Genomic DNA, 49,967 nt, shown 5'->3' with positions numbered 1-49,967 from the left:
CGAGAAGCCCGAGGGCTACCTGCTGGGCGAGTGGCGGGCGGGGGCCGTGCACGTGCGCACGCCGACCCTGCAGGTGGACGTCCTCAACCTCCAGCTGGACTGGCGCCCCGGCGCCCTGATGGGCCGGCGTTTCGAGGCGGCCAGCCTGAGCGCCTCGGAGCTGCGCGTGGCGAGCCAGCCCAGCACCGAGCCCGCCACCCTGCCGGCCAGCCTCGTGCTGCCCCTGGCCCTGCAGCTCGACAGGGTGAGCATTGACCGTCTGCGCATCGCCGACCTGGTGGACGGGCAGCCGACCGCGCCGACGCTCGAACTCACCGCCCTGGCGGGCCGGCTGGTGTCGGATGGGCGCCATCATCAGCTCACCGACCTGCGGGCTGGGGCCCCCCTTGGCCAGCTCGCGGCGGATGTCACGCTGGACGGGCAGGCGCCGTTCCCGCTCAAGGCCCGCGCCCATCTGAACACCGTCCAGGACGGCGAAGCCTACGCCGTGGACGCCGAAGCCGGCGGCACCCTGGCCGAGCTGAGCCTGAAGGCTGTGGCAAGCGGCGCCGGCCTGCGCGGCGACGTCCGGCTGGCAGCCACCCCTTTCGCACCGCTGCCCCTGCGCTCGGGGCAGCTTAGCCTGCACGACGTGGATCCTGCGCGCTTCCATGCCGCCGCGCCCAAGGCCCGTCTCGACATCGAGCTGGAGCTGGTGCCCCAGGCGTCGGCTGATGCCCTGGCCGGCCAGCCCGTGGCGCCGGCCGACTGGGTCCTCCGCGGGCCGCTGCGCGTCGTCAATCACACGCCGGGCGCCCAGGATGCCGGGGCCCTGCCCATCGAGTCGCTGCAGGCCAGCCTGCGCTGGGCACGTGGCGAACTGGCTGCCTCGGAACTGGTGCTGCGGGTGCCGGGCGACGGGCGGGCCACGGGCACCCTGCGCTGGAGATCCCCCGGCAAGGCCGAGGCCGGCTTCGGGCGGGTCGACGCCGATCTGCGCATCAGCGGCCTGGATGCGCGGCGCCTGGACCGGCGCGCGGTGAAAACCCGCATCGCCGGCGAGATCACCGCCCGGGCTGATTCCGACACCCAGACCGTTCAGGCCGACCTGGTCGACGCCCGCCTGGCCTTGCGCCTGAAGGCCCGCCATGGGGCCGGGGTGATTCATGTGGACGAGGCGGTGGCCAGCGCCCGGGCGGCGCGCCTGGCGCTGAGCGGCACGCTGGCGCTGACGGGGACGGGGGCTTTCGACGCCCGGGGCACCTTGAGCCATTTTGACCCCCGCGCCTTCGTCGCAACGGCGCCGCCGGCCGATCTCAATGCCCGCTTCGAGGCCCGCGGTCAGCGGCTTCCGCAGCTGGCGGGGGCGTTGGACTTCGAGCTGGCGCCCAGCCAGCTCGAGGGCAAACCCCTGGCGGGCAAGGGTGAGCTGGCCATCGACGGCAGCGTGCTGACTCGCAGTGACGTGAAGCTCGATCTGGCGGGCAACCGCCTGACTGCCCAGGGGCGCTATGGCCGCCCGGGGGATAGCCTGGCTCTTCATCTCGATGCACCGGCGCTGGGCGCCCTGGGCCACGGGCTGGACGGGCGACTCAAGGCCGATGGCGTGCTGCGGGGCAGTTTGGCCCAGCCGGCCGGTGAGTTTTCGGTGCTGGCCGAGCGGCTGGAGGCCGGCGGCGTGCGCATCGACGCAGTCAACGGGCAGGGGCGGATCGCCCCGGGGCGCGGTGGCGAGCTCACGCTGAACCTGGCCCTGGCTGGGCTGCGGGCGGGGGAGGACAAGGAAGTGCTGGTGCGTCGTGGCAGCCTGAGCCTGGGCGGCACGCGGGATGCCAGCACGGCGCGGCTCGAGGTGCATGGTTTCCGGCAGCATTCCCTGGTCACCACGCTGGTCGGCAGCCTGTCGGATGGCCCCCGCTGGGGTGGGCGGCTGGAGAGCCTTGAGGTGAGCGGCGACTATCCGGTCCGGCTGCTGGCTCCGGCGCCCCTCGTGCTGTCACCGACGATCATCAGCCTGGGCCTGGCCGAGCTGCGGGGCGGCAGCGGCGGGCTCTACCGGCTGGAAGAAACCCGCTGGCAGGCCCGCCACCTGGTGGCGCGGGGGCGGGTCAGCGGCGTCCAGGTGGGGGTGATGCTGGACCCCAACACCCGCGCGGTGCGGCGTCAGGGCGACTCCCTGCAGATGGGTGGCGAGTGGGATGTGGACATTGGCGAGCAGGCCAATGGCTACGTGCGTTTCCAGCGTGAGAAGGGGGATCTGATCCTGCAGGGGGACATGCCGGTCCGGCTGGGTCTGGACGACCTGCAACTCACCGTGTCTGCCGCCGCCAGCCGGCTGGCCTTCGGCTTCAGTGCCCACGGTAGCCAGCTTGGCAGTCTGGCCGGGGCGGGCACGGCCCTGGCCGAGCGCACGGCCGATGGCCGCCTGCGCCTGGTGCCCGGCGCGCCCTTGCTGGGGTCGGCCAGCCTCGACATTCCGTCCATCGCCTGGGCCGGCCCCCTGGCCGACCAGAACCTGAAGACCGATGGCAGCCTGAAGGGCGAATTTATCCTGGCCGGCACTCCGGCGCGCCCCGAGACGGCGGGGCGCCTGCGCGGCGAAAAGCTCGATTTCGTGATGGCTGACCAGGGCCTGCACCTGTCAGGCGGCACCCTGGTGGCGGAGTTCAACCGGGAGGTGCTGCGCCTGGACGAGCTCAGTTTCGTGTCGCCCAACCGGGTCAAGCCGCGGGAGAATCGCATCGAGGTGGCGCGTCTGACCCGGGAACCGGGCACCCTCAAGGCGGCAGGGGCCATCCAGTTGGCCAGCGGGGAGGGGCGTTTCAGTTTCAAGGCGGATCGCTTGCCCCTCCTGCAGCGGGCCGACCAGTGGCTGGTGCTGAGTGGCGAGGGCGAGGTCTTGAGTGGCTGGAGCTCGGCCCATCTGAAGGGGCGTCTGGCGGCGGATGCGGGCTTCGTCGAGTTGTCCCGGACGCCGGCGCCCAGCCTTGGCGATGACGTGGAGATCGTCGATCCGCGCCGAACCGAAAAGATGCCGGCAAGTCCGTTCAGCATGGGGGTGGATCTGTCCCTCAGCCTGGGGAATGCCCTCTACGTGAAGGCGCTGGGGCTGGATACCCGCCTCGCGGGCGAGCTTCGTCTGCAGTCGGGCGATGGGAAGCCCCTCAGTGCCACCGGCGTCATCACCACCCAGGGTGGCCTCTTCGATGGCTACGGCCAGCGTTTGTCCATCGAGCGCGGCATCGTGACCTTCAACGGGCCGGTGGCCAATCCCGGACTCAACGTGGTGGCCCTGCGAAAGGGGCTGACGGTGGAGGCGGGGGTGGGTATTACCGGCACGGCCCGTCGGCCGGTGGTGCGGCTGGTGTCCGAACCCAATGTGCCCGACCCGGAGAAGCTGGGCTGGATCGTCCTCGGCCGTCCGCCCGATCAGGGCTCGGGTGGTGAAATGGCCCTGCTGCTTCCCGCGGCCCAGGCCCTGCTGGGCGATACGGGTGCCGGGCTTTCGGCCGGGCTGGCCAGCGCGTTGGGATTCGACGAGATCTCCTTCGGCTCCAGCGTCGATCCTCGCACCCGGGTTCAGACCAGCAGCGTTGCGACCGGCAGCGTGACGGGCACCGCTTCCAGTGCGTCGTCGCGGAACATCGATTCGGTGCCCGGCCAGGTCATCACCATCGGCAAGCGTCTGTCGTCCCGCGCCATGCTGTCCTTCGAGCAGAGCATTTCCGGGACAAGCAGCGTGGTCAAGCTTACCTACCAGCTGACCCGGCGTATCTCGGTGATCGGCCGCGCGGGCAGTGAGAACGCGCTGGACGCCCTGTTCTCCATCAGCTTTCGCTGAAAAAAATCCATAAGGCCCGAAGAGACATTTTGTCTTCGTGAAGACAGAATGTCCCTGTTTATCTCATGGTTTTTCTCCAAGTTATTGATTTCTTGGGAGACGACTGCTGGCATGTTATGTGCCAGGTAGATGCAGCTTTGATAGGTCCTATTAAGCGCGCGTCCATAAAAAGTGGTGCATTTTTATTGGTTATCAAAGCCGGGGCTGGGCCTGCCCTCCTGTCACAGAGCAGGGGGCAAGGCGGGAAGCTCCGGGTTGATGACCGGTGGGGTGAGCACCCTCTCCAGCACTGATCCCGGATTGCTTCCGTGCCTCCAATTTCGGGAATCAATTTGGAGACTTTCATGGACAACAAGGGAACACCGTCCGTTGGGGTGAAGATCAACCGTCGGCAGTTCTTCCGGATCTCGGCGGCGGGGGTGGGGGCGTCCAGTGCGGCGTTGGTCGGCGTGATGCCGACGGCGGCGCAGGCCGAAGTGCGGCAGTACAAGCTGACCCGGGCGCGGGAGGTGCGCAACACCTGCACCTATTGCTCGGTGGGCTGTGGCCTGCTGATGTACAGCCTGGGGGGTGGGCCGAAGAACGCCCGGGCCGAGATCATCCACATCGAGGGGGATCCGGACCATCCGGTCAGCCGCGGGGCCCTGTGCCCGAAGGGCGCCGGGCTGCTCGACTTCATCCACAGCCCGGGGCGCCTGCGTTATCCCGAAGTGCGCGAGCCCGGCAGCAACGCTTGGAAGCGTATCTCCTGGCACGAGGCCATAGAGCGCATCGCCAAGCTCATGAAGGCCGACCGCGACGCCAACGTGGTCGACAAGAATGCCGAGGGGGTGCCGGTCAATCGCTGGATTTCGACTGCCATGCTTACCGCCTCGGCCTCGTCCAACGAGACGGGCATCATCACCCAGAAGTTCATGCGCTCCCTCGGAATCGTCGCCACCGACGCCCAGGCGCGGGTCTGTCACGGCCCCACGGTGTCGGCGCTGGCCTCCACCTTCGGGCGTGGGGCGATGACCAACAGCTGGGTGGACATCAAGAACGCCGACTTCATCCTGGTGATGGGCGGCAACGCCGCCGAGGCACACCCGGTAGGCTTCCGCTGGGCCATCGAGGCCAAGAAACAGCGTGGTGCCAAGCTGGTTGTGGTCGATCCGCGCTTCAACCGCACCGCCGCGGTGGCCGATCACTACATGCCGATCCGCGCCGGTTCCGACATCGCCTTTCTCGGTGGGGTGATCAACTGGCTGATCGCCCACGACAAGATCCACTGGGACTACGTCAAGGCGTACACCAACGCGGCGGCCATCGTCGGTGAAGGCTATTCCTTCGACGAAGGTTTGTTCTCCGGCTACGACGCCGAGAAGGGCAAGTACGACCGGGCCAGCTGGAGCTACGAGCTGGACGCCGCCGGTAACATCAGGACCGACCCGACCCTGGCGCACCCGCGCTGCGTGTGGAACCTGATGAAGGCACACTATTCCCGCTACACGCCGGAGATGGTCACCAATCTGACGGGTACGCCGCAGGACGGTTTCCTCAAGGTGTGCGAGCTGCTCGGTGAGACGGCCGTGCCCAACAAGGTGGGCACCATCCTCTACGCGCTGGGCTGGACACAGCACACAGTGGGCGCCCAGAACATCCGCACCATGGCCATGATCCAGCTACTGCTGGGCAACATCGGCATGCCGGGCGGTGGGGTGAATGCCCTGCGCGGCCACTCCAACATCCAGGGCCTGTCCGACCTCGGCCTGCTGTCCACGGCGCTGCCGGGCTACCTGACTCTGCCCAACGAAAAGGCCCATCCGGGCTTCACCGACTACATCGCCAAGACCACCCCGAAGGCGCTGCGTGAAGGGCAGTTCAACTACTGGAGCAACACCCCCAAATTCTTTGTCAGCCTGATGAAGTGGTTCTGGGGCGACAAGGCCACCAAGGACAATAACTGGGGCTACGACTGGCTGCCCAAGTGGGACAAGCTCTACGACGTGCTGCAGGTCACCGAGCTGATGCACCAGGGCAAGATCAACGGTTTCATCGTGCAGGGTTTCAACCCGCTGGCTTCCTTCCCGGATGCCAACAAGGTGGTGGAGGCCTTCAGCAAGCTCAAGTACATGGTGATCATTGACCCGATCGCCACTGAAACCTCCACCTTCTGGCAGAACCAGGGCGAATCGAACAACGTTGATCCCGCCAAGATCCAGACCGAGGTCTTCCGCCTGCCGTCCACCTGCTTTGCCGAGGAAGACGGCGCCATCGTGAACTCCGGCCGTTGGTTGCAATGGCACTGGAAGGGCGCCGAGCCCCCCGGTGAGGCCAAGGGCGACCAGGAGATCATCGGCGAGCTCTTCGTGGCCCTACGCGAGCTGTACCGGAAAGAGGGCGGCAAGGTGGCCGAGCCTATCCTCAACCTTTCGTGGCCCTACCGTGATCCGGCCGCGCCCACCCCCGAGGAGCTGGCCAAGGAGCTCAATGGCCGGGCCCTGGCGGACATCCCCGACCCGAAGGACCCGACCCGCTTTCTGGCCAGAAAGGGCGAGCAGCTGCCGGGCTTTGCGGTGCTTCAGGACGACGGCTCGACCCTGTGCGCCAACTGGATCTTTTCGGGCTGCTGGACGCAGGCCGGCAACCAGATGGCCCGCCGCGACAACACCGACACGGGCCTGGGCAATACGCCGGGCTGGGCGTGGAGCTGGCCGGCCAACCGCCGCATCCTTTATAACCGCGCCTCGTGCACGCCGGAAGGGAAGCCCTGGGATCCGAGCCGCAAGCTGATCGCCTGGAATGGCGAAAAGTGGGCCGGGGCAGACGTGCCCGACTTCAAGGCCGACGCTGCGCCGGATTCGGGCATGGGGCCCTTCATCATGAACCCCGAAGGCATCGGAAGGCTGTTCTGCGTGGACAAACTGGTGGACGGGCCCTTCCCCGAGCACTACGAACCGATGGAGTCCCCACTGGGTACCAACCCGCTGCATCCCAAGGTGGTAACCAGCCCCGCTGTGCGCATCTTCAAAAGCGACAGGGAGCGCCTGGGCACGCACAAGGACTTTCCCTACGTGGGCACCACCTACCGCCTTACCGAGCACTTCCAGTTCTGGACCAAGTCGGTGCGCCTTAGCGCCATTGCCCAGCCGGAGCAATTTGTCGAGATCAGCGAGACCCTGGCGCGGGAGAAGGGCATCGCTGCCGGAGACTGGGTCAAGGTCAGCTCCAAGCGGGGCTACATCAAGGCTCGGGCCGTGGTGACCAAGCGGGTCAAGGCCCTGACGGTGAACAAGCAGACCGTGCACCAGATCGGCATACCGCTGCACTGGGGCTGGGAAGGTGTGGCGAAGAAGGGCTTCCTGACCAACGTCCTGCCGCCGGCGGTGGGCGACTGCAATACGCAGACGCCCGAATACAAGGCCTTTCTTGTCAATCTGCAAAAAATCTGAGGAGCATGAACGATGGCTCTCCAATCGCTTGACATCCTGCGCCGCTCCGCCACGACCACGCCCCCGCCGGGCGTGCGCAAGGGCGTCGAGGTGGCCAAACTGATCGACGTGTCCGCCTGCATCGGCTGCAAGGCCTGCCAGGTGGCCTGCTCCGAGTGGAACGACATCCGCGCCGAGGTGGGCAGCTGCGTCGGTGTGTATGACAACCCGACGGATCTGTCGGCCCAGGCGTGGACGGTGATGCGCTTCGCCGAACACGAAGAGAAGGACCGGCTGGAATGGCTGATCCGCAAGGACGGCTGCATGCATTGCGCCGATCCAGGCTGCCTGAAGTCGTGCCCGTCTCCCGGGGCGATCATCCAGTACGCCAACGGGATCGTCGATTTCCACCAGGAGAACTGCATCGGTTGCGGCTACTGTGTGACAGGCTGCCCCTTCAATGTGCCGCGCATCTCGAAGGAAGACAGCAAGGCCTATAAGTGCAGCCTTTGCTCCGATCGCGTGGCGGTCGGGCAGGAGCCGGCCTGCGTGAAGACCTGCCCTACCGGCGCGATCCAGTTCGGTTCCAAGGAGGACATGAAGGATTACGCCGCCGAGCGGGTCGCCGACCTCAAGCGGCGCGGCTACGAACAGGCTGGCCTGTACGACCCCCAAGGGGTAGGTGGCACCCATGTGATGTATGTGCTGCATCACTCGGATCGACCTGAGCTCTACAGCGGCTTGCCGGCCAACCCGAGCATCAGCCCCCTGGTGTCTTTGTGGAAGGGCTTTGCCAAGCCGCTGGCCACCCTGGCGCTGGCCGGTGTGGCGCTGGGCAGCTTGTTCCACTACGTCACCAAGGGCCCGAACGAGGTCTCGAAAGAGATCGAGGACGAGATCGAAGCCGAAGACAAGGAGGGTACGAAATGATCCGTGATCCGAAAGACCTCAAGCGCTACAACGCGTCCGAGCGCGCCAACCATTGGGTGGTGGGCATCAGCTTCATCCTGCTGGCCCTGTCCGGCCTGGCCTTCTTCCACCCGGCCTTCTTTCCGCTGACCCAGCTGTTTGGCGGGCCGGTGTGGGCGCGCATCCTGCATCCCTACGTGGGGGTGCTGATGGCACTGGCCTTCCTGGTCATCTTCCTGCGCTTCAAGCATCTCAACAGGATGACTGCGGCGGACAGGGAATGGCTGGCCAAGGCCAGGAACATGGTGGATGGAAATGATCACGACATGCCGGAGCAGGGCAAGTACAACGGTGGTCAGAAGGTCATGTTCTGGGTGCTGGCCCTCTGCATGCTGCTGATGACACTGTCGGGTGTGGCCATCTGGCGTGCCTGGTTCGGCTTCGACATCACGGTGGTTCGCCTGGGGGCGGTGGTCCATGCCGCGGCAGGTGCGGTGATGATCGCCATGATCATGGTCCATGTGTATGCCGCCATCTGGGTGAAGGGGACAATCCGCGCCATGTGGTACGGCACGGTGACCCGAGCCTGGGCCAAGCAGCATCACCGGGGCTGGTATCGCCAGATGACCGGGAAGTAATCACGCCGGGCACGGGGGCGACTCCCCGTGCCCGGCGATTCTGCCTTTGTGATGAAAGTGGATCATGACAGCCTCAACTCCTGACTGCCTGCCAGCCGGCTCCCGGGATGAGCTCCCGCTACCGGCGCCGACTTTTCTCCGCCCCGTGCTCCGGGTGCAGGATGGACAGCAACTGGTGGCTGAAGACGAAGTGATCGAGGAGGTGCCCGTGGCGCTGGTGTACAACGGCATCTCCCATGCGGTGATGCTGGCGTCGCCGACCGACCTCGAGGATTTTGCTCTTGGTTTCAGCTTGGGTGAGGGCATCCTCGCCGGGGCGGGTGAGCTGTACGATCTGGAAGTACGCGCCACTTGCGACGGCATATCGGTCGAGATGGAAATTTCGACGGCCCGTTTCTTGGCGCTCAAGGCCAGGCGGCGCTCGCTGGCGGGCCGTACCGGCTGCGGCCTGTGCGGCGTGGACAGCCTGGCCAATGTGACCCGTGCGCCGGGTGAGCGCCTGGTGCGTCCCGACTGGGCCCTGTCGGTGGAGGCGGTGAGTGAGGCGTTGCGACAGCTTCCCCACTGGCAGACGCTGCGCCAGCAGACCGGTGCTGCCCACGGGGCTGCCTGGGTCGGGCCGGATGGCGGGATCCGCTGTCTGCGGGAAGATGTGGGCCGCCACAACGCCCTCGACAAACTCGTCGGCGCCCTGGCTCGCCAGGGAGCGTCACCCGGCGACGGCTTCGCGCTGATCACTAGCCGTGCTTCGTACGAGATGGTGCAGAAGGCGGCCAGCGCCCGTATCAGCACACTGGTGGCCGTCTCCGCGCCCACCGCCATGGCCGCGCGACAGGCTGAGGTTGCCGGCATGCTGCTGATCGGCTTTGCCCGCTCCCGCCAGCTGGTGGCCTATAGCTGCGCCAGCCATCTGGCGCCGGAAGCCCGCTCGCACATGGACCGTCGCTCTTTCATGTAGTCCCGTACAACTCTATTCATGCCCCAATGAACCTCACTGAAAATATCCTGCCGTCCTCCATTGCACCGGCTACCCTGCTGCTGCCTGGCCCGGATCTGTTTGGCGTCCGGGCGGCGCGTCTGCGTCATCTCGCCCACGGGCACGGTCTCGCCCCCTGGCTCAATGGGCTGGCTGATGTCTGCGATGCCCAGCAGATGGCACTGAATACCTTGCCGGCGCTGATCGGCCTTCCCTCGGGCGACGCGGCGGGGCCGCCCCTGGCCGGTCATCAGGCAGCTGCCCTGTGGCAGGCATTGCCTGCGGTCGTGCATCAACTCTTCACGGCGAGTCGCGGCCTTACGATACCCCCGGCGCGGGAACCCGGCGCGGAGGCTCTGCAGCGCATGGCGCAGGACGGCTTGAAGATGGCTGTGGGCGAGGTGGCTACCGGGCAGCGGGATGCCGCTTCCATCCTGGTGGCGGCGGCGCTTCAGGTGGTCTGGACCGCCGCCGCCCGGACTATCGCCTTGTCGGCCATGACACCCCTGCAGGATCTTGCGCCTTGTCCGTGCTGCGGTAGCGCCCCGGTGGGGGCTGTGGTGATGGCAGGGGAGGGCAAGGGCGGCCTCCGGTATCTGGAATGCAGCCTGTGCGCAACCCGCTGGAACGCGGTGAGGGCGCGCTGTACCCTCTGCGAAGAGGGGAGCGTCGTCCAGTATCTGGGCCTTGAGGGGGCTTCCGGTGCGGTCCAGGCGGAGGCCTGCGACCACTGTGGTGGCTACATCAAGACATTTTTCCAAGATAAAGATATTCAGATCGATCCGCTGGCGGACGATCTGGGCTCACTGACGCTGGACATCCTGGTGGGCGAGCAGGGGTACGCCCGCGCTGCGCCTAACCTCTTCCTGCAGGCAGCCGAGCCGGTTCGAGACATGACGCGGGACTGATTCCCCGCTTTCGCTCGGCGCTCAAGCGGGGGACATCCATCGAATTGACCCTGGTCATGGACGGCAGTGGGCGCTTTGGGCGAGATGGAGGGCCGTCCGCCAGGAGTCTGCCATGCCCTTCCACCTTGATCCCCGCCGTATTTCCGGCGCCATCGTGCTCGCAGCCCTGGTCGAGGCCTGGCGCCAGTTGCGCGGCTGCCTGAAGCCGGCGGCGGGCTTCGCTGCTGTTTTCGTGCTGATCGGCATGCTGATCTTCGCCGTCCTGCTGCGGGTCGATTTGGACCAGATGATCCTGCCCTTTGCCTGCGGCTTCCTGCTGGTCGGCCCGGCGGTGCTGAGCGGCTTCATCGCCCTGCGGCGGGCCCGCGCGGCGGGGCAGCCTCCGCGCCTGGGGCAGGTGCTGGCAGCCTTCCGCGGGGCGCCTCGGGGCCTGTGGGTGGTGGCCGGGGTGTGTGCGCTGCTGTTCCTGATCTGGATCTCGGATGCGGCCACGGTGTATAGCTTCATGATCGGCGTGGGGGCCGCCCCGGAGGTCGGGCAGGTGCTGCGCTTTCATACCTTCACCGGGGTGATGGGGGCTGTGCTGGCCTTCATCGTGTTCTGTATCTCGGCATTCTCGGTGCCCCTGCTGTTCGATCGCCGGGCCAACCTGGTGGAGGCGGTTACGGCCAGCGTGAAGGCCGTGTTTGCCAATTTTGGGGCGATGCTGGTGTGGGGCCTGGTCCTCGCGGTGGCGGTGATCGCCACCATCCTGTGCCCGCCGCTGCTGTTGCTGAGCCTGCCCTGTCTCGCCTTTGCTAGCGATCTCATTTATCTTGAAATCTTTCCGCCGGATCAAGGTCTGCCGGATACCTCACCACTTGTTTAGGACTGTCATGGCAGAGAATCTCCCAAAAACCGAGCTGGCCATCCTGGCGGGCGGCTGCTTCTGGTGCCTTGAAGCGGTGTACCTGGGGGCCGAGGGCGTGCACAGCGTGACCTCGGGCTATATCGGCGGCCATGTGGACGCACCCACCTACGAGCGCATCTGCGATGGTGACACCGGCCATGCGGAGGCGGTGCGCATCGAGTTCGACCCGGCGGTGATCGGCTTTGCCGACCTGCTCGACATCTTTTTCGCCATCCACGATCCGACGACGCCCAATCGCCAGGGCAATGACGTGGGCACCCAGTATCGTTCGGCGATCTTCGCCACCACGCCGGAGCAGGAGGCCCTGGCCCGGGAGAAGGTGGCTGAGCTGAACGAGGAGGCTCACTTCGGCGCGCCCATCGTCACCGAGATCCTCGCCGCGCCCCGCTTCTGGCCGGCGGAGCCCTACCACCACGATTACTTCAGCCGCAACGGGCATCAGCCCTATTGCCAGTACGTGGTGGCCCCCAAGGTGGCGAAGTTCCGCAGCAAGTTCGCCAAGCGTGTGAAGGCCACTTGAAATAGAATCCGGCGGTCATTCACAAGGAGCATTCCATGACCCAAACCACCACGGCGAGCGGCCTCGTCATCGAAGATCTGGAAGTGGGCACCGGCCCCGAGGCAACCGCTGGCCAGCACGTCCAGGTGCACTACACCGGCTGGCTCACCGACGGCAAGAAGTTCGATTCCAGCAAGGATCGCAACGATCCCTTTGTCTTTCCCCTGGGCGCACGCCACGTGATCTCGGGTTGGGACGAGGGTGTGCAGGGCATGAAGGTGGGCGGCCGTCGCAAGCTGACCATCCCGCCGAACCTGGGCTACGGTGCCCGCGGCGCCGGTGGTGTGATCCCCCCCAACGCCACCCTGGTGTTCGAAGTGGAGCTGCTGGCGGTGAAGTGATCCACGCCCTTTGCTGCCGCATCAAGTGATTCGGGCGCCCCATGGGGCGCCCGAATTGCGTTCAGGGGCGAGGCAGGCTCAGGCCAGGATCTCGCGCAGGGCGTCGATCAGCAGATCGCACTGGGAGTCGGTGCCGACGGTGATGCGCAGGAACTGGTCGATGCGCTCGGCCTTGAAGTGCCGCACGATGATGCTGCGCTCGCGCAGGGCCGCTGCCAGGGCGGCCGCGTCCCGCCGGGGGTGACGGGCGAAGACGAAGTTGGCGGCGGAGGGCAGCACGTCGAAGCCCAGCCCGGCCAGGCTGGCCGACAGGGCATTGCGGCTGGCGATGACCTGACGGCGGGTGGTGTCGAACCAGGCCTCGTCGTCCATGGCGGCGCTGGCGCCCACCAGGGCCAGCCGGTCCAGGGGATAGGAGTTGAAGCTGTCCTTGACCCGGGTCAGGGCTTCGATGAGCTCCGGCTGGCCGATGGCGAAACCGACCCGCAGACCGGCGAGGGAGCGCGACTTGGAGAGGGTCTGGGTGACCAGGATGTTGGGGTGGCGGCGGATCAGGGCGACGGCGGTGGGAATCACGTCGAGACCGCCGAAATCCACGTAGGCCTCGTCGATGACGATGGGCGCATCGGGCAGGGCCTCGGCCAGGCGGGCGATGTCGGCCAGGGGCAGCAGTCGCCCGGTGGGTGCGTTGGGGTTGGGGAAGATCACCGCGCCCGCCCGCCCGGGGCCCCGCGCGATATAGTCGTCTACGCGGATCGCGAACTGGGCATCCAGCGGGATGGCTTCGAAGTCAATGCCGTAGAGCCCGCAGTAAACCGGATAGAAGCTGTAGGTGATGTCCGGGAAGAGCAGCGGCGCCTCGTGTTTGAGCAAGGCCTGGAAGGTATGGGCCAGGACTTCGTCGGAGCTGTTGCCCACGAAGACCCATTCGGCCGGCACCTCGAAGTGGCGGGCCACGGCGGCCTTCAGCTGGCTGCCCGTCGGGTCGGGGTAGAGCTTGAGGCGGTCGGCGTCCTCGCCCAGTTCGGCACGAATGGCTTCGAGGGCTCGGGGGCTGGGCGGGTAGGGGTTTTCGTTGGTATTGAGTTTGACCAGCCGGGTGAGCTTGGGCTGCTCGCCAGGAACATAGGGGGTGAGGTGGTGGACGACGGGGCTCCAGAAACGGCTCATGACGGATCTGCGCGGCGGCGAGTGGCGCCGCAAGGGACGATAAAAACGCTAGATGCTATCATGGCCCATTCGTTCCCCCGTTTCTAACAGTTCTCCGGAAATCAGCGCATGCGGCAAGCCGAAATCTCCCGCGATACCCTTGAGACCAAAATCCGGGTCAGGCTCGATCTGGACGGCTCGGGCAAGAGTCAGCTCAACACCGGCATCGGTTTCTTCGATCACATGCTTGATCAGATCGCCCGTCACGGGTGCTTCGACATCGAGATCGAATGTGCCGGTGACCTGCACATCGACGGCCACCACACGGTCGAGGACGTGGGCATCGCCCTTGGTCAGGCTTTTGCGAAGGCGGTTGGTGACAAGAAGGGCCTGACCCGTTATGGCCACGCCTACGTTCCTCTGGATGAGGCCCTGTCCCGCGTGGTGGTGGACCTGTCCGGCCGCCCGGGCCTGGAGTTCGACATCCCCTTCACCGCCGGCATGATCGGCGCCCTCGACACCCAGCTGGTGTATGAGTTCTTCCAGGGCTTCGTCAATCACGCTCTGGTGTCCCTGCACATCGACAACCTGAAGGGCCGCAACGCCCATCACCAGTGTGAGACCGCCTTCAAGGCCTTTGGCCGCGCCCTGCGCATGGCAGCTACGCCCGATCCGCGCCAGGCTGGCGTGATTCCGTCCACCAAGGGGGCGCTATGAGCCGGGTCGCGATCATCGATTACGGCATGGGCAACCTGCGTTCGGTAGCCAAGGCCATCGAGCATGTGGCTACCTCCGACACCGTGGTGGTCACGGCGGACCCGGCCGAAGTGCTGTCGGCCGACCGGGTCGTCTTTCCCGGCCAGGGCGCCATGCCCGACTGCATGCGCGAGCTCGACGCCCGCGGCCTGCGTCCCGCGGTGCTGGAAGCTGCACGGAACAAGCCTTTCCTGGGGATCTGCATCGGGCAGCAGATGCTCTTCGAGCACAGCGAGGAGGGCAATGTGCCCGGGCTCGGCATCTTCAAGGGCGAAGTCCGCCGCTTTCCGGCCGAGCGCATGGTGGCCGCCGACGGTTCGCGCCTGAAGGTGCCGCACATGGGATGGAACGAGGTGTGGCAGAAGCAAGCGCACCCCCTGTGGGCCGGCATCGACGATGGCGCCCGCTTCTACTACGTGCACAGCTATTACGTGGACCCGGCGGACCCTGCCATCGTGGCGGCGACGACCGATTACGCCATCCCCTTTACCGGGGCGGTAGCGCAGGCTAATATCTTTGCAATCCAATTCCATCCGGAAAAGAGCGCGCACGCGGGCTTGCAACTCCTGTCGAACTTCATGTCCTGGAAGCCCTGACGCCGGTTCTTTTCATCCCGCTGCCTCGTTTCAACTCCTCTACCACCCTCTCTTATGCTGCTGATTCCCGCTATCGACCTCAAGGACGGTCACTGCGTGCGCCTGAAACAAGGCGAAATGGACGCCGCCACGGTCTTTTCCGAAGATCCCGGTGCGATGGCCCGCCACTGGATTGATCAGGGTGCCCGACGTCTGCATCTGGTGGATCTTAACGGTGCCTTTGCCGGCAAGCCCAAGAACGGCGCTGCCATCAAGGCTATCCTCGCTGAAGTGGGCGACGAGATCCCCGTGCAACTCGGCGGTGGCATCCGTGATCTGGACACGATTGAGCGTTACCTGGATGCTGGCCTGAGTTACGTGATCATCGGTACCGCGGCCGTCAAGAATCCCGGCTTCCTGCACGATGCCTGCAGCGCCTTCCCGGGCCACATCATCGTCGGCCTGGACGCCAAGGACGGCAAGGTGGCCGTGGACGGCTGGTCCAAGCTCACAGGGCACGATGTCGTGGATCTGGCGAAGAAGTTCGAGGACTACGGGGTTGAAGGTGTGATCTACACCGACATCGGCCGTGACGGCATGCTCTCCGGCGTCAATATCGAGGCCACGGTGCGTCTGGCCCAGGCCCTGCGCATTCCGGTCATCGCCAGCGGCGGCATCGCCGCCATCGGCGACGTGGAAGCCCTCTGCGCCGTTGAGTCCGAAGGCATCACCGGCGCCATCACCGGTCGGGCCATTTACGAAGGCACTCTCGATTTCGCCGCGGCTCAGGCCCGCGCCGACGAGCTGGCCGAAACCGACGACTGATCCATGCTTGCCAAGCGCATCATCCCCTGTCTCGACGTCAGTGCCGGCCGTGTTGTGAAAGGCGTCAATTTCGTCGAATTGCGGGACGCCGGTGATCCGGTGGAGGTCGCCCGTCGCTACGACGAACAGGGCGCCGACGAGATCACCTTTCTCGACATTACTGCCAGCTCCGACGACCGCAACATCATCCTGCACGTGGTCGAGCAGGTGGCCGAGCAGGTCTTCATCCCGCTCACTGTCGGTGGTGGCGTGCGCACCGTCGATGACGTGCGCCGCCTGCTCAATGCCGGTGCCGACAAGGTCAGCATCAATACCGCCGCGGTGAATAACCCCCAGGTGGTGGCAGACGCGTCGGGCAAGGTGGGCAGCCAGTGCATCGTCGTCGCCATCGATGCCAAGCAGGTCGCCCCGGGAAAGTGGGAGGTCTTCACCCATGGCGGGCGCAACCGTACCGGGCTGGATGCCATCGAATGGGCGCGTAAGGTCGAGTCCCTTGGCGCCGGCGAGATCCTGCTCACCAGCATGGATCGGGATGGCACCAAGAATGGCTTCGATCTTGGCCTGACCCGTGCCGTTTCGGACGCAGTGTCCATTCCCGTGATCGCCAGTGGTGGTGTGGGCAGCCTGGACCATCTGGCCGACGGCGTCACCCAGGGCCGTGCCGACGCTGTGCTGGCGGCCAGCATTTTCCACTTTGGCGAGCACACCGTGCGCGAGGCCAAGGAGCTGATGCGTGCCCGCGGGATCGAGGTGCGTCTGTGAGCTCCCTGCCCGGTAGCACGGCCTGGCTGGACGAGCTGGCCTGGGACAAGGATGGTCTGATCCCCGTCATTGCCCAGGATGCGGGCACGGGCGATGTGCTGATGTTTGCCTGGATGAATCGTGACGCCCTGGCGCGAACGGTTGAAACAGGCGAGGCCGTATACTTCTCGCGGTCGCGTGGCAGGCTGTGGCACAAGGGCGAAGAGTCCGGCCACACCCAGAAGATCCGCGAGATCCGTATCGATTGCGATAACGACGTGGTGCTTCTGAAGATCGAGCAGGTGGGGGGCATTGCCTGTCACACCGGCCGGCGTAGCTGCTTCTTCCAGAAATACCTCTCCGACGGCAGCTGGTCGGCTGTCGACCCGGTTCTCAAAGACCCGAAGGAAATCTACAAATGATCGATATCGAAGTGCTCCACCGTGTGTCCGAGACCCTTGCCTCGCGCAAGGATGCCGACCCTGAGTCGTCCTATGTTTCCGGCCTGTTCCACAAGGGGACTGATGCGATCTGCAAGAAGGTCGCGGAGGAAGCCGCAGAGACCATCATGGCGGCCAAGGACAAGGATCTGCTCCATGTGGTCTGGGAAGTCACCGACGTGTGGTTCCATACTCTGGTGCTGCTGCACCACTTCGGCTTGTCGGTGGATGACGTGCTCGCCGAGTTCCGCCGCCGCGAGGGCGTGTCGGGCATCGACGAGAAGAAGTCGCGCACGGCCGGCTAAGGGAATACGCCGATGCAGGATTGCCTGTTCTGCCGTATCGTGAGGGGTGAAATTCCGGCCGCCATCGTCCATGAAGACGAGTGGGTGCTGGCGTTCAAGGACATCCAGCCGCAACGTCCGGTCCATGTGCTGGTCATTCCCAAGAAGCACATCACCTCGCTGGCTGAGGCCACCGAGGCCGACACCGAAGTGCTGGGGCGGATGCTGGTGATAGCCAACCGGATTGCCGTCGATCAAGGCAGCACCGACGGTTTCCGGTCCATCATCAATACCGGTCGTGTGGGCGGGCAGGAAGTCATGCATGTGCATATGCACATCGTAGGTGGGCAAGAGCCAGTTGGGCCGATGCTTAAACGGTAGTTTCAAGGAGATTTGAATGGGTTCCTTCAGCATTTGGCACTGGCTGATCGTCTTGGTGATCGTCATGCTCGTGTTCGGCACCAAGAAGCTGCGCAACATCGGGCAAGACCTGGGTGGGGCGGTGAAGGGCTTCAAGGACGGCATGAAAGAAGCCGATCAGGGCGGCGATGCCAGCCAGAAGATTGGCAACGGCAACGGTCAGACCATCGACGCCGAAGCCCGGGAAAAAAACAAGTCCTGATCCCGGACCCGCGGCTGGCGCGGAAAAGGGGCAGGCTTGCCCCTTTTTTGTTTCTGCCCGCCCCGCCGTTCCGGCGCATTTCAACTTTAGGCGAAGCGGATGTTCGACATCGGTTTTTCGGAACTCATGCTCATCGGGATCGTGGCACTGCTGGTGCTCGGCCCGGAGCGATTGCCCAAGGTGGCGCGTACCACCGGGCACCTTCTCGGCCGCCTGCAGCGCTATGTGTCCGATGTGAAGTCGGACATCAACCGCGAGATGCAGCTTGAGGAGCTGAAGAAGCTCCAGGAAGAGGCACGTACGGCTGCCATGGCCTTCGAGGGGACTGTGCGCAGCGAGGTGCAGGGCATCGAGAACGGCCTTTCGTCGACCGTGGCCTCCGCATCCTCGGCCGTGGCCGACCTGGAGAACACGATCCGCTCACCGGAGGCGACCCATTCCGTGGCCCCGGCCAGTGATGCGGAGCACGCTGCGGCGCTGGATCGCCAACTGGCGGAAGCCGACAGCCATGCCGGCCCGCCCCCCTTTGTTGATGCCCCCGTGTCTGCCGAGCAGGGTGCGCCCGACGTGGAGCAACCTCAGCTGGGCCTCAACTTTGATGCACCGTCACCTGACGTGAAGAAAACCCCGTCATGAGCGCCCAGGAAGACACTTTCATTTCCCACCTGGTTGAGCTGCGGGATCGTCTCCTGCGGGCAGTCGTGGCGATCATCGTCGTGTTTGCAGGCTTGATGCCGTGGGCCGGCGATATCTACGACATCCTCGCCCATCCGATGATGCAGGCCCTGCCCGAGGGCACGCGCATGATCGCCACCGGCGTGGTCACCCCCTTCTTCGTGCCCATGAAGGTCACCCTGATGGTGGCTTTCGTGATCGCGCTGCCCTATGTGCTCTACCAGGCCTGGTGCTTCATCGCGCCGGGGCTGTATGCCCATGAGAAGCGTCTCGGTCTGCCGCTGGTGGTTGGCAGCACCGTGCTCTTCCTCGCCGGCATGGCATTTTGTTATTTCTTCGTGTTCGGGACGGTGTTCACTTTCATCGCCCAGTTTGCACCCAAGAGCATCACCCCCGCGCCGGACATCGAGCAATATCTGTCCTTCGTGATGTCCATGTTCCTGGCATTCGGTATCACCTTCGAGGTGCCGGTGATCGTGATCGTGCTGACCAAGCTGGGCATCGTGGATGTGGCCAAACTGAAAGAGGCCCGCCCCTACGTGATCGTCGGCGCTTTCGTGATCGCCGCCGTGGTGACCCCACCGGACGTCGTATCCCAGCTCATGCTGGCCATCCCCATGTGTCTGCTGTACGAGCTGGGGATCTTCCTGGCGCGTTTCGTGACGACGACCCGCGGTGATGCCGTGACGGAGTGAGGCTGGTGCCGAAGCAAGAAAAATGGGGCGCCCCGGTTGGGGCGCCCCATTTTCGTGAACGCTGCTCCGGAACTCAGACGTTGAACAGGAAGTTCAGCACGTCGCCATCCTTCACCACGTATTCCTTGCCTTCGGAGCGCATTTTGCCGGCTTCCTTGGCGCCGGCTTCGCCCTTGTACTTGATGAAGTCTTCAAAGGCGATGGTCTGGGCGCGGATGAAGCCGCGTTCGAAGTCGGTGTGGATGACGCCGGCGGCTTGCGGGGCGGTGTCGCCCACGTGGATGGTCCAGGCGCGTACTTCCTTCACTCCGGCGGTGAAGTAGGTCTGCAGGCCCAGGAGCTGGTAGCCGGCGCGGATCAGGCGGTTGAGGCCGGGCTCTTCGAGGCCCAGGTCGGCCAGGAAGGCCATCTTGTCTTCGTCGTCCAGGTCGGCCAGTTCGGCTTCGATCTTGGCGCACAGGGCGACGACGGGGGCGCCTTCCTTGGCGGCGTGCTCGCGCAGGCGGTCCAGGTAGGGGTTGTTGTCAAAGCCGTCTTCGGTGACATTGCCCACGTACATGGCGGGCTTGAGGGTCATCAGGCAAAGGGGCTTGAGGATCAGCTTCTCGTCGTCGCTGAGCTTCATCGTGCGCGCTGGCTGACCCTCGTTGAGGTGGGGCAGCAGCTTTTCGAGGATGGCGACGAGCTTCTGGGCATCCTTGTCGCCGGAGCGGGCCTTCTTGTTTTCCCGGTGGATGGCCTTCTCGACGGCGGCCATGTCGGCCAGGGCGAGCTCGGTGACGATGGTCTCGATGTCGGCCAAGGGATCGACCTTGCCGTTCACGTGGATCACGTTTTCGTCTTCGAAGCAGCGCACCACATTGACGATGGCGTCGGTCTCGCGGATGTTGGCCAGGAACTGGTTGCCCAGGCCTTCACCCTTGGAGGCCCCGGCGACCAGGCCAGCGATGTCCACGAATTCGACGATGGCCGGCTGGATCTTCTGCGGATTGACGATCGCCGACAGGGCATCAAGGCGCGGATCGGGCACTTCGACGATGCCGACGTTGGGCTCGATGGTGCAGAAGGGGTAGTTCTCGGCGGCGATGCCGGCCTTGGTGAGGGCATTGAAGAGGGTCGATTTGCCGACGTTGGGCAGGCCGACGATGCCGCATTGGAGAGCCATGGTGTTCCTTTGATGTTCAGGGCTTTCCGGCCAGACGTGCCGGAAAGCCCGCTATTGTAAAGCGGGTTCCCGTTCATCCAAAGGCCGACCGTGTCATGTCCCTCCCGCCGGGCATCTGCGTTCTGTCTTCAGGTGGCGGGGCGGGGTGCGTCCCCCCAGCCGGCGGGGCGTTTCCATTGGGCGATCCAGGCAGGTACGGCCTCGGCAGGCATGGGGTGGGCAATGCCGTATCCCTGGGCATGCTCACAGCCGATGCTGAGCAGCGCCACCCCGTGTTCGATGGTTTCCATGCCTTCGGCGACAACCTCCCGACTGAAGCTGCGGGCAAGGGCCACCACACCCTTTGCGATGGCCAGATCCTCCGGATCTTCCAGGATGTTTCGCACGAAGGATTTGTCGATCTTGAGCGTCCGTGCGGGTAGTCGCCGAACGTAGGTCAGGGAGGAATGGCCGGTGCCGAAGTCATCGAGGGTGAAGCTCACGCCAAGGGATGCACTGTCGCGGATGATCCGGGCGACCTTTTCCACGTCCTCCATGGCAGCGGTTTCCAGGATTTCGATCTCCAGGCTTTCCGCGGGCATGCCGGGATGGGCTTTCAGGAGCTTGGCCAGGTGCTCGCCAAAGCCCGGGGCTTTCAGATGGTGGCTTGAGATGTTGACGCTGATCGGGAGGTGCAAGCCGACCGCTGACCAGCGCTGCATCTGGGACAGGGCTTCGGCGAGCACCCACCGGCCGAGCCGGACGGCCACCTCGCTGCCCTCCACATAGGGCAGGAAGCTGACCGGCAGAATCAGCCCTTCCTCCGGATGGGCCCAGCGGATCAGGGCTTCGACGCCGACCACCGTGCCCAGGCGCATGTTTACCCGGGGTTGATAGAAGAGGACAAACTCACCTTCCGCGAGGCCCCTTTCGACATTGGCGGTGGTCTGGTACAGAGCGCGTGCGCGGCCTTCGAGCTCGGTGTCGAAGAGGCTGCAGCGGCCGCGGCCCGACTGCTTGGCAATCAGCATCGCCTGGTCTGCATTGCGCAGGAGGACGTCCGGCTCCTCTCCGTTCAGTGGGCACACGGATACGCCGATGCAGGCAGATATGGCGATGCTACTGCTCTCGGAGATGGGGATCGGACACTCCACGGCTTTGAGCAGGCGCGCAACCGTGGCGGGTATCTCCTCGCGATTCTCGATGCCGCCCAGCAGCACGACGAACTCGTCCCCACCCAGGCGGGCGACCGTGTCGGTGCCGCGAACACAGTCCTGGAGGCGGCCGGCGAGCTGGATGAGCACGCTGTCACCGGTGGAATGTCCCCAGGTGTCATTGAGGCGCTTGAAACCATCCAGATCCAGATAGCACACCACAAGCAGACTATCTTCCCGTTCGCCCCGGAGGATGGCCTGGCGCAGGCGGTCGAGCATCAATGCCCGGTTCGGCAGGCCGGTCAGGGAGTCGTGGTAGGCGAGGAAGTTGGCCCGTTCTGCCGAGCGAACCTCGTCGGTGATGTCACGCAGGATGGCATAGAAGCCGTCCTCTTCTCCACCGTTGGTGCGGGCTTGCTGTACGCTGGTTTCAAGCCAGCGTTCGATGCCACTTACCGGATCCTGGTGCCGGCTGCGGTAGGTGCCTCTGCCGTCATTCTTGAGCAGGGTCTGACGGATCTGACGTAGGGTGTCGGCGCCCACCGTATCGACAACCGGGTTGCCAATCAGCTCGTCGGTCGACTTGCCGTGGAAGTGCGCGTAGTTGTTGTTGACGTAACGGTAGCGCCCCTCCGCATCCACGGCTGCGAGCATGATGGGGCTGTGTTCTGTGACGAGGGCCAGGGTGGTGGCGAGGCGGGCTTGTTCGGAATAGCGCTGCAGATGCAGGCGGTAGGACAGGACCGTGAAAAAGCCCATGATGCAAAAGACGGCGCACAGCATCAACCAGCGCAACAAGGGTGGGACCGGACCCGCCTGGGTGATCCAGTTGTAGTGTTCGGCCAGAGAGATGCCGAGCAGTGCGGCGACGGTGGCGATGGTCATCCCGATGGCGTGGCGTGGCCCCTTGAGCCAGCCCTGCATGAAGATCAGCAGGGAAATGCCTACGACGCCGATACTGCGATTGCCGCTGCCGAATGGGGCGGACGCCAGGATGATCGCCCAGCTCCCCCAGATCAGTATCTGGCCGGCAATCCGGGCGTGACCCTTCCGAATCCCGATCAGCGTGGCCAGCGCAAGTGCGCAGATCAGCACGGCGGGGCGAAGCGGGAGACTGGAGGGCGCGTCCAACAGATAGGCCAGGCTGACGGAGGTACCCAGCAGAAGCACGACCGTTGCACTGAAAAAACTGAGCATCTGCGTGCCGGCTTCTTCGTCCAGCAGGGTCACTGTGCCATGTGGGGGGGCGGGTTTGGGCACGGAGGGCACCGGTGAGTGCGCTGCTTCAGCGGAGGTGTCTGTTTGTCCGTCAAGGCGGGGGTTCTGTCGGTCCCTAGCGTACCAGCAACAGGTAGATCAGAAAGATATTGAGTGTTACAGACGCAGCCACCATCAGCCTTAGCCCGAGTTGGGGGTCACGGGACAGCAGGGGTGATTTGCGGGCGACGACGAGGGGGCGGTGGGCGCCCCGTTCGATGGCAAGGAGAAACTCCTCGGCTGTTTCGAAGCGGGCCTTCGGTTCGCGGGCGACGGCCTTCAGGAGGACGGCTTCGAGCCAATCCGGGATGTCCGGACGATAGCGGGTCGGGGGGGCCGGGTCACCGAAGCGCGGTGTCTGGAATGGCTCGATCTCGCCGTAGGGGAACTTGCGGGTCAGCAACTGATAGAGGGTGACGCCGACGGCGTAGAGGTCGGTCTGCTCATTGGCACCTTCGCTGCGCGGGCCGAAGAGCTCCGGGGCCATGTAGCTCGGGGTGCCGGGGTTGTTGATTTCACCGAATTTCTGTCCGTCGCCGGAGGCGTCCGAAGCGGCGACGCCCAGGTCGAGGATGCGCAGGCGACCTTCTGTGTCCAGATGAAGGTTGTCGGGCTTGATGTCCCGATGAACGATGGAAAGACGGTGCAGCCCGGCAAGGCCCTTGAGGATGCGGCTACCGAGTTCGGCCGTCTCGCCGCAGCCGAAGCGGTGTCCGTTGTCGAGTCGTGCCCGCAGGGTGGCGCCTTCGTGCCAGCTCATCAGATAGTAAAGGTGGCTGCGCTCGGCGTGGGGGATGACCTGGGGAAACCAGGCGTCGTTCACCCGCCGGGCCAGCCACTCCTCGTGGGCCAGGGCTGCCGCGGATTCGGTATCGCCGTGTTCGGGGCGCAAGGTCTTGAGGACGCGGGCCTGACCCTGAGCATCGCGTACCCGGTAGAGCAGGGTGGCAATGGACTCATGGAGGAGGGCATCAATGATGAGGCCGTCGAGTTCCTGCCCGGGCTTCAGACGCGGCGGCAGAGGCAGGCGGTGCAGGCGGGCGATGTTGTCGCGCAGGCGGTCGGGGGGCAGGTCATCGACGCGCAGCACCAGCGCCGTGCAATTGTCCTGGCTGCCACCATCTTCGGCGCCCATGGCGAGGCGGGAGGCGGCTACCTGCGGGTCGGCTTCGGTGCGCAGGATGGCGGCAATGCGTTTCTCGCCGAGGGGGCTCCATACGCCGTCGCTCATCAGTGCAAACACGTCGCCGGCCTCCAGCTCGCCGTCGGCATAGTCCACCGAAAGATGGGCGTCCAGCCCCACGGCCCGGGACAAGACGTTGTCGAGTTCCGGGTGCTCCCACACGTGGTCGGTACTGAGCTGCTCCAGGCGTTCGCCGCGCAGCCGGTAGATGCGCGAATCGCCCACGTGGGCGAGGTAGAAGCGGCGTCCGCGCAGCACGATGGCCGACAGTGTCGTGGCCATCCCGGCGGTTTCCCGGTTGCGCGCCGCGTGGGATACCAGCCAGCGGTTGAGGGCGTCGAGTACGGTGTCGAGGGACTTGTTGACGGCCCAGGTGTCCGGGGTGGCGTAGTAGTCGGACAGCAGGCCGCGAACGGTGTACTCGGCAGCCTCGCGTCCGTTGGCGTGGCCACCGACGCCGTCTGCCACTGCTGCCAGGATGCCCTTGCTCTCCAGCTCCGCCCCCTCGGGCGTGACCGCGCCGCAGAAGTCTTCGTTGCGAGGGCGGGGGCCGGTCAGCGAAGCGTAGCCGAGGGTGATCTGAAGAGCGGGCATGGCGGGGTCAGATTCTGGCGTTGGTCAGGTGGGGGGCACCCCAGGTGGTGCGCCAGCGGCCCTTGACGGCGGTGAGGCCGATGAGCGCAGCGATCGCCAGGGCGGCAAAGATCAGGAATCCCGCCTGGTAGCTGCCGGTCATCTGGCGACTGTAGCCCAGGCTGGAGGCGAGGTAAAACCCGCCGACGCCGCCGGCCATGCCCACCAGGCCGGTCATCACGCCGATTTCCTTGCGGAAGCGCTGGGGAACCAGCTGGAAGACGGCGCCGTTACCCATGCCCAGGGACAGCATCGCACAGACGAACACGGCCAGGGCCATCCAGGCCTGGGGCAGGCCGAAGCTCACGATGGTCAGGAAGATGGCGGCGAAGACGTACATCACCGTGAGGCTCTTGATCCCGCCGATACGGTCGGCGACGTTGCCGCCGATGGGGCGCACCAGGCTGCCGGCAAAGACGCAGGCGGCGGTGAAGAAGCCGGCCATCTTCGGATCAAGTCCGTATTGGGTGTTGAAGTAGATGGTGAGTGACGAGGCCAGCCCGACGAAACCGCCGAAGGTGACCGAGTAGAAGAACATGAACCACCAGGCATCCTTGTCCTTGAGCACCTTCAGGTATTCGGCGAAGGACTTGGCGGGCGGGCATTCGGGGGCATCCTTGGCGAGGACCAGATAGACCACGAACACGATGGTGAGCGGGATCAGGGCCAGGCCAAAGACATTGACCCAGCCGAAGGCGGCGGCCAGACCGGGGCCGAAGAGGGCAGCCAGCGCGGTGCCGGAGTTGCCGGCGCCGGCGATGCCGAGGGCGGTTCCCTGGTGCTCCGGCGGATACCAGCGGGAGGCCAGGGGCAGGGCCACCGCGAAGGACGCCCCGGCGACGCCGAGGAAGAGCCCCAGGATCAGGGTCTGTTCGTAGCTGTGGATGCCGAACTGCCAGGCCACGAACAAGGCCACGATGACGATGACCTGGCCGATGGCGCCGGCCATCTTGGGCTTGAGGTGGTCCACCAGCACGCCCATGACCATGCGCAGGAGGGCGCCAGCCAGTACCGGTGTGGCCACCATCAGGCCCTTCTGAGCGTGGGTCAGGCCCAGGTCATTGGCAATCTGGACCCCCAGGGGGCCAAGCAGGACCCACACCATGAAGGCCAGGTCGAAGTAGAGGAAGGCGGCGAGGAGGGTCGGGGTGTGCCCGGCCTTCAGGAAGGATTTTTTATCCATGATGATTGGCTTTCAGACGTGTTACAGGTTGATGGTTTTTTCGTCGGGCGACGGCGGGCGCCCTGTTTTTTTGTGCGAGTTGCCCCGCCGGACCGATGGGCCGGTGTGGTGGCGAGGGGGGGAGAGGCCGGACCTTGTCCGGCCGGAACTCAGATCTGGAGGAAGACGTCGCCGCCTTCCACCTTCACCGGGTAGGGTTTGGCACAGCCCACGTCGGGCGCCACGACCTGACCGTCCTCAAACCGGATCTTCCAGCCATGCAGGGGGCAGGTGACGGTGGTGCCATGGACGATCCCCTGGGACAGGGGGCCGGCCTTGTGGGGGCATCGGTCGTGCAGGGCGAAGACCTGATCGGCCGAGCTGCGGAACACGGCGATGCGTCCTTCGCCGGTACTCTCCACCACCCGTGAGCCCAGTGACGGGATGTCGGTGAGGGCGCAGATTCTGGTCCAGCGTGTCATATTTCGCGCTCCTGAACCTTGATGATCTCGAACTCGCGCTTGCGGGGGCCTCCGGACGGGTCTTCGCAGATCTCGGCCCAGGGGTCGGTGTAGTCCTGCAGCGCGAAGAGGAGTCTCTCGTACAGGGCGCGGCGCGAATCGGCATCCTCGAGCACCCGCTGCCGGACGTGTTCCATGCCCACCCGTTCCAGGTAGTGGCAGGTGCGCTCCAGATAGAAACCTTCTTCCCGATAGAGCTGGATGAAGGCGCCGCTGTACGCCATGACTTCGTCGTCGTCCTTCGCCTTGGCGAAGAACTGGGCCACCTCGGTCTTGATGCCGCCATTGCCACCGATATAGATCTCGTAGCCCGAGTCGACGCCGATCACCCCCACGTCCTTGATACCGGATTCGGCACAGTTGCGCGGGCAGCCGGATACGGCCAGCTTGACCTTGTGGGGGCTCCACATGCCATAGAGCATCTTTTCCAGCTTCACGCCCAGTTCCATGGCGCGCTGGGTGCCAAAGCGGCAGTGTTCAGCCCCGACGCAGGTCTTCACCGTGCGCAGGCTCTTGCCGTAGGCATGTCCCGAGACCAGGCCCGCCCTGGCGAGGTCGGACCAGATGCCGGGCAAGTCTTCCTTTCTTGCGCCCAAGAGGTCGATGCGCTGGCCGCCGGTGACCTTCACGGTGGGGATCTTGTACTTCTCGGCGGCATCGGCAATGGCGCGCAGCTCACCCGGCGTGGTGAGGCCACCCCACATCCGCGGAACCACCGAGTAGGTGCCGTCCTTCTGGATATTGGCGTGGGCGCGCTCGTTGATGAAGCGGCTCTGGGGATCGTCGGTGGCCTCGTGGGGCCAGGTAGAGAGGCAGTAGTAGTTGAGGGCCGGGCGGCAGGTGGCGCACCCGTTGGGGGTTCGCCAGCCCAGGTGCCGCTGGGCCTCGGCCACCGACAGCAGCTTGTGCTCGCGGATGGCCCTGCGCACTTCACCGTGGGAGAGTTCGGTACATCCACACACGGCCCTGTTGTTGGAGTCGGCGGGCTGATAGGCGCCGCCCACGGTCGAGGCGAGGATCTGCTCCACCAGACCGGTGCAGGAGCCGCAGGAGCTGGAGGCCTTGGTATGCCGGCGCACGTCTTCGAGGCTGAACAGGCCATGCTCCTGGATGGCCTTGACGATGGTGCCCTTGCATACGCCATTGCAACCGCAGATCTCGGCGCTGTCGGGCATGCCGGCCGCCACGTTGCCGCCTTTGTGGCCCACGTCGCCCAGATGGGCGTTGCCAAAGACCAGGTGGTCGCGGATGTCGCTGATGTCCTGCTCGTCTTTCAGGAGCTGGAAGTACCAGGCGCCGTCCTTGGTGTCACCGTAGAGCACCGCCCCCACCAGCTTGTCGTCCTTCAGGACAATGCGCTTGTAGATGCCGAGGCCCGGATCGTGAAGGACGATGTCCTCCGCGCCATCGCTACCGGAGAAATCACCCGCCGAAAAGACGTCGATACCGGTCACTTTCAATTTGGTACTGGTCACCGACCCCTGGTAGCGGCTGATGCCCATCTCGGCCAGGTGGTTGGCGCATACCTTGGCCTGCTCGAACAGGGGGGCCACCAGGCCGTAGGCTGTGCCCCGGTGGTTGGCGCATTCACCCACCGCATAGATCCGCGGGTCGTAGGTCTGAAGGGTGTCGTTGACGACGATGCCACGGTTGCAATGGATGCCCGCCTTCTCGGCCAGTTCCACGTTGGGGCGGATGCCGGCGGCGACGCACACCAGGTCGGCGGGGATGGCGTCACCATCCTTGAACTTCACGGCGGCCACCCGCCCCGACGCCCCCGCCACCAGTTCGGCGGTCTGGGCGTTCATCCTGAACCGCATCCCCTTCTTTTCCAGCTCCGCTTGCAGCATCTTGCCGGCGGTACGATCAAGCTGGCGTTCCATGATCCACTCGGAGTTGTGTACCACGGTGACCTTCATGCCGCGCAGGGCCAGGCCGTTGGCGGCTTCGAGGCCGAGCAGGCCCGCGCCGATCACGACCGCGTGCGGGAACGTGGCGGCGGCGGCGATCATCTCGTCGGTGTCCTTGATGTCCCGGTAGGAGATGACGCCGGGCAGATCCCTGCCGGGGAAGGGGGGCATGAAGGGCGTGGAGCCGGTGGCCATCAGCAGGCGGTCGTAGTCGACGGTGATGGTCCCACCCTTCCGGTCGGTGGCGATGACCGAACGGTTGCGCCGGTCGATTTCGGTGACGCGGGCGCCCAGATGCAGCGTGATGCCGTTGTCGGCGTACCACTGCAAGTCGTTCAGGATGATGTCCTGAATGGTCATCTCGCCGGCCAGCACCGGGGAAAGCAGGATGCGGTTGTAGTTGGGATGCGGTTCGGCGCCAAAGACCGTGATGTCGTACATGTCCGGCGCGATCTTCCGCAGTTCTTCCAGCGTGCGGACGCCTGCCATGCCATTTCCGACCATGACCAGTTTGAGTTTGCGCATGAATCCTCCGACGATTGATTCTCCCCGGCCGGCTGCATGGAACATCCGGAACGGGCGGTGAGCCTTGGGCAGGAGAGATCGTCGTTGATCGTGGCTCAGGCCGCCGTTGGCCCGTCCACGTCGCTCCATGGGGTGGAGCGCGCAAGCACCTGAATTTCAGGTTGTGCGCGGTACAGCAAACCCATGCTTGCTAAAACCGCGTACTTGACAAGGCTCTGTAAGCAATCGTTGTGCCATGCTTAACGGTCTGCAGGAAGCCAAGCGGAGAAGGGCTTCACCGGTACTTCAGGAAGGTCATGCACCCGCCAAATGCACCGTGACGGTGCGGATTGCCCCGGATTGGGGCGGGTCTCAGTGCCGAGCTTTGTGGAGTTGCAGCAAAAAAACGCCCAGGCCGAGCAGGATGCTGACGAAGACCAGGAAGGACCAATTGGCGATGGTCAGCCCCAGCAATGTCCAGTCGATGGCCGAGCAGTCGCCGGCACCGCGGAAGATCATCGGCAGGGCCGATGACAGGGGGAAGCTCTCAAGCATGTATTCCAGCCCGGGACCGCATTCCGATACGGCGGGCGGATACCACTGCATCCAGGACTGGCGGGCCGCAATGCCCGCACCAGCAAGGGCTGATGTCGCGAGCAGGGCGGCATAGACCAGCAGCCCGCGGCCACGCGGATTGTGCAGCCCGGTCATCAGGCCCAGCACGCCGCACACCATCATGGCGTAGCGCTGCATGATGCACATGGGGCAGGGCTCGATGCCCTGGATGTGTTGCAGGTAGAGGCCGAAGGCGAGCAGGGCGGCGCAGGTGGCAAAGAGGGTCAGGCCCAGGATACGGACAGGAATGCGCGAGAACATCAGCGGAGGGTTGCCAGGATGGAAGGCGCCCATTGTAGCGGGCTTGCCGTATCTTTTTGTTCCGGGCCGGCTAGGGCATCGCTGTCGAAGGAGGAAAGCGAGGGGAAGCGTCGCGCTATCCCCTCTCCAGTGACCTTACTTGCTCTTGATCATCGTGCCGACACCGTGGTCGGTGAGGATCTCGAGGAGCAGGCAGTGCTCAACGCGGCCGTCGATGATGTGCACGCTCTTGACGCCATTGCGGGCGGCGTCGAGGGCTGAGCCAATCTTTGGCAGCATGCCGCCGGACAGGGTGCCGTCGGCCACCAGATCGTCGATCTGGCGTGGGGTGAGGCCGGTGAGCAGCTTGCCCGCCTTGTCGAGAACGCCAGGGGTGTTGGTCAGCAGCACCAGCTTCTCGGCCTTCAGGATCTCGGCCAGCTTGCCGGCGACCACGTCGGCGTTGATGTTGTAGCTCTCGCCTTGCTCACCGACGCCAATCGGCGCGATCACGGGGATGAAGTCGCCCTTGTCGAGGAAGGAGATCAGGCTCGGATCGATCTGGGTGATGTCGCCCACCTGGCCGATGTCGATCAGGTCACCCGGCACATCCTTGTTCTCCATCTTCAATTTCGTGGCACGGATGAAGCCCGAGTCCTTGCCGGTGAGGCCTACGGCCTTGCCGCCGGCCTGGTTGATCAGGCTGACGATCTCCTTGTTCACCTGTCCGCCCAGCACCATCTCGACCAGTTCCATGGTCTCGGCATCGGTGACGCGCATGCCCTGGATGAACTCGCCCTTCTTTCCGACGCGGGTCAGCATGGTCTCGATCTGCGGACCGCCACCGTGCACGACCACAGGGTTGAAGCCGACCAGCTTCAGCAGCACCACGTCACGGGCGAAGCACTCCTTCAGGTGCGGGTCGGTCATGGCGTTGCCGCCGTACTTGATGACCAGGGTCTTGTCCTGGAAGCGCCGGATGTAGGGCAGGGCCTCGGCGATGATGGCGGCCTTCTGGGCCGGGGAGAGATTGGCGGTGTCGATCGGGTCGCTCATGGTGGGCTGTCGCGCAGAAGGGTTTGAGGTGTAGGCGCGATTGTAATGACCGGGCATGCAAACCAAAAGCGCAAAGACGTTTCAAGCTGTGTGCCTTGCTGTAATAGACTCGGAGGGTGTGAAGAAATCATAGCGAGTGGTTCGAGTTCGCCCCGAGAAGCGCAGCCGTACAATGGAAAGGCGAGCATCGCAGGGGCGAGATCGGGCCGCGTAGCAGATTTTTTTACACCCACTCAGGCACCAAAAATGCGAGACCTGGTCATGGAAGAACAGAGGGTGACAAGGGCAACAAACATCTGTCCGGCCTGCGGTGCGGCATTTACCTGTGGTATGGATGCAGGGCTGGCCGCTTGCTGGTGCGCAAGCCTGCCGCCTGTCCTGGCGGTGCCGGAGGCGCCAGTGGGGCAGTGCTACTGCCCCGACTGCCTCAAGAAGAAGATTGCTGCGTCGCTGGCCCCGCCGCGTTGAAGCGGCGGGCGATGAGGCGGATGGCGTCCCGGTTGGTCCACGAGAAGACCCGCGAGGCGGCCTCCTGCCAGGGAAGCCAGCAGGCGGTGGCGTGCTCGTCCGGCGCCAGCACTGGCGTAAACGTGGCGGGCAGGCACAGGCTGAAGAAGTGTTCGGTGTTGTGTGTGACGCCTGCGGCATAGCGGCCGCGCCAGCGTGGCAGGATGGGGAAGCGGTTGGTGAGTTTCCAGTCAACAAGCGTGGTGGGGGCGGCGGTGAGCCCGGTTTCCTCCGCCACTTCGCGCAGGGCAGTGGCGGCCAGCGGCTCGTCGCCCTCACGGCTGCCGGTGACGGATTGCCACAGTCCGCTGCCGCCAACCCGCTCCATCACGAGGACGTCGAGATCCGCCGTATGAATGACCACCAGAGCCGATACCGGCTGTTTCGGTGCCAGGCTCATTCCATGTCCTGCAGCCAGTCGATACCGTCACCGCTTGTCCCCACCAGCGTCCAGAACGGAATGCCGTCCTCACGCCACGTATCGGCTGCATCCTGGAAGACGGACAGGGCCATGGCAAAGTCGGCTGGGGCTGCCTGGGAAAAGGCGTCGCTGTGCTCAAGAACGATCACGTAGCCGTCTGCGGCCATCCACGATAGATCTGTCAGGCAGTCGGCCAGGGCATCCCAGTTGTGCCCGTACCAGTCGGGGAAATCCAGGGCCTTGCCAACGGCGTCCAGAAAGGCCTCCTTGTCGGCGACCTGAGCAAGATTCACCCGGTAGAGGGGGTATTCGAGGCTTTCGGCAGCTTCTTCCAGCGCGAGATCGGCGGCAAAGGGCATGTGATAAAGCCCGGCTCTTTCGGCACGGGACAGCAGGGTGTGGAACGGGGGAACGCTCATCTTCAGTCCTGGATCCGGCGGAAACTGCGGTAGTGGTCGTCGGAGTAATAGAACACGGAGGGTGGTCGGCCCCCGGTGACGATGCGCCGTGCGCCGCGGTCTCGGGAGCCTGGCGTGGTTACTGTGTACTCCCGATAGAAGCCCCGTTGGGCTTCGGGGAGTCGGCCTTCCCTGTTTTGGAAGGTGATGCCGTCCCGGCGATGCGGAAAGGGGCCGCCCTTGCGGATCAGGGCGAGGGTGTCATGGGCCTCCGGTGGGAGCGCCTTGGCGGACACCTGGGGAAGCTCCTGGCGACTCCAGTCGAGGAAGTCCCTGGCGTGGGCGCTGCCGCAGCAGAGCAGGAGCAGGAGGGCAAGGTGGAGAAAGCGGAAGGTCATGGCTGCGGCGGACGAGGGCGATGCCCGCCAGTTTAGCAGCCCGCTCTCAGGGCTGAATCCCGTATTTCTTGAGCAGGGTGTAGTAGAACGCCGTCAGGGCCGGAAGACGGGAGTTCCCCGGGTCCAGTTGGCGGGCTCGCTCCATCAGGTCGCGGGCCTGGGTCGCGAAGCGTTCGTTCCAGCCGCAGTTTTCGATGTACTTGAGCAAGGCCAGCGTGGCATTGAAAAGCACATGCACGTTGCCGGGCATCTTGCGTACGGCACTGAGCATGAACTGCACTGCGCCTTCGTAGTCACCGCCCTGGGCCTTGCGGGCACCCTCGGCGACGAGGTCTTTAACCTCGGCGTCCATCTGTTTGGCCAATTGCTCACCCAGCTCGGCCTTGCCGGCCTCTTTCAGGATAGCCTGGGTGCCGGCCAAGGTGCGGGCATCGGGGGCGTTGCGCATGATGTCGAGGACGACCTCGGCACCGTGACTGTCCATGTTGGTGGCGAAGCAGGCGCGGGCGAGTTCGCTCTTGAGTTTCAGGGACAGGGGCTGGGCATTGTCTTGGTCGGAGAAGAGCGCCTTGATCGCTTCGGCGGCCTTTTCCGTATTGCCTTTCTTTACGTGCAGCAGGACGCTCGAGAGGTTGGTGCAGGAACGAGTCTTGGCGAGGCCGGCCATGGAGCGTTCCAGATCCCGGATGGTGGCCTCTGCCTGGGCCGTGTCTCCGCGGCCAAGCTGGGCCTGGAGCAGGCGCACATGATCTTCCGGATCCCGGAAGTCGGAGTACTTGCCTTTGCGCACCACTTCAGACAAGGCCTTCTCGGCTTCCTCATGCTCCCCGATCTCGATGGACAGTTCGCCCAGGCGACGCAGGCGCCCGACGCGATGGGGCGACAGGGTTGCGGCATTGGCGAGGATGCTGCGCGCCGATTGGAGCTCGCCGGCGGCCTCCCGGGTGCGCGACAGCCAGTCATATGCATCCACGAAGAGTTCGTTCTCATTGACCAGCGACTGCAGCGTGTCCTCCGCCTCGGCGTAGCGCTTCTGCATGAAGAAGGCCTTGGCCAATCCAAGCCGCGCCCAGGGGATGCTTCGGCCTTCGAGGATCTTCTCGTACAGGCGCTGCGCCTCGTTGGCATTGCCGCTTGCGATGTGAAGCTCGGCGCGCAGGCGCAAGAGGTCGGTCAACCACTGGGGATGGGACTCCTCAGTCTTGATGCACATGGAAATGGCATCGGGGATGTTGCCAAGCTCGATCAGGCGATAGATCGGGAGGAAGGCGTCACGCTTGTCCAGGGCCCGGACGATGCGGTCGTGCAGTGTGTCGGCGGCGAAGGGTTTCAGGATGTAGTCGTTGGGCGCCAGTTCGGCTGCGCTCACCACGCGCTCGTACTGGCGTTCGCCGGTGACGATGATGAACAGGGTGGACAGGGGAATGATGCTGTTGTTGCGCAAGTCCTCAAGGAGATGCTGGCCGTCCTGGCCATCGCCGATGTGGTATTCGCAGAGGATCAGGTCGTAGCGGCTGTCGCGCAGCTTGCGTACTGCGACGCCGGCGGTCACGGCAAACTGGACTTTGCTGATGCCGCTCGTGTTGAGCATGTTGCGAAGCTGGGTCCGCATGGACGGGTTGGCTTCGACAATGAGGGCGGAGACGGTGCCGAGATCAGTCACGGATAGCGGGCGGAAAGTGCACAGGAACACCTGTCCAAACGGCGCGGCGGCTTCAATCTTGAGGTGTCGGGAAAAAGAAAAAGGCGAACGGCCTCGGCCGTTCGCCTTGTTTGCCCGCACCCGGCAGGGCGAATCACCCGGCGGGTGTTTCCGCAGCCTTCTGACGCAGGCGGATGTGCAGCTCGCGCAATTGCTTCTCGTCCACCGGCGAGGGGGCGTCGGTGAGCAGGCACTGGGCGCGTTGGGTTTTGGGGAAGGCGATCACATCACGGATCGACTCGGCGCCGGTCATCATGGTGACGATACGGTCGAGACCGAAGGCCAGACCGCCGTGGGGCGGAGCGCCGTAGCGCAGGGCGTCCAGCAGGAAGCCGAACTTGGCCTGCTGTTCTTCGGGGCCGATGTTGAGGGCCGTGAAGACCTTTTCCTGCACTTCAGCACGGTGGATACGTACCGAGCCACCCCCGATTTCCCAGCCGTTGAGGGCCAGGTCGTAGGCCTTGGCGAGGCACTTGCCCGGGTCCGTGGTGAGCAGCTCCAGGTGCTCGTCCTTGGGGCTGGTGAAGGGGTGGTGGCAGGCCGTCCAGCGCTTGTCCTCGTCGTCGTACTCGAACATGGGGAAGTCCACAACCCACAGGGGCTCCCAGGCCTTGCCGTTGACGAAGCCCTTTTCGTGGCCGAGCTTGATGCGCAGGGCGCCGAGGGCGTCATTGACCACCTTGGTCTTGTCGGCGCCGAAGAAGATCAGGTCGCCGGACTGGGCGCCGGTGCGCTCCAGGATGGTACGCAGGGCCGCCTCGTTGAGGTTCTTGACGATGGGCGACTGCAGGCCGGTTTCGTTCACCTGGGTGACGTCGTTGACCTTGATGTAGGCCAGCCCGCGGGCACCATAGATGCCCACGAACTTGGTGTACTCGTCGATTTCGCCGCGGGACAGGGTGGCGCCGCCCGGCACGCGCATGGCTGCGACGCGGCCACCTGTGGTGGCGGGTCCGCTGAAGACCTTGAAGGCCACGTCCTTGACCGCGTCGGTGACATCGGTCAGCTCAAGGGTGACGCGCAGGTCAGGCTTGTCGGAGCCGAAGCGGTCCATGGCTTCGCCGTAGGTCATGCGCGGGAAGGGGTTGGGCAGATCGACGGACAGCACCTCTTTGAAGATGCTGCGGATCATCTCTTCCATCAGGGCCGTGATCTGGTCTTCGGTCAGGAAGGAGGTCTCGATATCGACCTGGGTGAATTCCGGCTGCCGGTCGGCACGCAGGTCTTCGTCGCGGAAACACTTGACGATCTGGTAGTAGCGGTCGTAGCCGGCCACCATCAGCATCTGCTTGAAGAGCTGAGGGGACTGGGGCAGGGCGAAGAACTGTCCGTCATGCACACGGGACGGTACCAGGTAATCACGCGCGCCCTCGGGGGTGCTCTTGGTGAGCATCGGGGTTTCAATGTCGATGAAGCCCTGGGCGTCGAGGAAGCGGCGGAAGGCCATGGCCGTGCGGTAACGCAGGATCATGTTCTTCTGCATCTGCGGGCGGCGCAGATCGATGACCCGGTGGGTCAGGCGGGTGGTCTCGGAGAGGTTTTCCTCGTCGAGCTGGAACGGGGGCGTGGCGGAGGTGTTGAGCACCTCGATATCGTGGCACAGGACTTCGATCTCGCCGGAAACCAGGTTGGCGTTCTCGGTGCCGGCCGGCCGGCGGCGCACCTTGCCGGTCACCTTCAGAACGAACTCGCCGCGGATGGTTTCGGCCACATGGAACATGTCGGCGCGGTCGGGGTCGCAGACCACCTGCACCAGACCTTCCCGGTCGCGCAGGTCGATGAAGATGACCCCGCCATGGTCGCGCCGACGGTGGACCCAGCCGCACAGGGTGACGATCTGATCGAGGTAGGCGGCGGAAACAAGGCCGCAGTATTGAGTTCGCATGGTGGAGTCTTTATTCCTGGAAGAAACGGAGCGCGGCGTGAAGCACGCGCGTCTATTGATTCAGAAGGGCCGCTGCGGGCCGCGGGGCGGCTGTCCGGTGGGGAGGCGGTGCCACGACACCCATGGAGATGATGTACTTGAGCGCTTCGTCGACACTCATGTCCAGTTCGATGGCGTCCTTGCGCGGCAACATCAGGAAGAAGCCGGACGTGGGGTTCGGTGTAGTCGGGACATAGACACTGACGAATTCACTGCCCAGATGATGGGCTGCATCACCGCCGGGCGTGCCGGTCTGAAAGCCGATGGTCCACATGCCCTCGCGCGGGTACTGGATCAGCAGAGCCTTGCGAAACGCCTGGCCGTTGCTCGATAGCAGCGTGTCAGACACCTGCTTGACGCTGTAGTAGATCGACTTGACTACCGGGATGCGCGATAGCAGGCTTTCCCAGAAGCCGACCATGCGCTGGCCGACGAAGTTGGCGGCGGCGAGGCCGGTGATGAGGATGAGCAGCAGGGAGATGACGACGCCGATCCCGGGAACGTGGAAGCCGAAAAAGGCCTCCGGCCGGACTGTGGCCGGAACGAGGAGAAGGATCTGGTCAAGGGTGTTGACGATCCAGGCCAGCACCACGAAGGTGATGACCAACGGAATCCAGATCAGCAGTCCGGTAACGAAATATTTTTTCATTCAGCAGTTTACGCGCGCGTCGTCCTCAGTGGCACGCGCAACTGCCGCCGCAGGGAGTGGCTGCCGGTGCTTCGGCCTTGGCCGGTCCTGAGCTTGGGCTGGCGGAGCTGCCGCCCTTGAAATCGGTGGCATACCAGCCGCTGCCCTTGAGCTGGAAGCCGGCGGCAGAGATCTGCTTGGCGTAGCTTTCAGCGCCGCATGCGGGGCAGGTGGTGAGAGCAGGGTCGCTCATTTTTTGAAGATGGTCTTTTTGATGGCCGCAGGCGGCGCAACGATACTCGTAGATGGGCATGACGAGCTCCGGAAGGTCAATGGGACGAAGTTTAGCGCATCGCAACATCGGGCGAAACAGACCCCTTCCAGCCCAATTGGGGGCGGTGGCCGGGATTTCAAGCGGTTCCGCTCAGAGGATGCCCAGATAGGCTCGGGTCAGGGAGGGGCCCCAGTAGAGGGAGAGCAGTCCGGCGGCGGCCAGATAGGGGCCGAAAGGGATGGGCGTTTCCCGCCCCTGGCGACGGAACAGGATGAGGGCGATGCCGACGATGGCGCCGACCACGGAGGACAACAGGATGGTGAGGGGCAGGATCTGCCAGCCCAGCCAGGCGCCGATGGCCGCCAGCAGCTTGAAGTCGCCGTAGCCCATGCCTTCCTTGCCGGTGGTGAGTTTGAACATCCAATACACCGACCACAAGGTGAGATAGCCTGCAGCCGCTCCAACCACTGCGCTGGAGATGTCGGCGAAGGTGCCCGACAGGTTGAGGAGAAGTCCGCCCCACAGCAGGGGCAAGGTGATGCTGTCGGGTAGAAGCTGGGTGTCCAGGTCGATGAAGCACAGGGCAAGGAGGGCCCACAGGAAAACCAGGGCAGCGATGCCCGCCATGCCAAAACCGAAATGCCAGGCCGTGAAGCCGGAGAGCAGCGCGCAGGCGGTTTCGATCAGCGGGTAGCGGACACTGATCGGACCGTTGCAGTGGCGGCAGCGTCCCCGCTGCAGCAGATAGCTGAGGATGGGCAGGTTTTCGAGGACGCCGATGGGGTGGCCGCAGTGGGGGCAGCGGGAGCCCGGTGTGGCCAGATTGAAGCGTGGGGCGTCGGTTTGTGCTTCCTCACCCCGCAGGGCGGCGGCCTCGGCCTGCCACTCGCGTTCCATCATGAGCGGCAGGCGGTGGATCACCACGTTGAGAAAACTGCCTACGAACAGGCCGACCAGGGTGCAGACGGCGGTGAAGACGAGGGGATCCTTGAATGCTTCCATCAGGCAGCAGGTGTGTTAGCCGACGACGGCGCCGAGCTTGAAGATGGGGAGGTACATGGCGACCACCAGGCCGCCAATCACCACGCCGAGGAAGACCATGATGATGGGTTCCAGCAACTGGCTAAGGCCGGCAACGGCATCATCCACTTCCTGTTCGAAGAAGTCGGCCACCTTGCTGAGCATGGAGTCGAGCTGACCGGACTCTTCGCCGATGGACACCATCTGCACGACCATGGTCGGGAATACCAGAGCGTTCTGCATGGCAACCGTCAGGCTGGTGCCAGTGCTCACGTCGGACTGGATCTGCCGTGTAGCGTTCTTGTAGACGACGTTGCCCGCTGCGCCGCCCACCGAGTCCAGGGCTTCGACCAGCGGAACGCCGGCTGCAAACATGGTGGACAAAGTACGGGTCCAGCGGGCGATGGTGGCTTTGCGGATGACCTCGCCGATCACCGGGAATTGCAGGATCGCCCGGTCGACGGCGGCCTGCATGGCCTCAGAGCGTTTGTACGAATAGGTAATCCCGATCACGGCGCCGGCGATGATCCCGAAGGCGAGGTACCAGTAAGCGACGAAGAAGTCCGAGATGGCGATGACGACAAGGGTGGGGGCCGGCAGTTCGGCACCGAAGCTCGAGAACACCTTCTTGAACTCCGGCACCACGAACAGCATCATCACCGATACCACCATGGCGGCCACGACGACCACGGCGATGGGATAGAACATGGCCGACTTGATCTTGCCCTTGATGGCGAGGATCTTTTCCTTGTATGTGGCCAGGCGGTCGAGCAGGGAATCGAGAATACCGGCCTGCTCACCCGCTGCGACGAGGTTGCAGAACAGGGCGTCGAAGTGGACCGGATGGCGCCGAAAGGCCTGGGACAGGCTGCTGCCGGTTTCCACATTGGCCCGTACGTCATTGAGAAGACGGGCGAGGGACGGGTTGCCACAGCCCTTGATGGCGATGTCGAAGGACTGCAGCAGGGGGACACCGGCACGCATCATGGTGGATAGCTGGCGGGTGAACAGCGCGATGTCCTTGTCGGTGATCTTGCGTCCGCTGGAGAAGGTCTGCTTGCGGATCTTGTGGGTCAGAATGCCCTGCCGGCGCAGTACGGTCTGTACGACGGTTTCCGTCGCTGCACGCATTTCCCCGCGGATGATCTTGCCGGTCTTGTCCTTGCCTTCCCAGACGAAAAGGTGCTCCCGAGCGATGTTGGCGCTGCGGGATGGAGCTTTCTTGTTGGTTGCTGTGGCCATCAATTGATTCCGCGTGAAGCCATCACTCGTTTGTACAGGCGAGCACTTCGGTCAGGGAGGTGACACCCTGCTTCACCTTGAGCAGACCGGACTGGCGAAGATCCCGGACGCCTTCGAGCTGAGCCTGCGCAGCGATGTCCATCGAGTTGCCGTTCGTCATGATTATACGTGCGATCTCTTCGGAGATCGGCATCACCTGGTAAATGCCCAGCCGCCCCTTGTATCCCGAGCCCTTGCAGCGTTCGCAGCCCACCGGGCCGTAGGGCTGCCAGCTACCGTCCAGATCACTCTCGTTGAATCCCGCCGAGATCAGGGCCTCAATGGGAATGTCGACCGGCTTTTTGCATGAGCACAGACGGCGCGCCAGGCGCTGAGCGGTGATCATGATGACCGACGATGCGATGTTAAACGGCGCCACGCCCATGTTCTTTAGGCGCTCAAGGGTGGACGGGGCGTCGTTGGTATGAAGGGTGGATAGGACCAGGTGGCCGGTCTGCGCGGCCTTGACCGAAATTTCAGCGGTTTCCAGGTCACGGATTTCGCCAACCATGATGACGTCCGGATCCTGGCGAAGGAAGGCGCGCAAGGCAAAGGCGAAAGTAAGCCCGGCCTTTTCGTTGACGTTTACCTGATTGATGCCCGGAAGGTTGATTTCCGCCGGATCTTCGGCCGTGCTGATGTTCACGCCGGGCTGGTTCAGGATGTTCAGGCAAGTGTAGAGGGACACCGTCTTCCCGCTACCGGTAGGGCCCGTGACCAGGATCATCCCGTACGGGCGCTGCACCGCATCCATCAGGGCTGCTCGTTGGTCGGGTTCGTAACCGAGGGCATCAACACCGAGCATTGCCGAGGAGGGGTCGAGAATCCGCATCACGATCTTCTCGCCGTAAAGTGTCGGCAGCGTGGAGACGCGGAAGTCGATGGCCTTGTTTTTTGACAGCACCAGTTTCATCCGGCCATCCTGGGGGACGCGCTTCTCGGAGATGTCCAGGCGTGAGATGACCTTGATGCGTGCTGCGATCTTCTCCTTGAGTACCAGAGGTGGCTGGGCAATCTCCCGCAGAATCCCGTCTGTGCGGAAGCGGATGCGGTAGTACTTTTCGTAGGGTTCGAAATGGATATCCGACGCCCCTTCGTTGATGGCGTCGATCAGAAGCTTCTGGATGAAGCGCACGACCGGGGCATCGTCCACCTCCGACGCGCCGTCGTCCGAAGGCCGGGTTGCCTCACCGTTCCCTTCCTGACCGAGGAGATCCATGTCGAACTCTTCCCCGGTCAGGTCCTTGAGGGCCGTTGCGGCGGACTCGGACAGCTGTTCGACAAGGGCTCTGAGTTTCGGCACCTCAACCACAACGGGATCAACCGCCAAGCCTGTTTGGAAACGGATCTCGTCGAGAATGCGCAGATTGGACGGGTCGGACAGGGCCAGGGTCAGCCGGTTGCCCCGGCGTCCCAGTGCAACCACCTGATGCTTGATCATCAGCTTGCGATCAATGGCGTCAGCGGGCAGATGGCTTGTATCGAAGGCGGCCAGATCCAGCGTGGGGGAGCCGAAGGTTTCTGCCGCAAACAGGGCGATGTCGGCAGCCTTCATCAGCCCCCGATTGATGACTTCGACGAGGAAATCATTGGGGTTGGCCGACTGGGACGAGCAGGCAAGGGCCTCGGCCTCAAGAAGCCGGCCGTGCTGGACGAAAGCGCGGGCGAGGCCGCTCAGGGCGGCTTGCGGGGATGAGGCCATGCCGGAATGTCTTTGGAAGGGATCAACCTGAAATGCGTGGGGATCATGCCGTCAGGCGAAGGGCTTGTAAAGCGGCGACGTTCCCCATGGGCTATCGCTCTTTCGTCGGACGGAAGATGCGTACGGTCTTGATGCGCCGGTCCTCGGCCTGGACCACCTCAATGGGTACGCCGGCAATCTTCACAGAGACCCCCGACTCCGGGATGTCCTGCAGGTGTTCGAGCACCAGTCCATTGAGGGTCTTGGGGCCGTCAACCGGCAGATCCAGGCCGAGTTTGCGGTTGAGGGCGCGCAGATGCTGGCTTCCGTCGGCAATGACGCTGCCACTCGCATCCCAGCACAGTTTGTCGGTGGAGTCCGGTGCGCTGGTGGTGAATTTTCCGATCAGCTCTTCGATGATGTCCTCCAGGGTCACGAGGCCGAGGAGTTCGCCGTACTCGTCCACCACCAGACCGAGACGTTCCCGGTTCTCCTGGAAGAAATGGAGCTGGGCGTAGATTGGCGTGCTGGCCGGAATAAAGTAGGGCTTGGTCAGCATGTCCCGGATATCAACGGCCTCAAGGCTGCGATCCAGGGTCTGGCCGAGGATCCTGCGCACGTGGAGCAGGCCGATCACCGCGTTCATCTCGCCGTCGAATACCGGCAGGCGGGTATGGTAGCAAGTGGCCAGATGGCCCTGGATGACGGTGATCGGGTCGGCAATATTGACGGCCTCGATCTGGTTGCGTGGCGTCATCACATCTTCGACGGTAATGTCCTCGAGTTCGAAGAGGTTGAGCAGGATGCTGCGATGCTTGGGTGGAATGAAAGTGCCCGATTCCAGCACCATGGTACGCAGCTCTTCGGTGGACAGGCTGTGCGCATCCTGTCCGTTGTTGTTGCGCAGGCGCAATACCCGGAGGAGACCGGCGACGAAGAGGTTGACGAACCAGACAATGAAATAAAGGCCCTTGAGCAGGGCCGACAGGGGATAGCTGACAATGCAGGCAAGGCGGTTTGCATGATTCGCACCCACCACCTTGGGGGTGATCTCCGAAAACACCAGGATCAGGAAGGTCACCACCAGGGTGCTCACCCCGAGAACCCACTCCTCGCTGCCGAAGAGCTGTATGGTGATGACACTGACCAGAGTGGCAGCCGCCGCATTCACCAGATTGTTGCACAGCAGGATGATGCCGAGGAGCTTGTCCGTCTTGGCGAGGAGTTCCAGTGCCAGACGGGCACCCCGGGAACCCAGACTGGCCGCGGAGCGAAGCCGATACCGGTTTGCAGCCATCATGGCCGTCTCTGCCATGGAGAAGAAGCCCGAGAGGGCGAGCAGCGTGACCAGGATGGCCAGCTGCATGGAGAGAGGGATGCTGTTCAAGTGGCTTGGCGCAGGTGACTTCGGCCCAGTATTCAGGCCGGGTCAGCGCTTGTCAAGCCGGGCGGGCGAGCAGGACTTCCGCGACGAAGCGGCTGCCCACATACGCGAGCATCAGGGCGACAAAGCCCGAAAGGGTCCAGTACAAGGCCTTTCTGCCCCGCCAGCCCCAGGCGTGGCGCCCCACCAGCAGACTCGCGAAGATGCACCACGAAATGATGGCGAAAACCGTCTTGTGATCCAGGCGGAAGGCCTTGCCGAACAGGGCCTCCGAGAACACGATGCCGGAGCCCACCGTGAGTGTGAGCAGCACGAAGGCGATGCCGATCAGCCGGAACAACAGGGCCTCCATGGTGAGGAGCGGCGGCAGCGATGCAAAGGCGCGGGTCAGGTGGGCGCCGTGCAGGCGCTTCTCGGCAACGGCCATCAGCGTGGCGTGCAGGGCCGCAAGCGTAAACAGGCTGTAGGCCAGCATGGCCACCACGAAGTGCGCGCGGAACAGGGGCGAGTTGGCGTTGGTCAGCAGGTGCTGGTCGGGAAAGAAGGCCGGCAGCAGCGCGCAGACGGCCGCGGCAGGCATGGCCAGGGTCTGCAGACCCTCCAGCCGGGCATACAGGCTTTCGATCCAGTAGAACAGCATGGCCAGCCACAGCATCAGTGAAAGTGCCATGCTGAAGCCGAAGTGAATGCCGTCGGTCGAAAAGAAGACCCCGTGCAGGGCGAAACCGTGGGCCAGAAGGGCGGCCAGCATCACACCGCGCTCCCAGGGCAGCAGGCCCTGACGAGGCGCCCGGGTGGGCGCCAGCCAGCGGCTATGCCAGAAGTGCACGCCGAGAATGGCATACAGGGAGGCGGGGAGGAGATGAAGTAGAATCGCGGCCATTCCTCAAGTTTACTCCAAGGCCTCGGTCACGAACCATCATGCTGGATAACCTCACAACCCGCCTGGCGAAAGTCGTCAAGACTCTCCGCGGCCAGGCAAGGCTTACCGAAGACAACATTCAGGATGCCCTGCGCGAAGTGCGCATGGCACTGCTTGAGGCCGACGTGGCCCTGCCGGTGGTCAAGGATCTCATCGCCCGCGTCAAGGAGAAGGCGGTTGGCACCGAGGTGCTCAGCTCCCTGACCCCGGGCCAGGCCCTGGTGGGTGTCGTCCATCAGGAACTGACGCAGTTGATGGGCGGCGCACACAGCGGGCTCAATCTGGCCACGCAACCGCCGGCCATCATTCTGATGGCGGGCCTGCAGGGCGCCGGCAAGACCACCACCACCGGCAAGCTCGGCAAGATGCTCACCGAGCGCATGAAGAAGAAGGTGCTGGCCGTCTCCACCGACGTCTACCGCCCGGCGGCCATTGCCCAGTTGCAGACCGTCTCCCAACAGGCGGGTATCGAGTTTTTCCCGTCCACGCCGGACCAGAAGCCGGTGGATATCGCCCGCGCCGCAGTTGACTACGCCCGTCGCCATTACATGGACGTATTGCTGGTGGACACCGCGGGCCGGCTCGCCATCGACCAGGCCATGATGGAGGAGATCCAGGCCCTGCATGCGGCGGTCAATCCGATCGAAACCCTGTTTGTCGTCGACGCGATGCTTGGCCAGGATGCCGTCAATACCGCCCGGGCCTTCAACGAAGCCCTGCCCCTCACCGGCGTGGTCCTGACCAAACTCGATGGCGATGCCCGCGGCGGTGCTGCACTGTCGGTGCGTCATGTGACGGGCAAGCCCCTCAAGTTTGCCGGTGTCGGCGAAAAGCTCGGCGGCCTTGAGGAGTTCCACCCGGAGCGGATGGCCAGCCGCATCCTCGGCATGGGCGACATCCTGTCCCTGGTGGAAGATGCCCGGCGTGGCGTGGATGAAGAGAAGGCCAAGGAGTTCGCCCAGAAACTCAAGAGCGGCAAGGGCTTTGACCTCAACGACTTCAAGGACCAGCTCGGCCAGATGAAGAAGATGGGCGGCCTGTCCAGCCTGATGGACAAGTTGCCCGCCCAGTTCGCCCAGGCAGCGGGCCAGCTCCAGGGCGGGGTCGAGGAGAAGGCGGTCAAGCGCATCGAAGGCATCATCAACTCCATGACCCCCGCCGAACGGGCCAAGCCCGAGATCCTCAAGGCCTCCCGCAAGCGGCGCATTGCCGCCGGTGCCGGGGTGACGGTGCAGGAGGTCAATCGCCTTCTGGGGCAGTTTGAGCAAACCCAGAAGATGATGAAACAGTTCTCCAAGGGGGGCATGCAGAAGATGATGCGGGCCATGAAGGGCTTGATGCCGGGCGGTGGCCTGCGCTGATGCTGCACCTGCGCTTGCATTTTTGTGCAGGCAAGTCTTTATTTCGGGGCGATGGCGCCCGATTGTCCGGTGGCGGAGGCAGCAATGGCAGAATTTTCGGCTGAAGGTGGTGGCCTGGACGGGGTCCCTGCAGAAGATGAGGTCGGTGGGGGGGGGCTGGAAGGCGAGAGCCCGGGCCTCCTCACCCGTAACTACATCGTCGGTGTCGGGGCCTCGGCCGGCGGTCTGGAGGCCCTTTCGGGGCTGTTCTCGAGTCTGCCCACCGATCTCGGTGCGACCTATGTGGTCGTCCAGCATCTGTCACCCACCTATCGGAGCATGCTGGTTCAGCTGATCGGCCGCGAGACCGCGATGGAGGTCAAGGAGGTCGAGCAGCACGAATCGCCCAGTCCCAATACGGTCTACATCACGCCGCCCAATCGCAATCTGCTCTATCGGGACGGGCGTTTCGAGTTGATCGAGCCCATCCCCAACGTCCTTCCCAAGCCCTCCGTCAATAGCTTTTTCTATTCCGTCGCCGCCGAGCGGGGCGAGGAAGTGATTGGCGTGATCCTGTCGGGCACCGGCTCGGACGGCGCGGGCGGGGTTCGGGCAATCAAGGCTGGAGGTGGCCTGGTGTTTGCCCAGGATCCGGCATCAGCCAAGTACGCCGGCATGCCCCAGTCGGCCATCGAGACCGATTGCGTCGATTGGGTGCTCACCCCCGACGCCATCGCCCGGGAGATCGCCCTCATCGTGCGCACCCAGGGCTTGGTGGACCCACCCGAAAAGCTGCGCGACGCACCGGGCACCATCCAGTCCCTTCTTACCCGGGTTCAGCGCTACACCCGCATCGACTTCTCGGGTTACAAGGAGAACACCGTGTGGCGGCGCATCCTGCGGCGGATGGCCACCAACCGGGTGGAGTCCCTTCAGGACTACATCGACCTCACCGAGCGCAATCCCGAGGAGCTGGGCCAGCTAAGCAAGGAAATCCTGATTTCAGTGACCTCCTTCTTTCGCGACAGGGATGCGTTTGATGCGCTGGCTGCAGCCATGTGCGAGCGGCTGGCGGTCAAGCGGCCCGGTGACGAGATCCGGGTCTGGGTACCCGGCTGCGCCACCGGCGAAGAAGCCTACGCCATCGCCATCCTGATCTCCGAGTATCTGGGCGCGGCGCTCTCCGAGTACACGGTCCAGATATTCGCCACCGACATCGACATGAGCGCCATGGCCATCGCCCGGCGCGGCGTGTATTCGGCCGCCAGCCTCGGTGAAGTGGACGCCGCCATCGTCCAGAAGTACTTCATCACCGCCGGCGACGCCTATGAAGTGGTAAAGCCCCTGCGTGAACTGGTGGTTTTCGCCCGCCAGGATCTGGTGCAGGATCCGCCCTTCGTGCGTCTGGATCTGGTGAGTTGCCGGAACGTCCTGATCTACTTCCAGAATCCGCTTCAGGAGCGTGTCCTCGGCACCTTCCACTATGCGCTGGCGCCGGCCGGGCTGCTGTTCCTGGGCAAGTCGGAGAGCGTCTTCCAGCACGAGGATCTGTTCGACACCGTGCATCGGGACGGGAAGATCTTCCGCCGCAGCGGTCTGGCCGCTCGGGCGCCCCTCGGTCCCATGCGCCAGCCCCTGCGCAGCCGTCCTCCCGAGCGTGAGCGACGCAACCCGGCCGATGTACTGCTGCATACCCTGGCCGAAGCCTACGCCCCACCCAGCCTGCTGGTGAATCAGAGTTTCGAGATCCTGCACGTGTTCGGCGAGGTGAATCGGGTCCTGGGCATTCCGTCGGGGCGTCCGGACTTCAACCTCCTCGGGCTCATCCGCAAGGAATTCCGCACCGAGTTGCAGACCCTGCTGCACCAGGTTCGCCAGAAGGGGGGGGCGATCAGTGGCCGCCCACGTCTCCTCGATGTGCCCGGCGTGGCGCCCCAGCAGCTACGCATGCATCTGTGGCCGGTCAGTGTCGAAACCGACGGGGACGCGGCCATCGTGTCCTTCGAGACGGTGGTCGAGCAGCCTTCCGGCAATGATCTACCGTCGGGCGAACTCAATCTGGCCTCGCGGGATCTCGAAGAGGAGCTCATCGCCACCCGCGAGCATCTCCAGACCGTGGTCGAGGAACTGGAAACCTCCAACGAGGAAACCCAGGCGCTCAACGAGGAACTGCAGGCCTCCAACGAAGAGTTGCAGGCCGCCAACGAGGAACTCCAGGCCGCCAACGAAGAGCTCCAGTCCACCAACGAAGAACTCACCACCGTCAACGAAGAACTCCAGATCAAGTCCGCCGAGCTGGCTGATGCCAATGCGGATCTCGAGAACGTCCAGAACAGCTTTGGCTTCTGCCTGCTGGTGGTCAGCGAGCAGATGCGCGTGCTGCGCTTCAATGAGGTGGCGGCGCGCTATTTTGGACTCAATGACAGTGCGACGGGTGAGCATGTGCGGATCATCCTCGCCCAGCAGAAGCTCGACGCCCATACCGACCTGATCGAGCAGGTGGTGCGTGATGGTCGTCCGCTCGAGCGTCAGGTCAGCGATGCCCTGCGCCACTATCTGCTGCGGGTCTCGCCACGGGCCGTTGCCCGTAGCACGGAAAGGGGAGGGGCCGTCATCACCCTCATTGATGAGACCCACCTCCTGGAGACCCAGTGCCAGTTGCGTAACAGCGAGCAGCGCATGACCGCCATCATGGAGAACGCCTTTGCGCTCATCTCCGTCAAGGACACGCTCGGGCGCTACGAGTATGTCAATTCCCGCTTCAAGGAGTATTTCCGCACGACGGCTGAAGATCTGATCGGCCGTACCGATTTTCAGCTCCTGCCTGACGACATGGCCCGCCAGATCCGCGAACGCGATCTCGCCGTGCTGGCCAGCGGCCGGAGTGTCGAGAGCGAGGAGACGATGACGCTGCCGGATGGCGAGCACACCTTCCTCGTGCTGCGCTTCGGACTCCTCTCCCATGACGGCGTGGTGGCCGGCCTGTGCACCAAGAGCACCGACATCACCGACCGTAAGCGCAGGGAGGCCGTGCTGATCCAACGCGAAGCTTTCCTGCGTGAGGCCCTGACCGTCATCCCTGCCGCCCTGCTGCTCGAGTTCGATGCGGCTGAGGCATTGGTGCGCAGCGTGGGCGACCTGGGGCGTGAGCATCTGGATGGCCTTCAGGCCGGTGTGCCCATGGTGTCCGTCTTGGAGCGGCTTGGTCTGAGCTGCGTTGAAGGATGTGCGGGCGAAGGCCCTCCGGTGCCGAGCTCTGGCATGCTGGGGGATCGGCCGGTGTCCCTGCGCGTCTGCCATGCCCACGGGCATTCCACGTTTGTCCTGATCGTCCCCGCCTGACGATGGGTGTTTGTGGAGGGCCAGCATGAAGCGCGAAACGGTCGTGCCGGCGCCCTTGATCTTTCCTCCGCCCACCGAAGCCCGGGGTGCGAGCCAGGCGGACGCGCTTGCGGGCTTGCCCGTTCCGGCCGCCTGTTTGACGGTCGACGCCGGTCTGAGCGATGCCAATCGGGAGTGGTTCCAGCTCCTCGAGCCCGCCACCCGCGAAGGCGCCGGCTGGCTCGCTTGCCTTGATGTCGCAGCCACGAGCCGGCTGCGTGATGCGTTGCGCAAGGCGGAAGGTCAGTTTGATCTGACCCTGACCCGGGGAGGGGAAAACGGGCGCTACTTCCGGGTACGTGGGCGCTTCGATGCGGCACGTGGCGAATGGCTCTCCGTATGGACCGATGAGTCGGTGTCGATGCGTGCCGATCTGGCCCTGAGCCGGGCGCTCATGGTCGCCCACGAAGCGCGGGAGGAGGTGGAGAACATCTTCGACGCGGCAGCCGAAGCCATGCTCATGGTTGATTGCGGCACCCTCCGCATCCTGCGCAGCAATCCCGGCGCCGCGCAACTCTATGGCTATTCCGTGCGTGATCTGGAAGGCCGTCCGGTCGGCGATCTGGTGGCGGGCTCTGCGATTGCCGGCGACTTCCTGCGGCTGCACCGCGACTACGTCCCCCTACGCTTCCACCGCCGGGCCGACGGAAGCCACATTGCTGTCGAGATACGCATTCGCTATTGCACCCGCAATTGCCGCGAGGTCGCCGTATTGACCGTGCGCGATGCTTCGGAACGGACCCGCAGTGCCGCTGTGCAGCTCGAGAGTGACCTGCGCTACCGCACGGTTTTCGATGGTGCGCCCTTTCCCATCCTGCTGCTCAACACCCAGGGCAGCATCGTGGATGCCAACCCTGCCGCAGCCGATCTCTACCGCTTTACCCGCGATGAGATTCTCGGCCAGCGTGCCGCCAGCCTCATCACCAACGACCTCGCCCTGCTCAGGCTCTTCGTCACGCGCCCCACCTTCCTGCCGGCGGGTGACCACGTGCGCAAGGACGGTACCCGCTTTGCCGCAGAGACCACGGTGTCCTACGTCAATCAACGAGGTGTGAGCCTGGCGATTCTCATCGTGCGGGACGTGACCGAAGCCCGGGAGACCGTGGCCCGTCTGGAAGAGGCCGAGGAACGTTGGCGGTTTGCCCTTGAGGGGGCGGGGGACGGCGTATGGGACTGGAACGTGCGTGACGGCAGTTTCTATCGCTCGCCCCGCTGGGGCGAGATGCTTGGTTACACGCCGGCCGAGTCACGTCGTCTGGCGTGGCGCGAACTCATCCATCCGGACGACCGCAGCCGGGTGCTCGGGAAGATGGAGGACTACCTCCATGGTGTGGTGCCGATCTACGAGGCGGAGTTCCGGTTGCGCTGCAAGACCGGGCAGTACCGCTGGATCGCCGCCCGGGGCAAGGCCATGGCCCGGGATGTGGACGGCACGCCGATGCGCATTCTCGGCACGCACCGGGACATCAGTGAAACCCGTTCCCTGATGGAAACCCTGCGGGCCTCGGAAAGGCTCTGGCAGTTTGCCCTGGAGGGGCATGGAGATGCCCTGTGGGACTGGGCGGTGGAAACCGGTGAGATCAACGTCAGTGCGTCGTTTGCCACCATCATCGGCTACCCCGAGGACCGCCCCCTGAGTGGCAACGACATCTGGCCGTCGCGTCTCCATCCGGACGATCTGCGAGGAGCGATTGCGGCGTTTTCCGCCCATCTGTCCGGCGCCCGCCCCATCACCGAAACCGAGTTCCGGCTGCGCATGGAGGACGGCTCCTATCGCTGGATTGCCCTGCGCGGCAAGATCATGGAGCGGGATGCCAACGGACGCAGCACGCGCATGATCGGAACCGTGCGCGATGTGCACGACCGGCACCTCAGCGTTGAACGGGAAAAGCAGCAGCAGCGCGAGCTGGCCCATGCGGCGCGCCTGATCCACGTGGGGGAAATGGCATCGGCCCTGGCCCACGAGCTCAACCAGCCACTCACTGCCCTGCGCAACTTCAGCGCCGTGGCCCTGCGCCGCCTGGAAGAGCCCGAGAGTGGTAGCGAGGCTATCCGCGGCCCCCTCAAAATGATTGCCGAACAGGCCTTGCGCGC

At 64.4% G+C, this 49,967-nt stretch carries 44 protein-coding genes (1 of these 44 only partly in view); 23 read left to right on the top strand and 21 right to left on the bottom strand.

Annotated features, from left to right (window positions below):
• The 9 genes from J0L98_RS03370 to J0L98_RS03330 all read left to right on the top strand — a co-directional run.
• On the top strand, nucleotides 1-3,820 hold a 3,820-nt coding region (locus J0L98_RS03370; RefSeq protein ID WP_296410073.1), incomplete at its 5' end, for a translocation/assembly module TamB domain-containing protein.
• Between the two features lie 374 nt (nucleotides 3,821-4,194).
• Nucleotides 4,195-7,251, top strand: coding sequence for a formate dehydrogenase-N subunit alpha (gene fdnG, locus J0L98_RS03365; RefSeq protein ID WP_296410082.1), 3,057 nt, complete (start codon nucleotides 4,195-4,197; stop codon nucleotides 7,249-7,251).
• 12 nt (nucleotides 7,252-7,263) lie between these two features.
• The gene (gene fdxH, locus J0L98_RS03360) at nucleotides 7,264-8,160 is read left to right on the top strand and encodes a formate dehydrogenase subunit beta (protein WP_296410071.1); all 897 of its coding nucleotides are present in this window, start codon (nucleotides 7,264-7,266) and stop codon (nucleotides 8,158-8,160) included.
• Nucleotides 8,157-8,777, top strand: coding sequence for a formate dehydrogenase subunit gamma (locus J0L98_RS03355; protein ID WP_296410068.1), 621 nt, complete (start codon nucleotides 8,157-8,159; stop codon nucleotides 8,775-8,777). The genes fdxH and J0L98_RS03355 overlap by 4 nt, the downstream gene beginning before the upstream one ends.
• Before the next feature lie 64 nt (nucleotides 8,778-8,841).
• Nucleotides 8,842-9,735 (top strand): formate dehydrogenase accessory sulfurtransferase FdhD, encoded by an 894-nt coding sequence (gene fdhD / locus J0L98_RS03350; protein WP_296410066.1) that lies wholly within the window; start codon nucleotides 8,842-8,844, stop codon nucleotides 9,733-9,735.
• Nucleotides 9,736-9,761: 26 nt separating this feature from the next.
• A complete protein-coding gene (gene fdhE, locus J0L98_RS03345) occupies nucleotides 9,762-10,661 on the top strand; it encodes a formate dehydrogenase accessory protein FdhE (RefSeq protein WP_296410065.1) in 900 nt (299 codons plus the stop codon).
• A 112-nt stretch (nucleotides 10,662-10,773) separates the two neighbouring features.
• Complete coding sequence (locus tag J0L98_RS03340; protein WP_296410064.1) at nucleotides 10,774-11,529, top strand: DUF2189 domain-containing protein; 756 nt, start codon at nucleotides 10,774-10,776, stop codon at nucleotides 11,527-11,529.
• Between the two features lie 7 nt (nucleotides 11,530-11,536).
• Nucleotides 11,537-12,091, top strand: a complete 555-nt coding sequence (gene msrA / locus J0L98_RS03335) for a peptide-methionine (S)-S-oxide reductase MsrA (RefSeq protein ID WP_296410063.1) — start codon at nucleotides 11,537-11,539, stop codon at nucleotides 12,089-12,091.
• 35 nt (nucleotides 12,092-12,126) lie between these two features.
• The gene (locus tag J0L98_RS03330) at nucleotides 12,127-12,471 is read left to right on the top strand and encodes an FKBP-type peptidyl-prolyl cis-trans isomerase (protein WP_296401728.1); all 345 of its coding nucleotides are present in this window, start codon (nucleotides 12,127-12,129) and stop codon (nucleotides 12,469-12,471) included.
• A gap of 78 nt (nucleotides 12,472-12,549) precedes the next feature.
• On the opposite strand, the gene hisC is transcribed toward J0L98_RS03330, so the two are convergent.
• On the bottom strand, nucleotides 12,550-13,641 hold the full coding sequence (gene hisC, locus J0L98_RS03325) for a histidinol-phosphate transaminase (RefSeq protein ID WP_296410061.1): 1,092 nt from the start codon (nucleotides 13,639-13,641) through the stop codon (nucleotides 12,550-12,552).
• Nucleotides 13,642-13,749: 108 nt separating this feature from the next.
• Between hisC and hisB the strand changes: the two genes are divergently transcribed.
• The 10 genes from hisB (at nucleotide 13,750) to tatC (ending at nucleotide 19,233) form a co-directional block, all read left to right on the top strand.
• The gene (hisB, locus tag J0L98_RS03320) at nucleotides 13,750-14,337 is read left to right on the top strand and encodes an imidazoleglycerol-phosphate dehydratase HisB (RefSeq protein WP_296410059.1); all 588 of its coding nucleotides are present in this window, start codon (nucleotides 13,750-13,752) and stop codon (nucleotides 14,335-14,337) included.
• Nucleotides 14,334-14,972, top strand: a complete 639-nt coding sequence (gene hisH / locus J0L98_RS03315) for an imidazole glycerol phosphate synthase subunit HisH (RefSeq protein ID WP_296410058.1) — start codon at nucleotides 14,334-14,336, stop codon at nucleotides 14,970-14,972. The genes hisB and hisH overlap by 4 nt, the downstream gene beginning before the upstream one ends.
• Before the next feature lie 54 nt (nucleotides 14,973-15,026).
• On the top strand, nucleotides 15,027-15,776 hold the full coding sequence (hisA, locus tag J0L98_RS03310) for a 1-(5-phosphoribosyl)-5-[(5-phosphoribosylamino)methylideneamino]imidazole-4-carboxamide isomerase (protein WP_296401724.1): 750 nt from the start codon (nucleotides 15,027-15,029) through the stop codon (nucleotides 15,774-15,776).
• A 3-nt stretch (nucleotides 15,777-15,779) separates the two neighbouring features.
• Nucleotides 15,780-16,538, top strand: coding sequence for an imidazole glycerol phosphate synthase subunit HisF (hisF, locus tag J0L98_RS03305; protein ID WP_296410056.1), 759 nt, complete (start codon nucleotides 15,780-15,782; stop codon nucleotides 16,536-16,538).
• Nucleotides 16,539-16,543: 5 nt separating this feature from the next.
• Complete coding sequence (gene hisI / locus J0L98_RS03300) at nucleotides 16,544-16,939, top strand: phosphoribosyl-AMP cyclohydrolase (protein WP_296410081.1); 396 nt, start codon at nucleotides 16,544-16,546, stop codon at nucleotides 16,937-16,939.
• Entirely contained in the window at nucleotides 16,936-17,262 is a 327-nt protein-coding gene (locus J0L98_RS03295) for a phosphoribosyl-ATP diphosphatase (protein WP_296410055.1), read from the top strand. The genes hisI and J0L98_RS03295 overlap by 4 nt, the downstream gene beginning before the upstream one ends.
• A 12-nt stretch (nucleotides 17,263-17,274) precedes the next feature.
• On the top strand, nucleotides 17,275-17,622 hold the full coding sequence (locus J0L98_RS03290; protein ID WP_296401721.1) for a histidine triad nucleotide-binding protein: 348 nt from the start codon (nucleotides 17,275-17,277) through the stop codon (nucleotides 17,620-17,622).
• A 16-nt stretch (nucleotides 17,623-17,638) separates the two neighbouring features.
• Nucleotides 17,639-17,863, top strand: coding sequence for a Sec-independent protein translocase subunit TatA (gene tatA, locus J0L98_RS03285; RefSeq protein ID WP_296401720.1), 225 nt, complete (start codon nucleotides 17,639-17,641; stop codon nucleotides 17,861-17,863).
• 99 nt (nucleotides 17,864-17,962) lie between these two features.
• Nucleotides 17,963-18,499, top strand: a complete 537-nt coding sequence (gene tatB, locus J0L98_RS03280) for a Sec-independent protein translocase protein TatB (protein ID WP_296410053.1) — start codon at nucleotides 17,963-17,965, stop codon at nucleotides 18,497-18,499.
• The gene (gene tatC, locus J0L98_RS03275; RefSeq protein ID WP_296410051.1) at nucleotides 18,496-19,233 is read left to right on the top strand and encodes a twin-arginine translocase subunit TatC; all 738 of its coding nucleotides are present in this window, start codon (nucleotides 18,496-18,498) and stop codon (nucleotides 19,231-19,233) included. The genes tatB and tatC overlap by 4 nt, the downstream gene beginning before the upstream one ends.
• A 73-nt stretch (nucleotides 19,234-19,306) precedes the next feature.
• On the opposite strand, the gene ychF is transcribed toward tatC, so the two are convergent.
• The 8 genes from ychF to argB form a co-directional block, all read right to left on the bottom strand.
• Nucleotides 19,307-20,398 (bottom strand): redox-regulated ATPase YchF, encoded by a 1,092-nt coding sequence (ychF, locus tag J0L98_RS03270; RefSeq protein ID WP_296401715.1) that lies wholly within the window; start codon nucleotides 20,396-20,398, stop codon nucleotides 19,307-19,309.
• Between the two features lie 128 nt (nucleotides 20,399-20,526).
• Nucleotides 20,527-22,791 carry an EAL domain-containing protein gene (locus J0L98_RS03265; RefSeq protein ID WP_296410050.1) on the bottom strand — a complete coding sequence of 755 codons (2,265 nt, stop codon included), beginning with the start codon at nucleotides 22,789-22,791 and terminating at the stop codon, nucleotides 20,527-20,529.
• Between the two features lie 73 nt (nucleotides 22,792-22,864).
• A complete protein-coding gene (locus J0L98_RS03260; RefSeq protein ID WP_296410049.1) occupies nucleotides 22,865-24,565 on the bottom strand; it encodes a bifunctional protein-serine/threonine kinase/phosphatase in 1,701 nt (566 codons plus the stop codon).
• Nucleotides 24,566-24,572: 7 nt separating this feature from the next.
• The gene (locus J0L98_RS03255; RefSeq protein ID WP_296401712.1) at nucleotides 24,573-25,787 is read right to left on the bottom strand and encodes a nitrate/nitrite transporter; all 1,215 of its coding nucleotides are present in this window, start codon (nucleotides 25,785-25,787) and stop codon (nucleotides 24,573-24,575) included.
• A 149-nt stretch (nucleotides 25,788-25,936) separates the two neighbouring features.
• Nucleotides 25,937-26,248, bottom strand: a complete 312-nt coding sequence (nirD, locus tag J0L98_RS03250) for a nitrite reductase small subunit NirD (RefSeq protein ID WP_296410048.1) — start codon at nucleotides 26,246-26,248, stop codon at nucleotides 25,937-25,939.
• Nucleotides 26,245-28,722 carry a nitrite reductase large subunit NirB gene (nirB, locus tag J0L98_RS03245; protein ID WP_296410047.1) on the bottom strand — a complete coding sequence of 826 codons (2,478 nt, stop codon included), beginning with the start codon at nucleotides 28,720-28,722 and terminating at the stop codon, nucleotides 26,245-26,247. The genes nirD and nirB overlap by 4 nt, the downstream gene beginning before the upstream one ends.
• A 351-nt stretch (nucleotides 28,723-29,073) precedes the next feature.
• On the bottom strand, nucleotides 29,074-29,577 hold the full coding sequence (locus J0L98_RS03240) for a disulfide bond formation protein B (RefSeq protein WP_296410045.1): 504 nt from the start codon (nucleotides 29,575-29,577) through the stop codon (nucleotides 29,074-29,076).
• A gap of 135 nt (nucleotides 29,578-29,712) precedes the next feature.
• Entirely contained in the window at nucleotides 29,713-30,612 is a 900-nt protein-coding gene (argB, locus tag J0L98_RS03235) for an acetylglutamate kinase (protein ID WP_296410044.1), read from the bottom strand.
• Nucleotides 30,613-30,657: 45 nt separating this feature from the next.
• Between argB and J0L98_RS21560 the strand changes: the two genes are divergently transcribed.
• Entirely contained in the window at nucleotides 30,658-31,080 is a 423-nt protein-coding gene (locus tag J0L98_RS21560) for a cysteine-rich CWC family protein (protein ID WP_365954126.1), read from the top strand.
• On the opposite strand, the gene nudB is transcribed toward J0L98_RS21560, so the two are convergent.
• From nudB to ccsA, 12 genes are all read right to left on the bottom strand, one after another.
• Complete coding sequence (gene nudB, locus J0L98_RS03225; RefSeq protein WP_296410043.1) at nucleotides 31,040-31,519, bottom strand: dihydroneopterin triphosphate diphosphatase; 480 nt, start codon at nucleotides 31,517-31,519, stop codon at nucleotides 31,040-31,042. The genes J0L98_RS21560 and nudB overlap by 41 nt on opposite strands.
• Nucleotides 31,516-31,959 (bottom strand): barstar family protein, encoded by a 444-nt coding sequence (locus J0L98_RS03220; RefSeq protein ID WP_296410042.1) that lies wholly within the window; start codon nucleotides 31,957-31,959, stop codon nucleotides 31,516-31,518. Before J0L98_RS03220 ends, nudB begins: the two co-directional genes overlap by 4 nt.
• Before the next feature lie 2 nt (nucleotides 31,960-31,961).
• Nucleotides 31,962-32,336, bottom strand: a complete 375-nt coding sequence (locus J0L98_RS03215; protein ID WP_296410041.1) for a ribonuclease domain-containing protein — start codon at nucleotides 32,334-32,336, stop codon at nucleotides 31,962-31,964.
• Between the two features lie 46 nt (nucleotides 32,337-32,382).
• Nucleotides 32,383-33,999, bottom strand: a complete 1,617-nt coding sequence (locus J0L98_RS03210; RefSeq protein WP_296410040.1) for a tetratricopeptide repeat-containing response regulator — start codon at nucleotides 33,997-33,999, stop codon at nucleotides 32,383-32,385.
• A gap of 133 nt (nucleotides 34,000-34,132) precedes the next feature.
• Nucleotides 34,133-35,923, bottom strand: coding sequence for an aspartate--tRNA ligase (aspS, locus tag J0L98_RS03205; protein WP_296410039.1), 1,791 nt, complete (start codon nucleotides 35,921-35,923; stop codon nucleotides 34,133-34,135).
• A gap of 52 nt (nucleotides 35,924-35,975) precedes the next feature.
• Complete coding sequence (locus J0L98_RS03200) at nucleotides 35,976-36,611, bottom strand: DUF502 domain-containing protein (RefSeq protein WP_296410037.1); 636 nt, start codon at nucleotides 36,609-36,611, stop codon at nucleotides 35,976-35,978.
• Nucleotides 36,612-36,636: 25 nt separating this feature from the next.
• Entirely contained in the window at nucleotides 36,637-36,903 is a 267-nt protein-coding gene (locus J0L98_RS03195) for a zinc ribbon domain-containing protein (protein WP_296410035.1), read from the bottom strand.
• Nucleotides 36,904-37,014: 111 nt separating this feature from the next.
• Nucleotides 37,015-37,869 carry an A24 family peptidase gene (locus tag J0L98_RS03190; protein ID WP_296410079.1) on the bottom strand — a complete coding sequence of 285 codons (855 nt, stop codon included), beginning with the start codon at nucleotides 37,867-37,869 and terminating at the stop codon, nucleotides 37,015-37,017.
• Nucleotides 37,870-37,881: 12 nt separating this feature from the next.
• Nucleotides 37,882-39,126, bottom strand: a complete 1,245-nt coding sequence (locus J0L98_RS03185) for a type II secretion system F family protein (RefSeq protein WP_296410033.1) — start codon at nucleotides 39,124-39,126, stop codon at nucleotides 37,882-37,884.
• Nucleotides 39,127-39,148: 22 nt separating this feature from the next.
• A complete protein-coding gene (pilB, locus tag J0L98_RS03180) occupies nucleotides 39,149-40,867 on the bottom strand; it encodes a type IV-A pilus assembly ATPase PilB (protein ID WP_296410032.1) in 1,719 nt (572 codons plus the stop codon).
• Nucleotides 40,868-40,958: 91 nt separating this feature from the next.
• Nucleotides 40,959-42,233, bottom strand: a complete 1,275-nt coding sequence (locus J0L98_RS03175; RefSeq protein ID WP_296410030.1) for an HlyC/CorC family transporter — start codon at nucleotides 42,231-42,233, stop codon at nucleotides 40,959-40,961.
• Between the two features lie 52 nt (nucleotides 42,234-42,285).
• Nucleotides 42,286-43,113, bottom strand: coding sequence for a cytochrome c biogenesis protein CcsA (ccsA, locus tag J0L98_RS03170; RefSeq protein WP_296410028.1), 828 nt, complete (start codon nucleotides 43,111-43,113; stop codon nucleotides 42,286-42,288).
• A 38-nt stretch (nucleotides 43,114-43,151) separates the two neighbouring features.
• Here ccsA and ffh point away from each other — a divergent pair, with 38 nt between their 5' ends.
• The 3 genes from ffh to J0L98_RS03155 form a co-directional block, all read left to right on the top strand.
• Nucleotides 43,152-44,513 (top strand): signal recognition particle protein, encoded by a 1,362-nt coding sequence (ffh, locus tag J0L98_RS03165; RefSeq protein WP_296401694.1) that lies wholly within the window; start codon nucleotides 43,152-43,154, stop codon nucleotides 44,511-44,513.
• A gap of 84 nt (nucleotides 44,514-44,597) precedes the next feature.
• On the top strand, nucleotides 44,598-47,834 hold the full coding sequence (locus J0L98_RS03160; RefSeq protein WP_296410026.1) for a chemotaxis protein CheB: 3,237 nt from the start codon (nucleotides 44,598-44,600) through the stop codon (nucleotides 47,832-47,834).
• Nucleotides 47,835-47,859: 25 nt separating this feature from the next.
• On the top strand, nucleotides 47,860-49,967 hold the 5' portion of the coding sequence (locus J0L98_RS03155; RefSeq protein ID WP_296410025.1) for a PAS domain S-box protein. 511 nt of this gene lie beyond the right edge of the window; the window shows 2,108 of its 2,619 coding nt (coding positions 1-2,108); its start codon is at nucleotides 47,860-47,862; the stop codon falls past the right edge of the window.

The organism is Zoogloea sp. (genome assembly GCF_017302315.1).
In the GTDB taxonomy this organism is placed as follows: domain Bacteria; phylum Pseudomonadota; class Gammaproteobacteria; order Burkholderiales; family Rhodocyclaceae; genus Zoogloea.
This window is presented reverse-complemented; position numbering and strand designations above follow the sequence as displayed.

What these genes read in the sequence shown, in the direction of transcription:
- fdxH (WP_296410071.1), top strand. Translation starts at nt 7,264, where the DNA reads ATGGCTCTCCAATCGCTTGACATCCTGCGCCGCTCCGCCACGACCACG.
- J0L98_RS03355 (WP_296410068.1), top strand. Translation starts at nt 8,157, where the DNA reads ATGATCCGTGATCCGAAAGACCTCAAGCGCTACAACGCGTCCGAGCGC.
- fdhD (WP_296410066.1), top strand. Translation starts at nt 8,842, where the DNA reads ATGACAGCCTCAACTCCTGACTGCCTGCCAGCCGGCTCCCGGGATGAG.
- fdhE (WP_296410065.1), top strand. Translation starts at nt 9,762, where the DNA reads ATGAACCTCACTGAAAATATCCTGCCGTCCTCCATTGCACCGGCTACC.
- J0L98_RS03340 (WP_296410064.1), top strand. Translation starts at nt 10,774, where the DNA reads ATGCCCTTCCACCTTGATCCCCGCCGTATTTCCGGCGCCATCGTGCTC.
- msrA (WP_296410063.1), top strand. Translation starts at nt 11,537, where the DNA reads ATGGCAGAGAATCTCCCAAAAACCGAGCTGGCCATCCTGGCGGGCGGC.
- J0L98_RS03330 (WP_296401728.1), top strand. Translation starts at nt 12,127, where the DNA reads ATGACCCAAACCACCACGGCGAGCGGCCTCGTCATCGAAGATCTGGAA.
- hisC (WP_296410061.1), bottom strand. Translation starts at nt 13,641, where the DNA reads ATGAGCCGTTTCTGGAGCCCCGTCGTCCACCACCTCACCCCCTATGTT.
- hisB (WP_296410059.1), top strand. Translation starts at nt 13,750, where the DNA reads ATGCGGCAAGCCGAAATCTCCCGCGATACCCTTGAGACCAAAATCCGG.
- hisH (WP_296410058.1), top strand. Translation starts at nt 14,334, where the DNA reads ATGAGCCGGGTCGCGATCATCGATTACGGCATGGGCAACCTGCGTTCG.
- hisA (WP_296401724.1), top strand. Translation starts at nt 15,027, where the DNA reads ATGCTGCTGATTCCCGCTATCGACCTCAAGGACGGTCACTGCGTGCGC.
- hisF (WP_296410056.1), top strand. Translation starts at nt 15,780, where the DNA reads ATGCTTGCCAAGCGCATCATCCCCTGTCTCGACGTCAGTGCCGGCCGT.
- J0L98_RS03295 (WP_296410055.1), top strand. Translation starts at nt 16,936, where the DNA reads ATGATCGATATCGAAGTGCTCCACCGTGTGTCCGAGACCCTTGCCTCG.
- J0L98_RS03290 (WP_296401721.1), top strand. Translation starts at nt 17,275, where the DNA reads ATGCAGGATTGCCTGTTCTGCCGTATCGTGAGGGGTGAAATTCCGGCC.
- tatA (WP_296401720.1), top strand. Translation starts at nt 17,639, where the DNA reads ATGGGTTCCTTCAGCATTTGGCACTGGCTGATCGTCTTGGTGATCGTC.
- tatB (WP_296410053.1), top strand. Translation starts at nt 17,963, where the DNA reads ATGTTCGACATCGGTTTTTCGGAACTCATGCTCATCGGGATCGTGGCA.
- tatC (WP_296410051.1), top strand. Translation starts at nt 18,496, where the DNA reads ATGAGCGCCCAGGAAGACACTTTCATTTCCCACCTGGTTGAGCTGCGG.
- ychF (WP_296401715.1), bottom strand. Translation starts at nt 20,398, where the DNA reads ATGGCTCTCCAATGCGGCATCGTCGGCCTGCCCAACGTCGGCAAATCG.
- J0L98_RS03260 (WP_296410049.1), bottom strand. Translation starts at nt 24,565, where the DNA reads ATGCCCGCTCTTCAGATCACCCTCGGCTACGCTTCGCTGACCGGCCCC.
- J0L98_RS03255 (WP_296401712.1), bottom strand. Translation starts at nt 25,787, where the DNA reads ATGGATAAAAAATCCTTCCTGAAGGCCGGGCACACCCCGACCCTCCTC.
- nirD (WP_296410048.1), bottom strand. Translation starts at nt 26,248, where the DNA reads ATGACACGCTGGACCAGAATCTGCGCCCTCACCGACATCCCGTCACTG.
- nirB (WP_296410047.1), bottom strand. Translation starts at nt 28,722, where the DNA reads ATGCGCAAACTCAAACTGGTCATGGTCGGAAATGGCATGGCAGGCGTC.
- J0L98_RS03240 (WP_296410045.1), bottom strand. Translation starts at nt 29,577, where the DNA reads ATGTTCTCGCGCATTCCTGTCCGTATCCTGGGCCTGACCCTCTTTGCC.
- argB (WP_296410044.1), bottom strand. Translation starts at nt 30,612, where the DNA reads ATGAGCGACCCGATCGACACCGCCAATCTCTCCCCGGCCCAGAAGGCC.
- J0L98_RS21560 (WP_365954126.1), top strand. Translation starts at nt 30,658, where the DNA reads ATGACCGGGCATGCAAACCAAAAGCGCAAAGACGTTTCAAGCTGTGTG.
- nudB (WP_296410043.1), bottom strand. Translation starts at nt 31,519, where the DNA reads ATGAGCCTGGCACCGAAACAGCCGGTATCGGCTCTGGTGGTCATTCAT.
- J0L98_RS03220 (WP_296410042.1), bottom strand. Translation starts at nt 31,959, where the DNA reads ATGAGCGTTCCCCCGTTCCACACCCTGCTGTCCCGTGCCGAAAGAGCC.
- J0L98_RS03215 (WP_296410041.1), bottom strand. Translation starts at nt 32,336, where the DNA reads ATGACCTTCCGCTTTCTCCACCTTGCCCTCCTGCTCCTGCTCTGCTGC.
- aspS (WP_296410039.1), bottom strand. Translation starts at nt 35,923, where the DNA reads ATGCGAACTCAATACTGCGGCCTTGTTTCCGCCGCCTACCTCGATCAG.
- J0L98_RS03200 (WP_296410037.1), bottom strand. Translation starts at nt 36,611, where the DNA reads ATGAAAAAATATTTCGTTACCGGACTGCTGATCTGGATTCCGTTGGTC.
- J0L98_RS03195 (WP_296410035.1), bottom strand. Translation starts at nt 36,903, where the DNA reads ATGCCCATCTACGAGTATCGTTGCGCCGCCTGCGGCCATCAAAAAGAC.
- J0L98_RS03185 (WP_296410033.1), bottom strand. Translation starts at nt 39,126, where the DNA reads ATGGCCACAGCAACCAACAAGAAAGCTCCATCCCGCAGCGCCAACATC.
- pilB (WP_296410032.1), bottom strand. Translation starts at nt 40,867, where the DNA reads ATGGCCTCATCCCCGCAAGCCGCCCTGAGCGGCCTCGCCCGCGCTTTC.
- ccsA (WP_296410028.1), bottom strand. Translation starts at nt 43,113, where the DNA reads ATGGCCGCGATTCTACTTCATCTCCTCCCCGCCTCCCTGTATGCCATT.
- ffh (WP_296401694.1), top strand. Translation starts at nt 43,152, where the DNA reads ATGCTGGATAACCTCACAACCCGCCTGGCGAAAGTCGTCAAGACTCTC.
- J0L98_RS03160 (WP_296410026.1), top strand. Translation starts at nt 44,598, where the DNA reads ATGGCAGAATTTTCGGCTGAAGGTGGTGGCCTGGACGGGGTCCCTGCA.